The organism is Noviherbaspirillum aridicola (genome assembly GCF_019656455.1).
Lineage (GTDB): Bacteria > Pseudomonadota > Gammaproteobacteria > Burkholderiales > Burkholderiaceae_D > Noviherbaspirillum > Noviherbaspirillum aridicola.
This window is the reverse complement of record NZ_BPMK01000007.1, coordinates 110,612-165,275: the sequence shown is the minus strand read 5'-3', so window position 1 is coordinate 165,275 and position 54,664 is coordinate 110,612. Positions and strand designations below refer to the sequence as shown.

The following is a 54,664-nucleotide window of genomic DNA, read 5'->3' as shown; positions in this document are numbered from 1 at the left end:
CCTGCACCTGGCCAAGACCCTGCTCATGGGCGGCAACGTGCTGCTGCTCGATGAACCGTCCAACGACCTCGACGTGGAAACCCTGCGCGCGCTGGAAGACGCGCTGCTCGAGTTCGCCGGCAGCGTGATGGTGATCTCCCACGACCGCTGGTTCCTCGACCGCATCGCCACGCATATCCTGGCGTTCGAGGGCGACTCGAAGGTGGTCTTCTTCGACGGCAATTACCAGGAATACGAAGCGGACAAGAAGAAGCGCCTCGGCGAGGAAGGCGCGAAGCCGAAGCGGATCCGCTACAAGCCGGTCACCCGCTGAGCATCAGCGCGTATCGTGCACCGGGCCGGCGTCATGCCGGCCTTTTGTTTTTCAGCTGCGCGCGTCGATGTCGGCCAGCGTCGCACGGACCCCTTTCTTGAGCGACTCCAGCTCGCCGAGCATCGCTTCCGGCGACACCCGTCCACTCGCTCCGGCAACCGCATCCCCGTGCTGCGGCACCCGCCGCTGGCATTTGCGAATGGTTTTGCCGATGAAGACGCGGGCCGCGCCGATGGCGTCGATCTCGACCGGATCGAGACGCCGGTAGCGGCACTCGGTCGCCATCCGCTCGATGAAGGCCACTTGCGCGGCGAGCGCGTAAAGACTGGCCGGAGAAAGCAGAGGCTTGCAGGTCCACTCTTCGGCGAACACCCTGGTGCGCAGGATCGCCACGACTTCATTCGCCGTGGCCAGCCACTTCGCCGCCTCCGGCGGCAACGCGGCCGGACTTCCGCCGGGCAGCGGCCGGGGCAGCCGCGCGGTGGACAGAAACAGTTCCCGCAGGCGGCAGGCGAGATCGAGGCAGGCATGGGCGCGCGCGGTTTCACATGGCTCGAGCGGACCGCGATCGAGCGGCAGGCGCAGCACCCATGCCCGCATGCCGAGCCGGGCATAGACGCTCGCCCAGTGCAGTTCTGCCCCGCTGGCCGCACCGGGCGTGGGACCGGGATGCATGGCCGCGGCATGGGCGAGGACGCTTACCTTGCGGGCCAGGACATGCAGATCCTCTTCCGACAGACCGTGCCCGGGCGGCGTGGCCGCGGCGAAAGCGGCGCCCTGCAGTCCCGCGGCGAGCGCGTCGAGTCGGGCCAGCCACTTCCGCGCGGGGTCGGTCAGCGGGCCCGGTTTGCCCGCCTGCCCGGACAGCCGGCCGATTTCGCGCAGAAACCGCGCGCGCACTTCCCTCACCTCGCGCAGGCAGGGAGCGACCGTCCCGGCATCCGGTTTCGGTGTTGCGGCAAGCAGCCGCTCGGCCGCCTCCATCCGCTGCGCCTGCGCCGCCGACAGGCGCCGCCATTGATGCCAGCCGCTCCCGCCGGGCGGCGTCGGGCTTGCCGGTCCGGTCTTCGCGGACCGGCCGAGAAAGTGCCTGATCCTGTCTATCGTGTGACTGCCGTGGTCCTGGCGCGTCGCCCGGTCGGGCGGGCGTTCGCGCGGATTGCGAGGCGGCGGATCCTTCAGCGCTGGGCGGTCGTCATCCCCCTGCCGGCGCCAGGAACGGGAGGAAAAACCGGGGAACAGACGTCCGAGCATCTTCAGTCTCCGCAAGCGGTGTGGACGGGGTGCTCGCGAGGCGGGGCCGGAGGTATCGATGCATGGACACCCGTGCTGCCGTGAGTGGCGCGCGAGGCGCGCCCGGTTCCCGCGCGTCGGTTTGCCGTCCCGCTGAATCCGCTCGCGTTCCCGCTCCGTATATGTCTACGCAGTACCCAATCAACCACAACAAAGGAAGACATCATGCGCAAGCTCACCCGTACCCTGCTGCTGACCGCCCTCGTGGCCGCCGCTCCCGCGGCCTTCGCCCAAAACACCGTCACGGTCGGCGGCCAGAGCATGTTCCCGACCAGGGACATCGTCGACAATGCGGTCAACTCCGCCGAGCACACGACGCTGGTGGCGGCGGTGAAGTCGGCCGGCCTGGTCGAGACCCTGAAGGGCAAAGGCCCGTTCACCGTCTTCGCCCCGACCGACGCGGCCTTCGGCAAGCTCCCGCCGGGCACGGTGGACACCTTGGTCAAGCCGGAGAACAAGGCGACCCTGACCAGGGTCCTGACCTATCACGTCGTCCCCGGCAGGTACGACTTCCAGGCGCTGTCGAAGGAGATCGGCAAGGGCAACGGCCGGGCCGAACTGAAGACCGCTTCCGGCGGCAAGCTGAGCTTCGTGATGAACGGGCCGCAGAACATCCGTGTCATGGACGAGAAAGGCGGCAGCGCCAGCATCAGCACCTACGACGTCTACCAGTCGAACGGCGTGATCAACGTCGTCGACACCGTCCTCATGCCGCGTTAAGCCGCGCCCTCCCCCGATGCCGGCCCCGGGCCGGCATCTCCCTGCTGTTTTCTCCGCTTCCTGCAGGCCGCGCGGGTATATCGTAATATTGCGATATACATTTCCGTTTTTGCCGATATACGCATGCCGCCGAAGAAAGCCGCCATCGACATCGATGCCATCCACAAGGCGCTCGCCAATCCGCTACGGCGCGAGATCCTGTGCTGGCTGCGCGAGCCCGGGCGGCACTTCGCCGACCAGGAGCATCCGCTCGACTTCGGCGTCTGCGCCGGCCTGATCGACCGTCGCGCCGGGCTCTCGCAATCGACGGTGTCGGCGCATCTGGCGACGCTGCAGCGCGCCGGACTGCTGACGTCGCGCCGCGTCGGCCAATGGATTTTCTACAAGCGTAACGAGGCCACCATACAGGCCTTCCTCGATTACATGGATGGCGGGTTGTAGACCCGCCGCTTTCACTCACCTCCAAGGAAAAACAAGATGACGACGCTGTTTGATCCGATCACCATCGGCGACCTGACCCTTCCCAACCGCATCTTCATGGCTCCGCTGACCCGCTCGCGTGCCGTCGGCGGCAAGCGCGTGCCCAATGCGCTGATGCGCGAATACTATGTGCAGCGCGCCAGCGCCGGCCTGATCCTGAGCGAGGCGACGGCCGTCACGCCGCAGGGCGTCGGCTATGCGGACACGCCCGGCATCTGGTCGCGGGAACAGGTGGAAGGCTGGAAGCCGGTCACCGACGCCGTGCATGCGGCCGGCGGCCGGATCTTCCTGCAGCTGTGGCATGTGGGCCGGATCTCGGATCCCTACTTCCTCGACGGCGAACTGCCGGTGGCGCCGAGCGCGATCGCGGCGCAAGGCCATGTCAGCCTGCTGCGCCCGAAGCGCGAGTACGTGACGCCGCGCGCGCTGCGCACCGACGAGATCCCGGGCATCGTCGAGGCCTATCGCCGCGGCGCGGAAAACGCGCAGGCGGCCGGCTTCGACGGCGTGGAAGTCCACGGCGCGAACGGCTACCTGCTCGACCAGTTCCTGCAGGACAGCACGAACAGGCGCGACGACGCCTACGGCGGCTCGATCGAAAACCGCGCGCGGCTGATGCTGGAAGTGACCGACGCCTGCATCTCGGTCTGGGGCGCCGACCGCGTCGGCATGCACCTGGCGCCGCGCGGCGATTCCCACACCATGGGCGACTCCGATCCGCTGGCGACCTTCGGCTACGTGGCGCGCGAACTCGGCAAGCGCAGGATCGCCTTCATCTGCGCGCGCGAACACACGGGCGAGGGGCGCCTCGGCCCGCAGCTCAGGCAAGCCTTCGGCGGCGTCTGGGTGGCGAACGAAAAGCTCACGCGGGACAGCGCCCAGCAGCAGCTCGACGCGGGCGAGGCGGATGCGGCGGCATTCGGCAAGCTGTTCATTTCGAATCCCGACCTGGTGCAGCGCTTCCGTCTCAACGCGCCGCTCAACGAATGGGATGCGGACAGCTTCTACCAGCCCGGCGCGCAGGGCTATACCGACTACCCGGCACTGGCGGCCTGACCGCGCTTACCGCGCCGCGCCATCCTCGCCCAGCTCGAAGCTGAGGCTGGCGCGGAAACTGTCCCAGTCGGCGTCGGCGATGTCGCCGGCGGGGACCATGTGCACTGCCCCCACCATCCACACTCCCGTCCAGGGCAGCACCAGCGCGACCTTGCCGTCGGCCCCGGTGCGCGCGCGGACGATCACCGTCTGCCGCTCGTCGCGGTGCCAGGCCCTGACGAGGACGCCGGGCAGCGGCTTGCTGTCGAACAGCAGGTTGAAGACCAGGGTATCGCCGGGCCTGCGCGCCAGCGGGTCGACGGTGGGCACGATCTCCAGCCGCTGTCCGGTCAGCAGGCCATAGGTGCCGTCCGACTTGCCGCCGACGCGCAGCAGGGTCTTGGCATGATGGCGCAGACGTTCGCGCGCCGGCTCCCCGGCAGTGCCGCTCTGCTCGCGCGCCAGCGTCACCTGTTCGAGTTCATGATCGCGCAGCCAGGCGCCGAATTCGCCGGCGGCCCGCTCCGCCAGCCCCGGTTCGCTGTCGTAGACCACCATGTGCGTGCCCGGATAGGCCGGTGTCAGCCGCAGCATGCCCACGTCCATCTCCGGCGCCAGCTGCTCGCGCAGGTCGCGCACGGCCAGCTTGGAATAAAGCTGCAGGGCGGCGGTCGCCTCCGCCCTGAAGGCGCGCGGGTTGCCGCGGAAGTGCTCTCCCTGCCGCAGGCCGATCTCCACCGGCGAGCCGGCCGCCGGCGAAAACGGCCGGGGCGCGAGCCAGACCTCGTCGGCCAGGACGGCGCCCGGCGAGACGAGGATCGCAGCCGCAAGCGCGGCGGGCAGGGCGAGTCGCATTCAGGCTTTCACGGGCCGCGCCGCTTTCTCCAGCATGAGGAAGAAATGCGCCTTGACGCCCCAGATCCGCTTGTGCCCGACGTCATGCGCCGGCTTGCCGGGCAGGAGATCGGCGAAGCGGTAGAGCGCGCCGGAATCGAGCGGATTGAGCACGGCCTCGCTGGCCCACGCACCCTTGCCGGTCAGGCGCAGCAGGCGGCGCCACGCGGCCGGCGGCAACAGGTGGATCAGCGGCAGGCCGGTATGGAATTCGATCGGATGGCGGCGGTTGGGCGTGGTGACGAACACACCCTTGCGGGCGACGCGATACAGCTCCTTCACCAGCGCCAGCTGGCGCTCGAAGGGGCCGACATGCTCGATCACTTCATTGCAGAACACCCAGTCGAACTCGCCGTCGGCGAACGGCAGGCGCACTTCCTTCGCCGGCTCCGGCGGCATCGCGCCGCGGCCGAGCCGGGGCGGTTCGACGTCATAGGACGTGATCCGGGCGCGGCGCGCAGGGTCGGACCATTGCACCAGGTAGTCGGGCTTGTCGAACAGGGTGGTCGGCATGATGCCGACGCTCAGCATGCGGTCGTCCGCATCGCCGCGCCAGGACTGGAAGGCATCGAACAGTCGGCGTCGCTGCCCGGCGACCATCCGCTCCAGCCAGCCGCCCGATGCTTCCCCGATGCCCGCTTCAACCGCGTTTTTCATTCGCCTCTCCCGCTTGTTCCGATAGTGGATGCACATTATTCAATGCGCTGCGGCCGGGGCGATTGTGAAAGCACAAGCGCGCGCAAACGTGCCGGGCAGCGATCCGCGGCCGAGCCGTTGCTCCATTGCCACACGGAACTATTCAGGCCGGCCGGGCGCGCCGGCGCGGGCATAGAATCACCCCGCGCAACGCCGGCACGGGAAAGGCCGGCGGCGCATACCCGCACAGGCAATGGAACAGTTCATCAGCATCCTCTACGGCGCGTCCGGCATCGTCGCCACCGCGCTCTATCTTCCGCAAATCCTGCGTTACCACCGCGATCCCGCGTCGCGGCGGTCGATTTCGCTGCTCGCCTGGGGCGGCTGGATCATGATCGCGCTGGTCACGATCCTGTACGCGCTGGTGGTGGTGGACAGCCCGCTGTTCGCGGCGGTCGCCGCGCTGAACATCCTCGCCCAGTCGGTGGTCGTGCTCTACGGGATCAGCGCGCGGCTGAAAGCGATGCCGGCCCGGCAGCCGCAATAGGCGTCGCCAGGCGGGCGGCGCAGCACTATAATCGCCTGACTATTGCGTTGCGGCAGGCACTGTCCGCCGTCTCCGATCCATGCGCCCAGCCCTGTCCATCCGCCCGCCCTCTTGCATGCTGCGTCTGGTCGTCGTCGCCGCCGCACTCATTGCCGCCATGCTGCCGGCGCAGGCGGCGACCCCGCTGAAGATCGGCATCGGGCTGACCAAGCCGCCCTATATCATGGCGCCGGCCTCCGACCTGCCCGGCTTCGAGTACGAGATCGCGGAAAAAGCCCTCGCCGCGTCCGGCTACCGGATGCAGGCGGAGCAGCTGCCTCCGGCGCGGGCGCTGGCCCTGATGCGCGCCGACCGGCTCGACGGCATGCTGACCGTCGATGAGGGCATAGGCGGCGCCCATCATTTTTCGGAACCCTATATCCACTATCAGAACGTCGCGGTCACGCTGACCGCGCGCGGCATCCGGCTGCGCCATGTCGACGACCTGCTGCAGTATTCCGTGGCCGCGTTCCAGAACGCCCACCTGCTGCTCGGCGAGCCGTTCCGGCAGATGGCGATGCGCCACCGGAACTACCGCGAACATCCGCAGCAGGTGACGCAGAATCGCCTGCTTTTTTCGGGCCGGGTGGATGTGGTGGTGGGCGACCGGCTCATCTTCCGCTACCTGACGCGGGAGCTGGAATCGCCGCTGCCGGTGGCGCAGGCGGTGGAGTACCACGCGCTGTTTCCGGCCAGCCCGCGGCGCGCCGTCTTCCGCGACGCCGCGGTGCGCGACGCCTTCAATGCGGGACTGAAGACCATCCGCCGCAACGGCGTCTATGCCGCCATCGCGAAGAAATACCAGTCCCTGCTCGAACCCTGAAGGCGCCGGCCCGGGTCACTTGAGGCTGATGACCCCGCATGCGAGACGCTTGCCGGAATTGCCGGTCGGCTGCGTCTTGAAGTCGTCCGGGTCGGCATGCACGATCAGACCCTTGCCGACGATGCTGTTGGCCGCGCCCTTGTCGAGCGAAATCTGGCTGGCGGGCACGGTCAGCTGCAGGCTGGCACGGCCGGATGCGTCGGCTTCCAGGTTGCCGAAGTCGCCGGCGTGATGCTCGGCATGGGAGGGGCCGCCGTGCGCGCGGCCGCCCGGATTGAAATGGCCGCCCGCGCTCATCGCATCGGGCGCGCTGCAGTCGCCTTTCTCGTGCACGTGGAAACCATGGGCGCCCGGCGACAGGCCGTCGATCCGCGCATCGACCAGGATCTGGTCGCCCTTCTGTACGAAACTCACCGTGCCGTTGGTCTGGTTGCCCTGGGTCGGGCTGAGCGTGGCGACGGCGATGGGTTTCGGCCCGGACGACATGGCGGCGCAGCCGGCGAGCAGGACGCTGCCGAGCAGGATGGGGGTGAGGACGCGCATGAAATTCTCCTTTTGATGGTTGTTGTAAATCTGCTCATTGCGGCCTGCGATGATCGCACATGGCCACGCCGCCCTCAAGCCGTAGAATGCGCTCTGTCGGGAGGAGATTGAAAATGAACAAGCGGGAATTTCTTGCCGCCGCGCTGGCGGCGGGCTTGCCGGCGACGGCGACGGCGGCCAGGGCGGCGGCCGGGCCGGTGCTGCTGACGGTGAGCGGCGCCATCGGCGCCGGCAACCGGGGCGCGCTCGATCCGGCGCTCGATCAGCTGATGAAGAAGCAGGGCGTGGCCTTCGGGCGCGCCCATACCTTCGACCATGCCGCGCTGGCCCGCATGCCGGCGCGGACCATACGGCCGACGCTTGAATACGACGGCCGGCCGCATGCGCTGCGCGGCCCCCTGCTCACCGATGTGCTCGCGGCCGCCGGCGTCGCGCGGCCGGCGCGCGTGGTGCTGCGCGCGATCGACGGATATGCGCCGGCGGTCGCCGCCGCCGATCTGGAGGCGATGGGCTTCATCGTCGCCATCGAACTCGACGGCCGGCCGCTGCCGCTCGGCGGCCTCGGTCCGTTATGGGCCGTGCACGACGCCGACCGCATTCCCGGGCTGGCGTCGAAGCCGCTCAGCGAACGCTTCGCGCTCTGCCCCTGGGGGCTGTATCACATCGAGGTCATGGCGAAATAAGGCGGGAGCCGGCAAGCGCCCGGCGCGGCGGTGCGCGCGGGCCGGCGGCAGTGACTACTTGCTTTCCTGCCCGTCCTTGTCGCGGCCGGTGGAAGAGACTTGCTCGAAGCTTTCCCACGGCACTTCCGTGACTTCGGGCCTGGGGATATGGCGGTAGTGTTCGAGGCCTTCGTTGATGTACTCGTCGGAGGTCTGCTCTGCTTTCTTTTCCGCGGCCTGGCCGGCGGCTTCCTGACCGGCTTCCTTGATCGGGAAGCGCCAGTACATCTTGTCGACCTCCACGCCGCAGGTCTTGCGCACATGTTCGCGCACCGTCATCTCGATGATGTGCGAGAGGCGGAAGCGCTTCATCGGTTCGGACTCGACCATGACGATGTAGCGTCCGCCGGGTTCGATGGTGGTGCACTCGGCGGCCACCTGCACGCCGCTGCGGCGGAAGTATTCGATGATGGCGGCGCGGATGGTGGCGGCTTCGCGCACGCGGCGGCCCGCCCTGCCCCGGGCGGAGACGGCATACGCGACAATGCCGATGATGAGCGCGGCCAGCAGCGCCATCAGTGCCAGGGTGACTGCGTCAGCATTGAAGGGCATGGTTCTTTACCTCTGAGGCGTATCGGTTTCGGTAGCGGGGCCGGGCTAGTTTAACACCGGGCTCCGGCGGTTCGGGGCGCGCGGGCCTTTCCCTAGTCAGACTTGGACAGCAGCGTGAAGTGCTCGACGTGGGGCGGCGCGGCAAAGTACGGGCCGACGATCGCGCGCCATTCGGCGAAAGCCGGGGACTGGCGGAAGTCGACGGTGTGGTTCTCCAGCGTTTCCCAGAAAATCATCAGCACATAGCGCTCGGGCGATTCCATGCCTTTCTGCACCTTGTAGCCGCGAAAACCCCTGGCCTTGGCGATCACGGTCTGCACGCCGCGCACGATGGCTTCGTCGAATTCGGCCTGCTTGCCGGGCTGGATGCGGATGTCCGCGAGTTCAAGAATCATGTCTGTCCTCAGGTGATTGGCGTGTTGTCAACGCTTGCGACACGCCATGTTGCCATACAGCATTATCGCACCGGATGGCGCTTGTTGCTATGCCGCCGCGGCCTGCGACCGGGACGGGCGGCGGGACGGACGGCGACGCTTCGGCGGGGCGGCTTCATCGGCATGGGACTGCAGGCGCTCCTGCAGCAGCGCCACCACCGCGGCTTCCTCGGGACCGAGCGCGTGCAGTTCGTTCTGCAACTCTTCCCGGGTGCGCTGCTTCAGGGCCTCGAGCATGGTGCCGTCGAGATAGGACTCGATCACGGCCGGGTGCACGTAGCACTTGCGGCAGATGCTCGGCGTGTTGCCGAGCCGCTCGGCGACCGATTCGATGGCGCGCACCACGTTTTTCTTGGCCTGCGCGGCGGAGTCGAATTTCTCGTACTCCTGCAGCGCCATCGCTGCCAGCAGCGTGCCCGACCAGGTCCGGAAGTCCTTGGCAGTATAGTCCTCGCCGGTAATGCTGCGCAGGTAGTCGTTGACATCGGCGGAGTCGACGGTGCGCTGTTCGCCGTCGTCGTCGACATACTGGAACAGCTCCTGTCCCGGCAGGTCGCGCACGCGGCGGATGATCTTCGCCACCCGCGGGTCGTCCAGCCTGATCGCGTGCTGCACGCCGCTCTTGCCGCGAAAGCGGAATTCCACCTCCTTGCCGTCGATCTGCACATGGCGGTCGCGCAGCGTGGTCAGGCCGAAGGACTTGTTCTGGCGCGCGTACTCCTCGTTCCCGATGCGCATCATGGTGGCCTGCAACAGGTAGACGATGGTGGCCAGCACCTTTTCGCGCGGCAGGCCGGGCAGCCGGAGGGCTTCGTCGACGCGCTGGCGGATCAGCGGCAGCGCCTTGCCGAAGCTGATCATGCGGCCGTACTTGGCCTCGTCGCGCACGCTGCGCCAGCGCGGGTGATACCGGTATTGCTTGCGGCCGCGGGCGTCGCGGCCGGTGGCCTGCAGGTGGCCGTTCTCCCAGGGGCAGATCCAGACGTCGGTCCATGCCGGCGGGATGGCAAGCGACTTGATGCGGGCAAGCACGTCTTCATCGCGCACCGCCTTGCCGTCGGGTCCGGTATAACGAAAACCGTCACTGGCCGGCTCGCGGCGGATGCCGGGCAGCGCGCTGTCGACATAGCGCAGTCCCATCTGTCGGGCGGCGGCGGTGGCGTCTGATGAGGAGACGACGGACGGGGAGATGGCAGACATGGGGGCCGGAACGGTTTGATAGTCCCCGGCTTTGACCACGCCTTTCCGTCAGGGTGCCGGCGCGTGACGCCGCGCAAGGCCTTCAGGCGCTGAGGGAGGAGGAATCGCGCTCGGCGACGGTATCCCCGACGCCGGGCGGCAGGGGGTCCATGCGGCGGCGCATCGGGATCGACAGCCTGACCACCGTGCCCTGCCCGGGGCTGCTGTCTATGCCCAGCTCGCCGCCGAGGATGGTGACCCGCTCCTCGATGCCGACCAGGCCGAAGCGCCTGACCTTGCGCCGGTCCCCCGGGTACATGCCGATGCCGTTGTCCTTGATCGCCATCGTCAGGCGCTGGCTGTCGATGCGCATCTCCACCCTGACGAGGGTGGCGCGGGCGTGGCGCGCGATGTTGTTGAGCGATTCCTGCAGGATGCGGAAGACCGCGATCGCCTGCTCGTCGGGCACCGCGTGGCCCTCGGCTTCGTCGCTCATCATCAGTTCGCAGCGCACGCCGCTGCGGCGCTCGAACTGGCCGACCTGCCATTCGATCGCGGCCGGCAGGCCGAGATCGAGCACCGACGGACGCAGGTTGTTCATGATGGTGCGGATGGACTTGAGCGTGGTGTCGAGATATTCGAGCGCGGTGCCGGCCCGCTCGCGCAGCAGCGGATGGCGTTCGCCGGCGCGGGAATGGAGGGCGGCGATGTCGAGCCGCAGCGCCAGCAGGTTCTGTCCCAGCTCGTCGTGGATCTCGCGCGCGATGCGCTTGCGCTCGTCTTCGCGGATGCGTTCCTGGTAGGCGGCCAGCTCGCGCAGCGTCGCCTGCGAGCGGCGCAGCGCTTCCTCGATGTTGCGGCGCTCGGCGAGTTCGTGCTCGTGACGCTCGATCTCCTGCTGCAGCTGGCGGCGCCCGGGCAGCGGCGCGATCTTGCGCAGCACCGGCCACAACAGGATGGACAGCACCACCGACAGGCCGGCCATGACCAGGCGCAGCGCCGCGCCGGCGACGCTGACGGTGGCCCAACCGGTCCAGGCCGACAGCAGGCAGATCAGCGCCGCGGTGAACACCAGGGAAACGAACAGCAGGAAGGCACAGTTGCTGCTCTTGCTGACGCGCCGCCTGACGAACCAGATCAGGGACGCGCCGACCGAGCACAGGGCGGCCGCCGTGGCGAGCGAGGAGATGAAGTACATCATGTGCAGGCCGGGGGCTTCGCTGGCCTGCTGCAGCATTGGAATGTGACTGAACCCGGAGAGGAAGGGGAAGTTCGGCACGTTGTCTCCTGTCGGCTTCGGCGCCCGTGGCAAACCCGGCACCACGTGTTCCGGTCCGGAGCGAGTTACGAATGATAACTTAATGATAAGTCGGCACTGTCGCGCTGACGCCACCCGGGAGGAAGTTTCAGAATATTGAATACTATCGGTTAAGTCATTCTGACATGCGGCGGGTGGAGCGAGCACTCGCCGTGCCCGCGCGGCAGGCGTCGCGCGAGCGCATGCAAAAAAAAACGGCACGCCGCGCGTGCCGTTTTCGCTGTGCCCGAAGGCAATCAGTAGCTGGTGACCGGGACCGGCTGGCCACCCTTGAAGGTGAAGATGGTGACCGGCGAGGACTTCATGTTGCCCTTTTCATCGAACGCATAAGTGCCGGCGACGCCCTTGAACTCGCCCTTGGCGATGGCGGCGTTGACCTTGGCCGGCTCGACCGAGTCGGCCTTCTTCATGGCGTCGGCGTACAGCATCACGCCGTCATAGAAGGAAGCGGCATACACGTCCGGATCCTTGTTGAAGCGCTTCTTGTAGTTGGCCTTGAACTCGGGACCGGAAGCCGCCTTGTCGAGGATCGCGCCGCCCTGCGCGCACAGGACGTTCTCGCCGACGGCGTCGCCGCCGAGCTTGCCCATCTCCGCGGCGCAGATGGTGTCGCCGCCGAGCAGTCTGGCGTTGATGCCGAGCTGCTTCATCTGGCGCGCCATCGGGCCGCCCTGGGGCGCATAGCCGCCGAGGAAGACGGCTTCCACCTTCTTGGCCTTGAGGCTGGTCAGGATGGCGGTGAAGTCGGACGCCTTGTCGTTGGTGAACTCGTGGCCGGCGACGGTCAGGCCGGAGGCGCGCGCCTGCTTCTTGAACTCTTCGGCCACGCCCTGGCCGTAGGCGGTGCGGTCATCGATCACGGCGACGGTCTTGAGCTTGAGCTCCTTGGCCGCGTACAGCGCCATCTTCGAGCCGAGCTGGGTGTCGCTGGCATTGATGCGGTACAGGCCCTTGTAGCCCTGTTCGGTGATCTTCGGATTGGAGCCGACGGTGGCGACGATCGCGCCGGCGTCGCTGTAGACGCGGGAAGCGGGGATGGCCACGCCGGAGTTGTACGGACCGACCACGAAACGCACGCCGGAGTCGACCAGCTTCTGCGCGGCGTTGACGCCGGACTTCGGATCGCCCTGGTCGTCTTCGCTCACCAGCTCGAACTTGATCTTCTTGCCGCCGACGGTGATCGGCTTGGCGTTGAGTTCGTCGATCGCCATGCGGGCGCCGTTCTCATTGTCCTTGCCGGCGAAGGACTGGGCGCCGGACAGCGGGCCGCTGTGACCGATCTTGACGACGGTTTCCTGAGCCAGCGCTGCGCCGGCCATGCCGAGCAGGGCGAGCGCGGCCATCATTTTATTCATTTGCATCGGGTTTCCTCGTTTTACACTCGTTTTTTCGCGGCGCTTCCGCTCGTGCCGGGCGCCGCACCTGTGAACTGGATGTATCACGGGCCGGATTATGGCCAAGTTGCGGGAAAATTATCTTGCGTTGTTAAGCCGTAAAACCGGCGCCCGGGGCAAATTAAAGCTCCCGAGGGCGCCGATTTCGAATTTAATTCGGTTCGTGCCGTTTAAACGTGCAATCCCATGAATGAGACTCGCCTTCCCAACCTCTACGCCGGACTGCCGCCGCCCGCCGCCGAAGAGTTTTTCGAGACCCTTGCCGCCGGCGGCGACACCCGCATCGAAAGGATCGTCTCGCACGGCCATTGTTCGCCGCCCGGGTTCTGGTATGACCAGCCCCGGCATGAGTGGGTGACCCTGCTCAGGGGCGAGGCGGTGCTGCGCTTCGAGCGCGACGGCCGCACGCTGCGGCTGGGCGAGGGCGACCATGTGAACATCCCCGCCGGCTGCCGGCACCGGGTGGAATGGACGGCGCCGGATCGCGAAACCGTCTGGCTGGCGGTATTCTATTGACCCCTACACGACACAGCCGCCGCATGAACAAACCCGTCATCGCATCCGCCCAGGATGCCGCCCTGCTCCATTACGGCCGTCCCGACAGCGGCTGGCGGCTCAGGCTCTACACGGTCATCTTCGAGGCCGACACCGTGGCCGGGCGGCGTTTCGACCTGCTGCTGATCGGCGCCATCCTGGCCAGCATCGCGGTGGTCATGCTGGAGAGCGTGCATGCGATCGCGGCACGCCAGGAATGGCTGTTCGATGCGCTGGAATGGGGTTTCACCCTGCTGTTCACCGCCGAGTACCTGGCGCGGCTGGCCTGCGTGCGGCGGCCGCTGCGCTATGCGACCAGCTTCTTCGGCATCATCGACCTGCTGTCGGTGCTGCCCACCTATCTGGCGCTGTTCATGCCGGAGGTGCATGCGCTGCTCGACGTGCGCATCCTGCGCCTGCTGCGCATCTTCCGCATTCTCAAGCTCACGCTCTACGTGCAGGAGTACCAGATGCTGACGGCGGCGGTGGCCGCGAGCCGCCGCAAGATCATGGTCTTCCTGTCGATGGTGCTGATGGTGGTGCTGGTGATGGGCACGCTGATGTATGTGATCGAGGGGCCGCAGCACGGCTTCACCAGCATACCCAAGGCGATGTACTGGGCCATCGTCACCATGACGACGGTGGGCTACGGCGACATGACGCCGCATACCGACCTCGGCAAGGCGATCGCGTCGATGATGATGCTGCTCGGCTGGGGGGTGCTGGCGGTCCCCACCGGCATCGTGACGGCGGAGATGACGACGCAGCGCCTGACGCGCGCCGTCACGACCCGCACCTGCCACCAGTGCCTGTCGGAGGGACATGAGCCCGACGCGGCATACTGCAAGGACTGCGGCGCCCGCCTGCCGCCCTATCAACACAGCTGAGAGCCTTCATGGACCTGATCATCCGCAACGCCACCCTCCCCGACGGCAGCACCGGCGTCGACATCGGCATCGAGGGCGGGCGCATCGCCGCCGTCGGCACCCGGCTGCAGGCGAGCGCGCCGGAGGAGATCGACGCCGGCGGCGACCTGGTGACCCCGCCCTTCGTCGATGCCCACTTCCACATGGATTCCACGCTCAGCTACGGGCAGCCGCGGGTCAACCTGAGCGGCACCCTGCTGGAGGGCATCGCGCTGTGGGGCGAACTCAAGCCGACCCTGGTGCAGGAAGCCATCGTCGAGCGGGCGCTGCGCTATTGCGACTGGGCGGTGGCGCGCGGCCTGCTCGCGATCCGCAGCCATGTCGATGTCTGCGACCCGCGGCTGCTGGCCGTGGAAGCGCTGCTGGACGTGAAAAAACGGGTGGCGCCCTATCTCGACCTGCAGCTGGTCGCGTTTCCGCAGGACGGCCTGCTGCGCAGCCCCGGCGCCTTCGACAATCTCAGGCGCGCCATCGCCATGGGCGTGGACGTGGTGGGCGGCATCCCGCATTTCGAACGCACGATGGCCGACGGCGCCGAGTCGGTGCGGCTGCTGTGCGAGTTCGCCGCCGGGCAGGGCCTGCGGGTGGACATGCACTGCGACGAAAGCGACGATCCGCTGTCGCGCCATGTCGAGACGCTCGCGTATCACGCGCAGCGGCTCGGCATGCAGGGGCGCGTGACCGGGTCGCACCTGACCTCCATGCATTCGATGGACAACTACTACGTCAGCAAGCTGCTGCCGCTGATGCGCGAAGCGGGCGTGGCCGCGATCGCCAACCCGCTGATCAACATCACCCTGCAGGGCCGCCACGACAGCTATCCGAAGCGGCGCGGCATGACACGGGTGCCGGAGCTGATGGCGGCCGGCATCGACGTCGCCTTCGGCCACGACTGCGTGCTCGACCCGTGGTACGGGCTGGGCTCGGGCGACATGCTGGAAGTCGCGCACATGGGACTGCATGTGGCGCAGATGACTTCGCAGGAGGGCATGCACGCCTGCTTCATGGCGGTGACCGAGACGCCGGCGCGCATCCTTGGACTGGAGGGCTACGGTCTGCGGCCGGGCTGCCATGCCGACCTGGTGATCCTGGACGCCGGCGGCACGATCGAGGCGATCCGGCTGCGCGCGGCGCGCCGCTACGTATTGCGGCGCGGACGGGTGGTGAGCCGGACCAGCGTCCCGCATGCATCGCTGTCGCTGCCCGGCAGGCCGGACGGCGCCGATTTCCGCATGCGGCGCTGAGCCTGGTAGCCCGGCGCGCCGGGGCGTGACCGGCGGCGCCGGCGCCGGTATCATGGTCCGCACGATGCGGCATGCCGCCATCCATTCCACGATCCGCATGAAGCCCGCGATTCTCAAACGCATCCTGCTGTCCGCCGCCGGCGTGACGCTCGCCCTCGCCGTCGCCGCCATGGTGGCGCTGCATTTCGGTACCCAGGCGCTCAGGCGCCAGGTCGAACAGGCGCTCGGCCCCGAGAGCGAAGTCGGCGAGATCGTCGTCGGCTGGTCCGCGGTGGAACTGCGCGACATCGTCATCCGCGCCCCCCGGGGCTGGCCGGCGGCCCATGCGCTGCGCGCCGGGCGGGTCGTCGTGCATCCCGACCTGTTTGCGCTGGTGTCGGCGCGCGTGCACGTGCCACACATCGTCATCGAGGACGCCTACCTGTCCGTCTGGCGCAGCGCCGACGGCAAGACGCGATTGCTGCCAAGCCTGCTCGAACGCGCCGGCGCGGGCAAGGCCGCGGACGAGGGAGCGCCGGGGCCGGAGATCGGCATCGGCAGGGTGGAGCTGCGGCGCGGCGTGCTGGAATTCTTCGACAGCACCGTGCGCCGGCCGGCCCACAAGACCCGGCTGGAAAAGCTGCACGCCACCGTCGACGACCTGCGCCTGCCGCGCCTGGACAGCCGTGTCGCGATCAGGCTCGACGGCGCGGTCAAGGGCGTGCGGCGCGACGGCCGGCTGCTGGTCGACGGCTGGGCGGAACCGGACAAGCGCAATTCCGAGATAGCGACCAGGCTGGAGGGCGTGGATCTGCTGGCGCTGCAGCCCTATCTGATCAAGGCATCGGAGACCGGCGTGCGCCAGGGGACGCTCGACCTGCGGCTGAAGTCGGTGGTGCGCGGCAACCGCCTGCACGCGCCGGGCAGCATCACGCTGACCGGACTGGAGCTGGCGGCGGGCGAGGGCCCCTTCGCCACCTTCATGGGCGTGCCGCGTGCGGCGGTGGTGGCGGCGCTGAGGAACCGCAAGGGGCAGATCAACGTGGACTTCACGCTGGAAGGCAAGCTGGACGACCCGCGCTTTTCACTCAACGAGAACCTGGTGGCGCGCATCGGCGCCGGCGTGGCCGAGGGTCTCGGCATCAGCTTCGAGGGACTCGGGGGCGGCGTCGGCGGCGCGGCCGAAGGCATCGGCGGCGTGGTGCGCAAGCTGTTCGGGCGCTAGGCGCGCCCAAGCAGCCTTCCCCCTTATGCCGGGAGCTGTGGCATCATCCCGTGCCGGCTTCCCGCCGGCCCGCCTGAATTGACCGCGGTCAATTCCGCGCTTGGTGCTTTTTTCTATCCCGGATTTCAGACATGAGGTTTTTGCTTGCCCTGATGTGGCTGCTGCACTGGCTGCCCCTGCCGCTGATCGGCCGTCTCGGCGAAGCGGTCGGCAGCCTGCTCTACCTGGCCATGGGCTCGCGCCGCCGCATCACGCTCACCAATCTGCGGCTGTGCCTGCCGGCGCTGCCGGAAAGCGAACGACGCGCGATCGCGCGCCGCCACTTCCAGCTGTACGCGCGCAGCATCCTCGAACGCGGCGTGCTCTGGTGGGCGCCGGAAGAACGGCTGCGCCGCCTGGTGGTGATGGATCCCGGCCTGCCGATGGCGCTGATCGAGTCCGGGCCGGTGATTCTCCTCTGTCCGCATTTTGTCTGCCTCGACGTGGCGGGCGCAGCGATCGCGCAGCAGATTTCGGCCTGCTCCATGTATGTGCCGCAAAAGAACAAGGTGTTCGACGAAGCGCTGCGCAAGGGCCGCGCCCGCTTCAAGCCGGTGCGGCTGTTCAACCGGCGCGATGGCATCAAGCCGGTGATCCGGGCGATGCGCGAGAAGCTGCCGTTCTTCATGCTGCCGGACATGGACTTCGGGCCGCGCGACGCGGAATTCGTCCCCTTCTTCGGCATCCCGGCCGCGACCCTCAGCGCCCCGGCGCGCATCGCCGGCATGACCGGCGCGCGCGTGGTGCCGGTGATCGCGACCTATCTTCCCGGCTACCGCGGCTGGAAAGTGACGTTCTATCCCGCCTGGGAAAACTATCCGGGCGACGACATCACCGAGGCCACGCGCCGCATGAACGCCTTCATCGAAGAGCGTGTGCTGGAAGCGCCGGCCGAGTATTTCTGGGCGCACCGCCGCTTCAAGACGCGGCCGCCCGGGATGCCCGACGTGTATCGCGATGAACGCTGAACCGGACCTGCTGACGGACGAGCAGATCGCCCGCTTCCGTGACGAAGGATGGCTGCTGCTGCGCGGCGCGGTTTCATCCGCGACGCGCGAGGCGCTGCTGGCGGTCAGCCGCGATCATCTGCGGCGCGCGGTGCCGCCGGTCGAGTATGAAGCCGACCTCGGCTATCCGGGCGCGCCCGCCTCGCTCGATGCGCCGGGCGGCCGCACGGTGCGGCGGCTGCGCGGCGCCTGGCAGCGCGACCCGGTCTTCCGCGCGCAGGCGAGCGACCCGGCGCTGCTCGCCCGCCTGCGGCAATTGCTCGGGGCCGACATCCGGCTGTCGCTGGCCCATCACAACTGCGTGATGACCAAGCACCCGGGCTATGGCACGGCGACGGGCTGGCATCGCGACATCCGCTACTGGTCGTTCCAGCGCAATGAGCTGGTCTCCGTCTGGCTGGCGCTCGGCGACGAACGCGAAGACAACGGCGCGCTGAAGGTGATTCCGGGCTCGCATCGCATCGGCGTGCAGCCGCGGCAGCTGGACGAACTCGATTTCCTGCGGCCGGAAGTCGAGGAAAACCGCGCGCTCTTCGCGCAGGGCCGGGTGGTGGAGATGCAGGCGGGAGATGTGCTGTTCTTCCACAGCGGGCTGTTCCATGCCGCCGGCCGCAATGACAGCGGCGCGGTCAAGCATTCACTCGTATTCGCGTACCGGGCGGCGGACAACCTGCCGCTGCCCGGCAGCCGCTCCGGGCAGGGCGGCGACGTCGCGCTGTAGGCGCGCCGCCGCCCTGTCGCGTCAGAAGTCGAGCGAGGCCGAGATCACGAAGGTGCGCGGATTGCCGAGCACCAGGTAGCCGGCGCCGGGATAGCCGCCGGCCGAGGCCCAGTAGTCGCGGTCGGTGAGGTTCTCGACGCTGGCGCGCAGCGTGAGCATCTGCTTGCCGACGGTGGTCAGATAGCGCACGCCGGCATCGAGCCGGGTCCAGGCCGGCAGCTTCTGGGTATTCGCCGCATCCGCGTACTGGGAGCCGGTGCGCAGCACGCGTCCGGTCAGGGTCAGGCCCTGCACGCCGGGAATGTCCCACTCCGCGCCGAGATTGGCCTGATACTTCGGCGCGCCGATCACGTCATTGCCGTCGTTGCCGGCGGCGCCGGTGTCCTTCTGCTCGGCATCGAGCAGCGTGAGGCCGCCGAGCAGGCGCAGGCCGGGCATGGCGCGGCCGTAGACAGTCAGCTCCAGCCCGCGGTTGCGCTGCTCTCCGCTGACGGAAAACACATTCGCCGCATCTTCCACGCCTTGCGGCTGCCGCACGTCGAACAGCGCGACGCCGGCGCCGAAGCTGCCGTTGTCATACTTGGCGCCGATCTCCTTCTGCTTCGACCGGCTGGGGGAGAAGACGTCGTTGGGGTTGGCGGAATCGAACGCCGGCGTCGGCGCCCTGGTCAGCGCCTCGGCATAGTTCGCGTACAGGGAAAGGCCGCTCATCGGCTTGTAGACGAGGCCGGCGACGGGCGTCACGGCGCTCTTGTCGTAGCGCCCGGTCTCGGCCCCGGTGCCGGCGGCGTAGCCGGTCTCCTTCAGTTTCTGGTGACGGGCGCCGAGCGTCAGCAGCACGCTGTCCTGCGCAAACGACAGAGTGTCGGAGACGGCAATGCTGGACAGCCTGGTCTTGCGGGTGACGCGCGGGTCGGACAGGTCGCCGGTCGCCGGGACGTCGGGGGGCGGCACGTCGACGGGATCGTACAGGTTGGAGCGGATGTCGCCGCCGAACGCGAAGGCGTTGCGCTCCTTCAGGTCGAATGCGGAGGCGGAGACGGCCAGCGTATGGCCGACATCGCCGGTGCGCAGCTTCGCGCGCACGCCGGCCTCGCCGGTCCTGACCGTGTCCCGGCGTGCATTGTCGAAGCGGAAGCCGCCGGTGTCGCCCGCATCGTTGAGCACGCGCGGCGTGTGCAGCGAGTTTTCTTCCTTGCCGCGACGCATGCCGGCGGCGGCCCAGGCGGTGATGTCGGCGCTGATGTCGACCTCGCCGCGCACGGTGCCGAAGACATCGCGCTCGTCCGAGTAGATCCACGGCTGGCCGTAATTCGACGAGGCATCCGGCGCGCGCGGCACGCGGATGCCCGGGCTGAGGTCCACGCTCGGGCGGGACTGGTCGAGCTTGTGCTCCTGATAGCCGACGTCGGCCGAGAGCCGGAAATTGCGTCCGCGGTGGTCGACGCCCACCGACAGCAGGTTCAGCTTGCGCTCTTCGTCGTCGATCGCGGTGCCGCCGTCGCGCCGCGCCGCGTTGATGCGGATGCCGGTGGCCTGGTCCTCGCCGAAGCGGCGCGCGAGATCGGTCGCGAGATAGCGCTGCCCCCCGCTTTCGATGCCCGCGGTGACCTGGCTGAGCGGCTCGCGCGGGGCGCGCTTGGGCACCAGGTTGATGGAGCCGCCGATGCCGCCGTTCCCCGGCGCCGCGCCGTTGAGGAAGGTATTCGCGCCGCGCAGCACTTCCACGCGCTCGAGCAGCTCGGTGGCGACGTACTGGCGCGGCAGGATGCCGTAGAGGCCGTTGTAGGCCATGTCGTCGGACTGCACGGGAAAGCCGCGGATGACGTACAGCTCCTGGTAGTTGCCGAAGCCGCGCGCCACGCGCACGGTGGGATCGTTCAACAGCACGTCGGCCACGCTGCGCGCCTGCTGGTCCTGGATCAGCTGCTGCGTATAGGCGGTGGCGCTGAACGGCGCATCCATCGTGCTCACGTTGCCGAGCATGCCGAGCCGGCTGCCGCGCGCGACCTGGCCGCCGGCGGCGGGCGGCGGCAAGCCTCCCTGCGAGGCGTCGGCGGAAGCATTGACGGTGACGGTCTGCAGTACGGTCTCGTCGGCCGCGGGCGGCGTCGGATTCTGGGCCTGTGCCGCGGCGGCGCAGGCAAGCAGGACGGCGGCGGCGACCGCCGACAGGGGAAACTCCGGGTTGCGCATGGAAGGCTGCCTTTCTGTGTTTATTATGAAACGCAAATGAGAACGATTCGCATTATAATTGCAGCTTCTCAGACCGGCAATCCGTTTTCCGGGGAATCACGATGACCGCTACGAGCCTGCGCCGCTGGGCGTGGATACACAAATGGAGCAGCCTGGTCTGCACCGTCTTCATGCTGCTGCTGTGCCTGACCGGCCTGCCGCTGATCTTCCATCATGAGATCGGCCATCTGCTCGGCACCGAGATCGAGGCGCCGGCGATGGCGCCGGACGCGCCGCGCGCCAGCCTGGACGAGGTGCTGGCCGTGGCCAAGGCGCGCCATCCCGGCAAGGAAGGCATGTTCGTGTCGCAGGAGCCGGACGACGACGCGATCTGGTACGTGACGCTGGCCGACACGCCGCGCTCGGACAGCGGCCTCAAGCAGGTGGCGGTGGATGCGCGCAGCGGGGAAGTGCTGGGCGAGCCGAGTCTCGATTCCGGCTTCATCCACGTGATGTACCAGCTGCATGTGGATCTGTTCGCCGGCCTGCCCGGCACCCTCTTCCTCGGCGCCATGGGCGTGCTGCTGCTGGCCGCCATCGTCTCGGGCGCGGTGCTGTACGGTCCCTTCATGCGCAAGCTTGCGTTCGGCACGGTGCGGCGCGAGGCCTCGCCGCGCACCCGCTGGCTGGACCTGCACAACCTGCTCGGCATCGTGACGCTGGCCTGGGCCTTCGTGGTCGGCCTCACCGGCGTCATCAATACGCTGGCCGATCCCATCATCGATCTGTGGCGCTTCGACGAGGTGAGCGAAATGACCGCGCCCTATCAGGGACTGCCGCCGCCGGAACGCTTCGCCTCGCTGCAGCGCTCGGTCGACGCCGCGCTGGCGATCGAGCCGGACATGACGGTGCGGTTCATCGCCTTCCCCGGCACCACCTTCTCCAGTCCGCATCACTATGGCGTGTTCCTGCGCGGCGACGCGCCGCTGACCTCGCGCCTGGTCAAGCCGGTGCTGGTCGACGCGCGCGACGCCACGGTGACCGACAGCCGCGAGCTGCCTTGGTACGTCACCGGGCTGCTGCTGTCGCAGCCGCTGCATTTCGGCGACTACGGCGGCAGGCCGCTGCAGATACTGTGGGCGGTGCTGGACGTCGCCACCATCGTGGTGCTGGGCAGCGGGCTGTATCTGTGGCTGCGGCGCCGGCGCACCGCCGAGGACAGGGATCCGCTGCCGGCCGGGGCGGAGGTGCGGCAATGAGCGCGCGCGGGGTGCGGGTGTGGCGGGCGCCGCTCATCGTCGGCGCGCTGACGGTCGCCGGGCTGCTCGCGGCGCTGGTCGGCGACGGCGCATGGGACTGGGCGGGCGCGGCGGCGCTCGCGGTGCCGGCCTGGCTGTGCGCCTGGTACGGCGTGCTGCGCCGCTGAGCGGACGACGGCCGGCGGCCTCAGCGGCCGTCCGGGAAGAAGCCGCCCGTGAGCAGCCTGAACATCGTCTCCAGCTGCCGCAGATACAGGCCCTGCGCCTCGGCCAGCATGCGCTGATATGCCTGCATCGCCAGCATGCCTTCCCACTCCTCGGTCACCAGCCGGCCGTCGGCATACCGCGCCTCGCGGCGGCGGATCGCCGGGCCATCCTCGCCGATCGTGATTTCGGTGCAGGCATAGCGGAAGGAGAACAGGCCCTGCTCCGGCGGCTGGAGCGGCAGCAGGGGCAGCAGCGGCGGCCAGGCCGGCAGCACCGGGATAGCCTGCGCCTGCGGCACCAGCGCCGGTTCGCGGCGCGCGTCGTCCTGTTCGCTGCTCATGCTTCGCCTCCTATCACCAGGTTGCCGATCGCGGCGCTCATCGCATCGTCCACCGTGTCGAGCCAGACGAACTCCAGCTCGCGCAGCGCCTGCGCCGGTATCTCGTCGATGTCCTTGCGGTTGCGGGCCGGCAGCAGCAGCAGGCGGATGCCGGCCTGCAGCGCGGCCAGCACTTTTTCCTTGATGCCGCCGACGGGCAGCACCAGGCCGCGCAGGCTGATTTCGCCGGACATCGCGCAGTCGCTGCGCACCGGCCTGCCGCGCACCAGCGAAGCCAGCGCCACATAGATGGCGACGCCCGCGCTCGGGCCGTCCTTGGGCATGGCGCCCGCCGGCACGTGCACATGCACGTCGTGGCGGTCGAACAGGCTGGCGTCGATATGCAGCTCCGCGCAATGCGCCTTCACCAGGGTCAGCGCGGCCTGCGCGCTCTCCTTCATCACGTCGCCGAGCTGGCCGGTCAGGATCAGCTTGCCGCTGCCCGGCATCCGGCTGGCTTCGATGAACAGGATGTCGCCCCCAGCGGGCGTCCATGCGAGGCCGGTGGCGACGCCGGGCAGGCTGGTGCGCATGGCCAGCTCGCTCTCGAACTTGCGCGGGCCGAGTATGGCCGGCAGCTTGCCGGCGTCGACCCGCAGCGCCCCGCCCTCGCCCTCGGCGACGCGCATCGCCGCGTGGCGGAACACGTTGCCGACCTCGCGCTCGAGGTTGCGCACGCCGGCCTCGCGCGTGTAGTCGCGGATGATCGCGTGCAGCGCGTCGTCGGCGAGCGTGCACTGGCCGGGCTGCAGGCCGCTGGCCTCGCGCTGCCGCTCGACCAGGTAGCGGCGCGCGATCTGCAGCTTCTCCTCTTCCGTGTAGCCGGGCAGCTGCAGCACTTCCATCCGGTCCTGCAGCGGGCCGGGAATGGTTTCGAGCATGTTGGCGGTGCAGATGAACATGACGTCCGACAGATCGAAGCTCATGCCGAGATAGTTGTCGCGGAAGCTGTTGTTCTGCTCCGGATCGAGCACCTCCAGAAGCGCGGACGCCGGGTCGCCCTGCACGCCGGCGCCGAGCTTGTCGATCTCGTCGAGCATCAGCACGCAGTGGCGGCTGCCGGCGCGCCGCAGCGCCTGCAGGATGTTTCCGGGCAGCGCGCCGACATAGGTGCGGCGGTGGCCGCGCACTTCCGCCTCGTCGTGCACGCCGCCGAGGCTGACGCGGGCGAAGCGCCGGCCGGTGGCGCGCGCGATGCTGGCGCCGAGCGAGGTCTTGCCGACGCCCGGCGGTCCGGCGAAGCAGAGGATGGGGCTCTTGCCCTGCGGGTTGAGCTTGCGCACCGCCAGGTATTCGAGGATGCGGCGCTTGACCTTGTGCAGCCCGAAATGCTCTTCGTCGAGGATGCGGCGCGCGACGGCGATGTCGATCGTCTCGCGCGGCGCCTGCGCCCAGGGCAGTTCGCACAGCCATTCCAGCCACGCGATCAGCATCGAGTATTCGGGCGAGCTCTCGGGCATGCGCGCCAGCCGCTGCAATTCCTTGCGCGCATGGACATCGGCCTCGGCCGGCAGCGCCGCCCGGTCGAGCGCCTCGGCCAGCCGCGCGATCTCGCCGTCCTCGCTGTCGGCATCCATCTCGCCCAGCTCTTCGCGTATGGTCCTGAGCTGCTCGCGCAGCAGGAACTCGCGCTGGCGGTCGTCGATGCGTTCCTTGGTCTGGGCATTGATCTGCTGCGACAGGCGCAGCACTTCGATGCGGTCGTTGAGGTAGCCGAGCACCTTGTCCAGCCGCAATTGCAGCTCGTCCGCCTCCAGCAGTTCCTGCTTTTGCTGCAGCGGAAAATCGATCAGCCCGGCGACGAAGTCGGCGAGCGCGGCCGCCGAACTCACGCCCTCGGTGGCGCTGACCAGCTCCAGCGGCGCCTGCGGCAGCAGCTCGATGATCTCGGCGGTGCGCTGCTTGAGCTGCAGCATCCGCGCCTCGATGCCGGCGCGCTGCTCTTCCTCGTCTTCGAGGCGGTGCACTCTGGCGACATGAAACGGATAGCCGGCGAGAAATTCCAGCACCCGGAAGCGCTGCTGTCCCTGGCAGACCATGTAGTGATTGCCGTCCTCGGACTGCACATAGCGCAGGATGCTGGCGGCGGTGCCCACGCTGTGCAGCTGGTCGGGCTGGGGCAGGTCGACGGCGGCGTCGTGCTGCAGCAGCAGCCCGACCTCGGCGCCGTGCCGCACCGCCTGCCTGGCGGCCGCGATCGAGCTGTCGCGCCCGACGCTGATCGGCAGGACCATGCCCGGAAACAGCACCATCGCGCGCAGCGGAATGATGACCATCGCGTCGGCGGGCAGTGGCGGCAGCGCCGCGCCGGCCTCGTGTTGCTCTTCGGTGCCGGACGGCGCGTGCGCGCCCAGCACGCTCTCCAGCATGGCAGCCTGTTCGGCCTTGTTCATCGCCTGGTCCTTCCTGACTCGGGGATGCGTGCATGGCACGCGACGTCAGCGGGGTTGGACAGGGACACCGCCGTGCTGTTCCGGCACGGTTGGTTCAAACGCCGGAGGGAGTGAGCAGGAACAAACCTGTTGCCACCCTTCGGCGGCGGCGGGTTTCGTGCAGAACTTTTTCAATAGCGCTCACTCAACCTGACTTTGCACAGGAGGACTGCCATGGACCCGGCACTCAACGGAATGCGCGTCGCCATCCTCGTCACCGACGGTTTCGAGCAGATTGAGCTGACCGAACCCAAGCGCATGCTGGAACAGGAAGGCGCGGTGACCACGCTCGTCTCCGACCGCTTCGATGAAGTACAGGGGGTCAACCATGACAAGCCGGCCGACCGCTTTCCGGTCGAGCTGCTCTTGCGGGAAGCCGACGCCAAGGCCTTCGACGCGGTACTGCTGCCCGGCGGGAAAGACAACGGCGCCAGGCTGCGCGAGATCCCGGAAGCGCAGGGCTTCGTGCAGCAGATCCAGGAAGACGGCAAGACGATCGCGGTGATCTGCCACGGCGGCTGGCTGCTGGTGTCGGCGGGGCTGGTGGAAGGACGCACCCTGACCAGCCACGCCGACCTGGAACAGGACATCCGCAACGCCGGCGGCAACTGGGTCGACGAGGAAGTGGTGGTCGACGGCAATCTCGTCAGCAGCCGCGTACCGGAGGATCTCCCCGCCTTCAACAGCAAGATGGTGGAAGTGATCGCCGAGCGGATGCGCGCCAATCTGCGGGGCACGGCGGACGAGCACGCGGTGGGCATCGCGAGCAGCTAGGCTTGCGCGGGGCCGGCGTCGCCGGGTTGGATGGCGTGGGGCAGGAGGTCGCGCCGCCCGGCGAAGCTTGTACCACCTCCGCCGGGCCGGCCGCGCCCGAGCCAGTAGTGCCGGCGTCCCTGCCGGCCCGAACCACGTACGTCCGGAGATAGCCTGATACACGGCCCGCGCCACCCGCCAACGGCCGTGCCGCCTTCGCCGCAAAGCCCCGCGCGCAATCAGTTCCGCGCATGGGACAGGTGAAAACTCTCCAGTCCCTCGAAGTGCTCCATCTCGCGCGCCAGTTCGCTGATCGGCGAACCGCTCGTCTTGCTGAACGCGACCGCGACGAGGTGCCATTCCACCTTGCCCTCGGCCATCGAGATCGAGATCGAGCCGGGGGCGATTTCATAGCCGCGCTTGACGGCCGCCTCGCGCAGCGCCGCCTCGCCGGGCGCACAACCCGGCCTGAAGCGCATGACGATGGCGATCGCCTGGCGTGACGGCAGCCAGCTGGTCATCCTGGGCACCCAGATCATGCAGATCGCCGACATCAGCGCCAGCAGCATTGCCGAGAGATAAAAGCCCACCCCGACCAGCACGCCGATGACCGAGGTCGCCCAGATGGAGGCGGCGGTGGTCAGGCCGCTGATGTTGAAGCCTTCCTTCATGATGACGCCGGCGCCGAGGAAGCCGATGCCGGTGACGATGCCCTGCACGATGCGGGTCGGGTCGGCGCCGATGGCGATCATCGCCTGCCCGCCGTACCAGTCGGCCGGATGGCCGGCGATCACCGTGAGCGCGGCCGAGGCCATGCACACCAGGCCGTAGGTGCGCATGCCGGCGGCGCGCCCGCGATAGGACCGCTCGTAGCCGACCAGCAGGCCGAGCAGCAGCGCGCCGGTCAGGCTGAAGAAGACGATCATGTTGGCCGCCACCACGTGGCCGGACCAGAAGGCGGCAAGGGATTCGAAACTGGGCAAGTCGGCGTAAAAGCTGGTCATTGACGTCCTGTATGTGGCGTGGCTCGGAGCGCGGGTTCCGGTGGTCCCGTCAGGCGCGGAAGCGCCGCAGTCCGTCGAGATCGAGTATCTGTATGCCGCCGTAATCGACCTTCAGCAATCCCTCCCTTTCCAGCACCTGCAGCGCCTGGTTGGCGCGCTGGCGGGAAGCGCCGGACAGATAGCCGATTTCCTCCTGCGAGATCTGCAGCAGGGTGTCGGCGCCCGGATAGAGATGGCTGTTGAACATCGCCGCCAGGCAGCGCGCCACGCGGGCGTCGACATCCAGCATGCGGTCGAACTCGACCATGCCGATGAACTGCCCGAGCCGCTCGTTGAGCTGCATTAAGAGAAAACGGGTGAACGGCAGGCTGTTATCGAGCAGCCAGTTGAATGTGCGCACCGGCATGCGCGCGATGCGGCTGTCGCGCAGGGCGGTGACGTCGTACTTGCGCAGTTCGTTCTTGAGTATCGTGCCCTCGCCGAACCAGCCGCCGGCCGACAGCCCGGTGAAGGTGACGGTCTTGCCTTCGGCGGAGATGTTGGCCATCTTCACCAGGCCGTCCACCACGCCGATCCAGGCGTCGACCTTCTCGCCCTTGTGGCAGACATAGCCGCCCTTGGGCACGAACTGCTCGACGGTGTCCGCTTCCACCCGCGCCATCTGCTCGGGCGTCAGCCCCCGGGCCCAGATCGACTCGCGCAGAACCACGGCGAGCGGCTTTCTCTCGGAAGTCTTTGTGCGTTGCATCAAGTGTCTTTTCTGGTCGTTTTTGTTTTGATGAGGATTGTCAGCCGGATGACAGAGCACGAAAGCCGAAGTGTCTAGTATCCTTCACAGACAAAAAAAAGCACGGAGACATTGTAAGCCCGGTGACGCGCGGACACCACCAGCGCGCCGCGCTTACGCGTCCTCCGCTCCTGATGACGGTACGGCTGTTGGAAGAGAGTGGGACGATGGCACAAGCAAACCATATCGGCGGGGATACCTTCCCCCGCCTGCTGCTTCAGCATGCGCAGATCCGGCCGCACGCGCCGGCCTATCGCGAAAAGGACCTGGGCATCTGGCAGACCTTCACCTGGTCGCAGGTCGCCGACGAAGTGCAGGCATTCGCCTGCGGTCTGGCGGCGCTGGGCTTCCGGCGCGGCATGAACCTCGCCGTCATCGGCGACAACCGTCCCCGGCTGTACTGGGCGATGCTCGCGGCGCAATGCCTCGGCGGCGTTGCGGTGCCGCTCTACCAGGACGCGCCGGCGGCCGACATGGCCTATGTGCTGGCGGACGCGGAAATCGAGTTCGTCGTGGCGGAAGACCAGGAACAGGTCGACAAGCTGTTCGAGATCCGCGAAGGCCTCGATGCGCGCCTGCTGCGGCACGTGATCTATGACGACCCGCGCGGCATGCGCAACTACCGGCAGGACGGCCTGGCGTCATTCGACCAGGTGCAGCAGGCGGGCCGCAAGCAGGCCGCCGAACATCCCGACTTCTTCAGGCGGGAGATGGACGCCGGGCGCGGCGACGACATCGCCGTCATGCTCTATACCTCCGGCACCACCGGCAAGCCCAAGGGCGTATGCCAGACCCACCGCTCCTTCCTCGCGGCGGCGCAGGGCGGCGTCTCCTTCGACAAGCTGACCGACGCCGAGGACATCCTGTCCTACCTGCCGATGGCCTGGGTCGGCGACCACCTGTTCTCGTTCGCACAGCAGCTGGTGGCGGGCTTCACCGTCAACTGCCCCGAATCCGGCGAGACGGTGATGACCGACATGCGCGAGATCGGGCCCACTTATTATTTCGCGCCGCCGCGCATCTTCGAAAACATGCTGACCACGGTGATGATCCGCATGGAGGATGCCGGCGCGATCAAGCGCAAGCTGTTCCATCACTTCATGGAAGTGGCGCGCCGCGTCGGCGCCGACATCCTCGACGGCAAGAAGGTCGGCCTGCTCGACCGCCTGAACTACCGGCTCGGCGGCCTGCTGATCTACGGCCCCCTCAAGAACGTGCTCGGCCTGTCGCGGGTGCGGGTGGCCTACACCGCCGGCGCCGCGATCGGCCCCGACCTGTTCCGCTTCTATCGCTCCATCGGCGTCAATCTCAAGCAGCTCTACGGCGCCACCGAGACCTGCGCCTACGTCTGCCTGCAGCCGGACGGCCAGATCAAGTTCGACAGCGTCGGCCTGCCCGCCCCGGGCGTCGAGGTCAAGCTCGCGCCCAACGGCGAAGTGCTGGTGCGCTCGACGGCCATGCTGCAGGGCTATTACAAGCGGCCCGACGCCACCGCCGAAGTGCTCGACGACGAAGGCTACTTCCATACCGGAGACGCCGGCATGCTCGACGAACACGGCCACCTGAAGATCATCGACCGCGCCGCCGACGTCGGCCGCATGAACACCGGCCAGATGTTCGCGCCCAACTACATCGAGAACAAGCTGAAGTTCTTCCCCTTCATCAAGGAAGCGGTGGCCTTCGGCGACCGGCGCGACATGGTCTGCGCCTTCATCAACATCGACATGGACGCGGTCGGCAACTGGGCCGAGCGGCGCGGCATTCCCTATGCCGGCTACACCGACCTCGCGGGCAAGAACGAAACCTACGACCTGATCGCGGAATGCGTGGAGAAAGTCAACGCCGACCTTGCCGCCGAACCGATGATGGCGGGCACGCAGATCCACCGCTTCCTGGTGCTGCACAAGGAACTCGACCCGGACGACGACGAGCTGACCCGCACCCGCAAGGTGAGGCGCCGCTTCATCGCCGAGAAGTACAAGGTCCTGATCGACGCCCTGTACGCCGGCCGCACCATCCAGCACATCGAGACGCAGGTCAAGTTCGAGGACGGCCGCCAGGGCGTGGTCGCCGCCGACCTGCGCATCGTCGACGTCAAGACCTGGGATTCACTGAAAGAGGCCGCCTGACATGCAAGCACAACGCAAGATCGGCGAGGTCATCCTCGACCTGCGCAACATCTCGCTCGCCTTCGGCGGCGTCAAGGCCCTGACCGACATCTCCTTCGACGTGCGCGAACACGAGATCCGCGCCATCATCGGCCCCAACGGCGCCGGCAAGAGCTCCATGCTCAACGTCATCAACGGCGTCTACCGGCCGCAGCAGGGCGAGATCGTCTACCGCGGCCAGCACCGCAAGGACATGAACACCTACGCGGCGGCCAAGAGCGGCATCGCCCGGACCTTCCAGAACATCGCGCTGTTCAAGGGCATGAGCGTGCTGGACAACATCATGACCGGCCGCAATCTCAAGATCCAGACCAACTTCCTGCTGCAGGCTTTGTACTGGGGTCCGGCGCAGCGTGAAGAGCTTGCCCACCGCAGGAAAGTGGAAGAGATCATCGACTTCCTCGAGATCCAGCACATCCGCAAGACCCCGGTCAGCCGCCTGCCCTACGGCCTGCAAAAACGCGTCGAACTTGGCCGCGCCCTCGCCGCCGAGCCCGAAATCCTCCTGCTCGACGAACCGATGGCCGGCATGAACGTGGAAGAAAAGCAGGACATGTGCCGCTTCATCCTCGACGTCAACGACCAGTTCGGCACCACCATCGTCCTCATCGAACACGACATGGGCGTCGTCATGGACATCTCCGACCGCGTCGTCGTGCTCGACTACGGCAGGAAGATCGGCGACGGGACGCCGGAGGAGGTGAGGAGCAATCAGGATGTGATCAATGCATATCTTGGGGTGGCGCACTGAACGCAAGCTGAAGTAGTGCAGGCCTCCGTGCCTGCACAGCGGCGGCGGCAAGGGTTCATCGCCCCTGCAGACTCCGCAGGCACGGGCACGGAGGCCCATGCCACCTGGGACAGAACAGATGAAAAGTAGTGCAGGCCTCCGTGCCTGCGCAGCGGCGCCGGCAAGGGTTCATCGCCCCTGCAGACTCCGCAGGCACGGGCACGGAGGCCCATGCCACCTGGGACATGACGGATGAAGAGTAGTGCAGGCCTCCGTGCCTGCACAGCGGCGGCGGCAAGGGTTCGCAGCTCTTGCAGACTCCGCAGGCACGGGCACGGAGGCCCATGCCACCTGGGACGTGACGGATGAAAAGTAGTGCAGGCCTCCGTGCCTGCACAGCGGCGCCGGCAAGGGTTCATCGCTCTTGCAGACTCCGCAGGCACGGGCACGGAGGCCCATGCCACCTGGGACATGACGGATGAAAAGTAGTGCAGGCCTCCGTGCCTGCACAGCGGCGCCGGCAAGGGCTTCATCGCCCCATGCAGACTCCGCAGGCACGGGCACGGAGGCCCATGCCACCTGGGACGTGACGGATGAAAAGTAGTGCAGGCCTCCGTGCCTGCACAGCGGCGGCGGCAAGGGTCCGCAGCTCTTGCAGACTCCGCAGGCACGGGCACGGAGGCCCATGCCACCTGGTCGGCGGCGGCAAAAAAACGAGGAGACGCAACAACCATGGAATTGAACTTTTTCTTCGAAGTCCTGATAGGCGGCCTGCTGGCCGGCGTCATGTACGCCCTGGTAGCCCTGGGTTTCGTCCTCATCTACAAAGCCTCCGGCGTCTTCAACTTCGCCCAGGGCGCGATGGTCTTCTTCGCCGCCCTCACCTGCGTAGGCCTGGTGCAGACCTTCGACCTGTCCCTGTGGATCGCCATCCCGCTGACCATGGCCGCCATGGTGCTGCTCGGCCTCGCCACCGAGAGAATCGTATTGCGCCCGCTGGTCAACCAGCACGAAATCACGCTCTTCATGGCCACCATCGGCCTGACCTTCTTCGTCGAGGGCCTGGCCCAGCTGATCTGGGGCTCGCAGGTGCGCCGCCTCGACATCGGCATCGAAGACGTGCCGATCGAGTTCCTGATGGAGCGCTTCAACATCATGGTGTCCCGCTTCGACGTCACCGCCGCCGTGATCTGCGCGGTGCTGGTCACCGCGCTGGCGCTGTTCTTCTCCAAAACCAAGATCGGCCGTGCGCTGCGCGCCGTCGCCGACGACCACCAGGCCGCGCTCGCGGTCGGCATTCCGCTGCAGCAGATCTGGGGCATCGTCTGGGCGGTGGCCGGGTTCGTCGCGCTGGTCGCCGGCCTGCTCTGGGGCGCGCGCAACGGCGTGCAGTTCGCGCTCACCTTCGTCGCGCTCAAGGCGCTGCCGGTGCTCATCCTCGGCGGCTTCACCTCGATCCCGGGCGCCATCATCGGCGGCCTGATCATCGGTGCGTCGGAAAAACTGGCCGAGGTCTACATCGGTCCCATGGTCGGCGGCGGCATAGAGGGCTGGTTCCCGTACGTGCTGGCGCTGCTGTTCCTGCTGGTGCGGCCGGAAGGCCTGTTCGGCGAAAAAATCATTCGGAGGATCTGATCCATGCTCTACCGTGAAGCAGGCCAGTTCAAGATCAGCTACCAGGCCGACAGCCAGATCTTCCCGATCCGGCAGGACCGGCTGTTCATCATCGCGATGCTGGTGTTCGCATTCTTCGTGGTGCCGATGGTCGCGTCGCCCTATGTGTTCTCGGCCATCCTGATTCCCTTCCTGATCTTCGCGCTGGCGGCGCTCGGCCTCAACATCCTGACCGGCTACGCGGGCCAGCTGTCGCTCGGCAGCGCGGCCTTCATGGCGGTCGGCGCCTTCGCCGCCTACAACTTCATCCTGCGCGTGCCCGGCATCCCGGTGCTGGCCGCCTTCATCCTCGGCGGGCTGTGCGCGGCCGCGGTCGGCGTGGCCTTCGGCCTGCCCTCGCTGCGCATCCGCGGCTTCTATCTCGCCGCCGCCACGCTGGCCACGCAGTTCTTCGTGGTGTGGTGCCTGACCAAGATCGGCTGGTTCACCAACTACAGCTCCTCGGGCGTGATCACCGCGCAGCGCATCACCATACTCGGCTACAACTTCGACACCCCGGCGAGCAAGTATGTGCTGACCCTGGCCATCGTCAGCGTGATGGCGCTGCTGATGAAGAACATGGTGCGCACCAATGTGGGCCGCTCCTGGATGGCGGTGCGCGACATGGACGTGGCCGCGGAGGTGATCGGTTTCCGCCTGATGCGCACCAAGCTGCTGGCGTTCGCGGTCAGCTCCTTCTACTGCGGGGTGGCGGGCGCGCTGTATGCGTATGCCTATCTCGGCACCGTGGAGCCGGAGGCATACAGCCTGGACCTGTCCTTCCGCATCCTGTTCATGATCATCATCGGCGGCGTCGGCTCCATCATCGGCTCCTTCTTCGGCGCGGCCTTCATCGTGCTGCTGCCGATCCTGCTCAACATCATCGCCCACACGCTCGACCTGCCGACCTCGGTGGCCTCCAACCTGGAGCTGATGGTGTTCGGCGCGCTGATCATCTTTTTCCTGATCGTGGAGCCCCACGGGCTGGCACGGTTGTGGCAAATCGCGAAGGAAAAGCTGCGCCTGTGGCCTTTCCCGCATTGAATGGCAGTCAGACTATAACGAGGAGGTAGACATGAAGCTCATCAAGACCCTGCTGCTCGGCGCAGCCCTCGCCGGGACCGTGACGGTCGCGGCCGCCCAGGAACAGTTCATCCCCATCCTGTCGTACCGCGTCGGACCCTATGCGGCCGGCGGCTCCGGCTTCTTCGGCGGCGCCATCGACTACATGAACCTGGTCAACGCCAACGGCGGCATCAACGGCGTCAAGCTCAAGTGGGAAGAGTGCGAGACCGAATACAACGCCTCGCGCGGCGTCGAATGCTATGAGCGCCTGAAGTCGAGCAATGGCGGCGCCTCGCTGGTGGAGCCGCTCGCCACCGGCATCGCCTACGGCATCCTCGACCGCGTCGCCGTCGACAAGGTGCCGATGACCACGCTCGGCTACGGCCGCTCCGACGCCGCCAACGGCAAGGTGTTCCCGTATGTCTTCCCGCTGATTACCAGCTACTGGAACCAGGCGGCGGCGATGACCGCCTACCTCGGCAGCCAGCTCGGCGGCATGGACAAGCTCAAGGGCAAGAAGATCGTCCACCTGTATCACGACTCGGCCTTCGGCAAGGAGCCGTTGCCGGTGCTGGAGGCGCAGGCCCAGCAGTACGGCTTCGAGCTGATCAAGATCCCGGTCGCGCATCCCGGCAACGAGCAGCAGTCGCAATGGCTGCAGATCCGCCAGGCGCGGCCGGACTACGTGATCCTGTGGGGCTGGGGCGTGATGAATGCGGTGGCGATCAAGACCGCGCAGCGCAACGGCTTCCCGCGCGAGAAGATCCTCGGCGTGTGGTGGGCGGGCTCGGAAGAGGACACCATCCCGGCGGGCGACGCGGCCAAGGGCTACACCACGATGACCTTCAACACGCCGGGCAACTATCCGGTCCTCGACGAGATCCGCAAGAAGGTCTATGACGCCGGCCGCGGCAACCTGGCCGACAAGAACCGGGTCGGGTCCGTCTATCACATGCGCGGCGTGACCGCCGGCATCCTGTGGACCGAGGCGATCCGCAAGGCGCAGGAAAAATACGGCAAGGGCAAGGTGCTGACCGGCGAGCAGATCCGCTGGGGCTTCGAGAACCTGAACATCGACGAGGCGCGCCAGAAGCAGCTCGGCGCCTTCGGCATGTTCCCGGTGGTGAAGACCTCGTGCGAGGACCATGAGGGTTCGGGCGCGGTCAAGGTGCAGCAGTGGGACGGCAGCAAGTGGGTGGCGATCACCAAGGACTGGGTGGTCGGCGACAAGGCGCTGACCCGCAAGCTGCTGGAAGAGTCGTCCAACAAGTACGCGGCCGAGAAGAACATCAAGGCCGCCTGCATGGACTGATGTCCGAGCCGGCCTCCGGCGACGGAGGCCGGCCCGCCAACGATACAGGAGTGCCATGAGCGCCGTGCCGATTGCTTCATCCCCGACCTGCCTGTCGGTCAACAATATCGAGGTCATCTACGATCATGTGATCCTGGTGCTCAAGGGCGTGTCCCTGCAGGTGCCCAAGGGCCGCATCGTCGCGCTGCTCGGCGCCAACGGCGCCGGCAAGTCGACCACCATGAAATCCATCTCCACCCTGCTGCGCGGCGAGCGCGGCGAGGTGACCAAGGGCAGCATCGAATTCATGGGCGAGCGGGTCGACCAGCTCACCCCGAACGAACTCGTCAAGCGCGGCCTCTCGCAGGTGATGGAGGGGCGGCACTGCTTCGCGCACCTGACGATAGAGGAAAACCTGCTGACCGGCGCCTATACCCGGCGCATCTCCCGCAAGGAGCTCAATGACCAGCTGGAGATGGTCTACACTTATTTCCCGCGCCTGAAGCAGCGGCGCGGTTCGCAGGCCGGCTACACCTCCGGCGGCGAACAGCAGATGTGCGCGATCGGCCGCTCGCTGATGGCGCGGCCGTCGATGATCCTGCTCGACGAGCCGTCCATGGGACTGGCGCCGCAGATCGTGGAAGAGATCTTCGAGATCGTCAGGGATCTCAACGGCAAGGAGGGCGTGTCCTTCCTCGTGGCCGAGCAGAACACCAACGTCGCGCTGCGCTACGCCGACTTCGGCTACATCCTGGAGAACGGCCGGGTGGTGATGGAAGGGCGCGCGCAGGACCTGGCGGCGAACGAGGATGTGAAGGAGTTTTACCTCGGCGTCTCCGGCGCGGGACGCAAGAGTTTCCGCGACATGAAGTTCTATCGCCGGCGCAAGCGCTGGCTGGCATAGAGGGCAGCGCCATGAACGATCACCTCGATGGACTGGAGCTGCGCGACCCCGCGCAGCGCGAGCGGGAACTGATGGCGGGGCTGCCGCAGCTGATCGCCGCCGCGCAGGGCGCGCCGGGCTGGGCGCGCATCCTGCGGGGCGTCGACGCGCGCGCGATCGACAGCCGCGCGGCGCTGGCGCAACTGCCGGTGACCCGCAAGTCGGATCTGAAATCGCTGCAGGAGGCGCAGCCGCCGTTCGGCGGGCTGACGGTGACGCCGCCGCGGCAGCTGCGCCGCCTGTTCATGTCGCCCGGGCCGATCTTCGATCCGGAGGGGCACGGCGCCGACTGGTGGCGATTCGCGCGGCCGATGGCGGCGCTCGGCCTGCGCGCCGGCCACCTGATCCAGAACTGCTTTTCCTATCATTTCACGCCGGCGGCCTTCATGGCCGAGGGCGGCGCCGCGCGCATCGGCTGCGCGGTGATCCCGGCCGGCATCGGCCAGACCGAGATGCAGGTGCAGGCGATCGCCGCGCTGATGCCGGACGCCTATGTCGGTACGCCGTCGTTCCTGAAGATCATCATCGAAAAGGCGCGCGAGATGGGCGCCGACATCCGCAGCATGCAGCGCGCGCTGGTCGGCGCCGAGGCGCTGCCGCCCTCGCTGCGCAAATGGCTGCAGGACAACGGCGTGCCGCAGGTGCTGCAGATGTACGGCTCGGCCGACGTCGGCAACATCGCCTATGAAAGCCAGACCGACGGCGAAGTCCATCCCGGCATGGTGCTGGACGAGGAGCTCATCCTCGAGATCGTGCGCCCGGGCACCGGCGATCCGGTGGCCGAGGGCGAGGTCGGCGAGGTGGTGGTCACCTCGTTCAATCCGGACTATCCGCTGGTGCGTTTCGGCACCGGCGATATGTCGGCGGTCCTGCCGGGCATCTCGCCCTGCGGCCGGACCAACACGCGCATCCGGGGCTGGATGGGTCGCGCGGATCAGACCACCAAGGTGCGCGCGATGTTCGTCCATCCTTCGCAGGTGGCGGAGATCGCGCGGCGCTTCCCGCAGATCGCCAGGGCACGGCTGGTGGTGAGCGGCACCATCGGCAACGACGTGATGACGCTGCACTGCGAAGTCGACGACGCGGCGGCGGTGCAGCCGGAGGCGCTGGTCGATGCGATACGGGATGTCACCAAGCTGCGCGGTGAAGTGAAGCTGGTCGGGCGCGGCAGCCTGCCGAACGACGGCAAGGTGATCGAAGACGCGCGCAGGTATGAGTGAGGCGGCCGGGCGTCTGCCCGGCCTTGCCGGCTGAACCGGTTCAGAAGTCTTTCTTCACCACCTTGTCGGGCGAGGTGCCCGGCCTGTCGTTGACCACCTCGTCGACGCCGCTGGTCTCGCGCAGGTCGGTGTCGACCTGTCCGTTCTGCAAGTCCAGGTAGGCCTGCTTGATGTCGTCGCGGACGTTGGCGCTGTATTCATCGTTGGATTCGTCGCGCTCGTGCGGCATGCGCGGCGTCGAACCTTCCTTGTAGGGCCGCTGGGTGCGGATCTGGTGCTGCTTCAGGGTACGTTCCTGCATGACTCCCTCGCTTGTAGTCAGGGTAACAAGTGTTCGAGGCCGGGGATACGGAAAGATTCCCCGGGTTTTTGCATGCGGCAGGCGGGCCGGTCGCCGGGCCGGCTAGGCTTCCACGCCCTCGACGATGAACAGCCGGCCGCTGGAGTTGGCCACCCGGATGTCCTTCGCCTGGCGGTACTCGGGCGATTCATACCAGGCCTGGGCCTGCGCCAGCGACGGGAATTCCACGATCACGGTGCGCAGGCTGGCGTCATGCTGCGCATCCTCGCCCTCGCGCTGGTCGCGCGTGCCGCCGCGCACCAGGAAGCGGCCGCCGAACCGCGCCACGCTTTCGGTGGCAAGCGAACGGTAGCCCTCGTAGGGGCCGGGATTATGGACTCTTACTTCCGCGACAACGTATGCTTTTTTCATCTCGTCTCCTTTCTTCGTGCGGCCGCCGGCTTGCGGCAGGCGATGCGGCGGCATATCATTGCCGCCTCGTCAAAAACCCACCCGGGCAGGATAGCATCCGCCCGCCATCCTGGAGCTAGTCCCATGCCCCTCAACGACTCCGACTTCCATCGCGACCGCGCGCGCGCCCTGATGAAGGATGCCGAACCAATCTTCGACGCCGCCGCCGTGCAGCAGGCGGTCGACCGGGTCGCGCGGCAGCTCAACGAGCGTTTCGACAAGGACGACGCGCCGGCCTTTCCGCTGGTGCTGGGCGTGATGGGCGGCGCGGTAGTTTTCTGCGGCCAGCTGCTGACCCGGCTCACGTTCGCGCTCGAATTCGACTACATGCATGTGACCCGCTACGGCAGCAAGGACCAGGGCGGCAAGATCGAATGGAAGGTGATCCCGCGCTCCAATGTCGAAGGCCGCACCGTGATCGTGCTCGACGACATCCTGGATGAGGGCGAGACCCTGGCCCACGTGAAGGAGCGCCTGTTCGACATGGGTGCGAAGGACGTGGTGCTGGCGGTGTTCGCCGACAAGGACATCGGCAAGGCCAAGCCGGTCACCGCCGACTACATCGGCCTGACGCTGCCCAACAAGTTCGTCGTCGGCTACGGCATGGACGCCTACGGCTACTGGCGCAATCTGCCGGGGATCTGGGCGATCAAGACCGGCGGCTGAGCGCCAAACTTCCGCCCCGACCCGCCTGACGGAACCCGGGCGGGGCATGCCTCCACTCATGCGTCCGATCGAATCGCATGGAGTTCCACTTGGCCGTCTCTTCTGTTTCCCGCTCTGTCACGCCCCGGCTTGCGCCGGCAGCCTCGCATGCGGACAGCCCTCCCGCCTCCTCTCCTTCGCGCACGTTGCACGCGCCTGAAGCCCCCTCCGGGCACAGTCCGGCCGCCGGCAACAGCGCGCGGCGCCAGCTTGCCCGGGCCTGGCAAGCCTTGCATCTGCACGACGTCGCGAAGCGTCTTCTCGCGCGCACGCCGGCGCAGGCTCAGCATGCGGACGCGGCGCCTGCCCGGCCGGACGCGCTGGCCAGGGATTTGCGCGAACTGAAGGCGGCCCTGGCCGCGCTGCTGCCACGCGACGACGAGGCGCAGCGGATACCGTCCGAGGTCCATGCGCTCGTGCGCAGCGTGCACGATGCGATGGACACGCTGATCACGGCATGCGAGGCGGATGCGCAGGGCGCGGCGGCTGCCGCGTTCCGCAAGGCCGACAGCAGCGAGGAGGACGGGCATCACCACCACCACGGCGGCACCACCGCGAAGCTGCTGCGCAAGTTCATCGGCACCAGCGACTTCGATGAGTCCATGCACGTGCTGGTCCAGCTCAAGGCCGGGCTATCGGCGCTCACCGAAGACAAGAGCGACGCGGGCGCCAGCCGGCTCCAGGCGTTCCAGCTCGAGGCCGTGCCGCATGGCGCCGGCGACCTCGCGGGCGACATCGCCCTTTCCGGCCTGCTCGGCGGCGCCGGCACGCTGGCCCTGCTCGCGGGACGCAGCGAGCGGCGCGAAGCCACGCACGAGAAAAAATCGCAGAAGGCGGAAAAGCGGGAACTCGAGGCCCGGCGCGAGGGGCTGCAAGCCCGGCTGGCTGCCGTCGCGAACGGCAGCGACACCCAGGACGCGAGGCTGTTGCAACGGCAGCTGCGCATCGTCGAGTGGAAGATCGCGCGCGCCGAATTCCGGTTGCGGCATGTCGGCAAGCAGCGCGAACTCGGGCGCGGATCCGAGATCGCCGGCTATGCGATGGTGTCGAAGGCGGTGATCGACCTGTGCAGCAAGCTGACCGGCTATCTCGATTCCGGCGCGGCGGCGGCGGCCGGCGGCGCGAGCGGCTTCGCCACGATTCCGCTGTCGCCGATCGCGGCGGCGGCCGGTCTCTACATGGGGGTGAACGCGCGCAGTTTCACGTCCGCGCAGCTAAAGGATTTTCGGGCGCAGCTCGACGTCGCGCGGCAGAAGCTCGCGCCGCTGATCGCGCAACTGCCCGAGGACGCGCGCGATGCATTCAACCGCTTCTTCGAGCAGGGCAAGTGGACATCGCATGGCGACATGCTGCAGTCGTTCAAGCGGCTGCTCGGCATCTTCACCGGCGGCATGGCCGGTTACACGGCCACCATCGGTGGCCTGAGCATCGTCGATATCGTCAGCCTGGCAGCGGGCAGCGCGGTCGTGGCCGATCTCACGCTGAGCGGGGGCGTGGTGGCGGTGAGCACCGCGGTGCTGATCGGGACCTACGGCTTCCTCAAGCACCATGCGCGCTTCCACGAGTATGACGAATGGATGAATGCCGCCGACGGCGAGGTGGACCTGGAACTGATGGCGGAACTCGCGGCCGGCGGGGGCAACCTGCTCGGGTTGAACCTGGACACGCTCTCATTCATCGAGAACAAGGAGACGCGGCGGCAGGATTTTCTGCATGACCTCGCCTGGAACCGGCACGGGCTGCGCTTCGACGGACTGCGCGCGCATTCCACCGACAGCGACGCGGTCCGCGATGCGGTTTCGGGCAAACAGACAGAAAGCAAATCCTCCGGCTACCGCCGCACGGGACTGACCTGGCGCAATATGCAGGCCCTCGGCAAAGCCACCGGCAGCATGCTCAGGGGTGGGATGCAGCGGGCCAAACGCAGCTATGGCGAAGCCACCGATTACCTCACCCGCACCCGCCTCGCCTCCCTGCTGTCGGAGCCGGCCACCGCGCAGCCGCTGCGCGCGCACATGAAGCGGGACGTAGAGGAGCAGGTCGCCCTGCTTGAGCGGATGCTGTCGGAGAGGATTGCCGCTTGCGGCGATGCCGCGCCCGAGGTGGCCGCGATCGGCGATGGCGTGGATTCATCCCATCTGAACGCGCTGCGCACCGGACTCCTGCGTACCGGCACGCTGCACGCCCGCGCGAATGAATTGCTGCAGGCACTGGACGGCGAAGGGCAGCCGGACAACGCCGCGATGGCGCGCTACCTGAATCTGTTGCAGTGGGACCCGGCACTGCCCGATGAAGCGGCACGCAACCGTGCGCCGCGCGCGCTGGCCGAGTATCTGATGGAAGGCGCGCCCGAACAATACCGGCAGTCGCGCCTGCGGCTGCATCGTGGTCAGCTGGAAACCGCCAGTCTGATTCCCGCGCCGGACGCGGGTCCGGTACGGCAGTTGCCGCCCATCCCCGAGCATCTCGGCGCATTCGATTTTTCATTCGATATCGCCGCGCCCGGCGAGAATGATCGGTCAGAGCCGGCGCCCTGACCGGCCCCGCCCCCGGTCGCGCGCCGCCGTTACAGCGCCAGCCGCTTGCGCGCGGCCGCATACTCGGCCTTGAGCTTTTCCATCACTTCTTCCACCGACAGCACCGAATCCATCAGGCCCACGCCCTGGCCGGCGCCCCAGATGTCGCGCCAGGCCTTGGCCTTGCTGCCACCGCCGGAGCCGAAGTTCATCGTCGACTTGTCGGCGGTCGGCAGGTTTTCCGGGTCGAGCCCGGCGGCGACGATGGATTTGCGCAGATAGTTGCCGTGCACGCCGGTGAACAGGTTGGTATAGATCACGTCGGCCGCGGTCGATTCCAGGATCGCCTGGCGGTAGGCGTCGTCGACATTCGATTCCTTCGTCGCCAGCCAGCGCGAGCCGATGTAGGCGAAGTCGGCGCCCATCGCCTGCGCGGCGAGAATCGCGTCGCCGGTGGCGATCGACCCCGACAGCGCGACCGGACCGTCGAAGAACTTGCGCACCTCGCCCACCAGCGCGAACGGCGACAGCGCGCCCGCATGGCCGCCGGCGCCGGCCGCCACCAGGATCAGGCCGTCCACGCCCGCCTCCAGCGCCTTTTGCGCGTGGCGGATCGAAATCACGTCGTGCAGCACGATGCCGCCGTAGCTGTGCACCGCATCCAGCATCTCCTTCGGCGGCGCGCGCAGGCTGGAGATGATGATCGGCACCTGGTGCTTCACGCACACTTCCACGTCATGCGCGAGGCGGTCGTTGGACTGGTGCACGATCTGGTTGACCGCGATCGGGCCGACCGGCTTGCCGGGATGGGCGGCCCTGAAGGCGGCGAGGTCTTCCTGGATATCCGTCAGCCAGGTATCGAGCAGCTCGGCCGGGCGCGCATTGAGCGCGGGGAAGGAGCCGACGATGCCGGCCTTGCACTGCGCCTTGACCAGGGCCGGTCCGCTGGCGATGAACATCGGGGAAGCAATGACCGGCAGGCTGAGGTTTTGCAGGACCGGCGGCAGACGATGGGTGCTCATGTGATCTCCTCGGGAAATGGCAGGGAGCCCCTGCCCGGTTCTTGAATGCGCGAACATTGCGCTTTTCTGTTTTCCGGATATGATGTTATCAGAAAAAACAATGTTTTTTGCCCGCCTCATCCTTCTATGAAAAACAAGAAAACACCGGTCGTCGATTTCCGCCAGGCGCAGGAAAACCTGCGCGGCACGCTGCGCCAGGGCATGCTGGAGGCGGCTACCCGCCTGCTGCGGGAGGAAGGCCCGCAGGCGCTGACCGTGCGGCGCGTCGCCGAGGCCGTCAACTGCTCGACCACCCTGCTCTATTCGCTGTTCGGCGGCAAGGACGGACTGGCCAATGAACTCTACCTCGAGGGCTTCGCGCGTTTGAAGGCAGCGTTCGCCGAAGCCGGGCCGCCGTCCGGACGCAGGAAATCCGATCCGCTGGCGGCGCTGCGCCAGCATGCGCGCGTCTACCATGAATACGCGAAACAGAACCCGGCCTACTACATGGTCATGTTCGGCGACGCCATCGCCGGCTTCGTGCCGCCGGTCGAGTCGCGCAACCAGGCCTGGGAATCGCTGGCGGCGCTGATCGAGACCTTCGCACGCCTGATGGATGAGGGCGCGCTGCCGCGCTCCAACCCGACCGCCGCCGCGCGACTGCTGTGGGCCGCGATGCACGGCGCGGTCAGCCTCGAACTCAAGGGCTACTACCTAAAGTCCGAACGCGCGGACGAATTGTTCAACGCGGCCGTGGACGCGGTGCTGACCGCGCTGCAGGCCGGCATGGGATCCAGATAAACCTCAGACGAAGGAGACAACATGGCTTACCAGTCGCTGCAACTGACGATGGAAAACAAGATCGCGCATCTCGTGCTCAACCGGCCGGAGTCGCTCAACACCATGCACCCGGTGCTGTGGCGCGAACTGACCGAGGTGCTGACCATGCTTCAGCGGGAAGCTCCGGCGCGGGCACTCGTGATCTCCTCCACCGGCAAGCATTTCACCGCCGGCATGGCGCTCGACGTCTTCGGCAGCGGCATCGCGCTCAAGGAAGACAGCGCGACCGGCCGCGCCAACATCGTGCCTCAGCTGGAAGACATGCAGCACGCATTCAGCCTGATCGAGCGCCTGCGCATGCCGGTGATCGCCGCCATCCACGGCGGCTGCATCGGCGGCGGAGTCGACATGATCAGCGCCTGCGACATCCGCCTCGCCACCGCAGACGCCTTCTTCTGCATCCAGGAAATCAACATCGGCATGACCGCCGATCTCGGCACATTGCAGCGCCTGCCCAAGCTCATCCCCGAAGGCATCGTGCATGAACTCGCCTACACCGGCCGCCGGCTGCCGGCCCAGCGCGCGCTCGCCGTCGGCCTCGTCAACGACGTATTCGACAGCCAGCAGGCGATGCTGGAAGCCGCGCTGCAGATGGCGCGCGAAATCGCCGACAAGCCGCCGGTCGCGATCTGGGGCAGCAAGCAGGCGATCCACTATGCGCGCGACCATGCCACGGACGACGCGCTGCGGCAGATGGGCTGGCTGCAGTCGGGCATCTGGCAGGGCAGCAACCTGGCCGAAGCCTTCCAGGCGAAACAGCAGGGCCGCGCGCCCCGCTTCGACGACCTGCAGCCGCTGCAGTCCTTCGCCGACGCCGACTACACGCTGAAGTAATCACGCAAGGAGACCATCATGTTTCAGACGAATCTGATGCAGGGCAAGCGCATCCTCGTCACTGGCGGCGGCACCGGACTCGGCCGCGCGATGACGGAAAAATTCCTCTCCCTCGGCGCCGAGGTCTACATCTGCGGCCGCCGCAAGCAGGTCTGCGACGAGACCGCGGCCGAGCTGATGAAACAGCACGGCGGCAGCGTCAAGACCTTCGGCCTCGACATCCGCGACGCCGCGGCGGTCGACGACATGGTCGGGCAGATCTTCGCCGAAGGACCGCTGCACGGTCTGGTGAACAACGCCGCCGGCAACTTCATCTCCCCGACCGCGGCGCTGTCCCCGCGCGGCTTCGACGCGGTCGCCAACATCGTCATGCACGGCACCTTCTACGTCACCCACGCCGTGGGCCGGCGCTGGGTGGAGATGGCGGAGCAGGGACTGTGGAAGCCGGAAGACGGCTACCGCAGCGTGATCTCCATCATCGTCACCTGGGTGCTCAACGGCGGGCCCTATGTCGTGCCGTCGGCGATGAGCAAGGCGGCGATCCACGCGATGACCATGTCGCTCGCCACCGAGTGGGCGCGTTACGGCGTGCGCCTCAACGCCATCGGGCCGGGCGAAATCCCGACCGAAGGCATGAGCAAGCGGCTCAACCCGGGCGAGGAGCCGGGGGCGCGCTCGGCCAGGGTCAATCCCATGGGACGCGCCGGCAAGATGGAAGAGCTGCAGAACCTTGCGGCTTTCCTGATGAGCAATGGCTGCGACTGGCTCAATGGCGAGGCCATCATGATGGATGGGGGTGGTCATCTTGCCACCGGGGGGAATTTTTACGAGTTGCGGAACTGGTCGGCGGAGCAGTGGAAGGAGGCTCGGGATCGGATTGAGGCGCAGAATCGGAAGGATAGGGAGCAGAGGGGGTAAGCGCGGGGTGCGCGAGAGCGCGGCGCTGGCGCTTGCGCTCTTGTTTTTCTCCGGTGCTGCAGTTCGGTCGCCACTCCGTGGATACAAGCCGGGACTGGCCCCGGCGGGCCACCTACTTTTTTGCTTCGCCAAAAAAGTAGGCAAGAAAGGGGGGGGCGCCGAGCCCGACCCGAAGCGCTTGCCCTCCTTCGGAGGGTTCCCGTCGAAGCGAAGCACTCGGCGGGAAGCGGTGCAAACTCGCCTTCGGCTCAGACAGGCCCCGCTTCTTTATCCGCCGAGTACTCCGCTTCGACGGCGGCGCGCAACGGGAACGGCAACACCGCAAACCATCCCCACCCTGCCCCTCCACCTCGCCGGCCGCCCTTGAAGGGGAGGGAATCGTTCTTTCCCTTGCTAGCACACGAGATTGTTTCATCATCGGATCGCTCATTTGGTGTAGATGGTTTCATTGCTCTTGCGGTTTCCTCGAGCACGGGCATGGGCACACAGGCCATCGCACGCTCGCTCACCTATCACTTCAAAGCTGCGCCACACCGACTCCGTGTGCCAAGCCACTAACAGTTCCCTCCCCTTCAGAGGGGAGGGTCAGGGTGGGGATGGTGTGTGGGGTTGAAGTCCCCTTATGCGCAGCCGAAAAATCGGTGGGTCTCGCGGATAAAGAAGCGGGGCTTGTCTGAGCCGAAGGCGAGTTTGCCCCGCTTCCCGCGAGACCTGCCGATTTTTCGGGTACCCCGAAGGGGCAAGCATTAGGGTCGCCTTTCTTGCCTACTTCTTTGGCGAGACAAAGAAGTAGGTGGCCCGCCGGGGCCAGTCCCGGCAAGCATCAACGGAGTGACGACCGCTTTGAAGCACCGAAGAAAGAAGCGAAACGAGAGACGCAGAAATCCCCAATGCGCAACCGAAGGCGAGTTTGCCCCGCTCCCCGCGAAGCCCGTCGATTTTTCGGGTACCGCAGCAGGGGGCAAGCATTAGGGCCGGGTTCGGCGCCCCCCTTTCTTGCCTACTTCTTTGGCGAAGCAAAAAAGTAGGTGGCCCGCCGGGGCGAGTCCCGGCAAGCATCCACGCAGTGACTACCAAACCGTAGCACCGGAGAGAAACAGGAAACGAGAGGCGACGAGGCGACGAGGCGCGACCCGGTTGATCCCACCACGGGACCAAACCGGCCAGCGCCCCGAGCGGCATCAGAACACAAACCGGTTCCTCACCGTGTACTGAAACCGCACCTCATTACCCAAAGTAGCAATCGGCACCAGAACACCAGTCGCCGGATTGACCTGCGACGCGCTGTAGGTCAGCGCGCAGGTAAAGGTCCCCAGCGGATGGTTGCCCGGCACCGCCACCTGCAGCCCGAACGGAATATCGGTCGTGTTCCGGTTCGCCTGCACCCCCGTGTTCTCCCCAAAGGAAAAGATCGGACAGGCGCTGGCCTGCGGCCCGTTCGGACGCAGGCTGACGCGCCCGCCGAATTCGATGTCGCCGTCATAAACGGCGCCGAGCACGAACACGTTCCTGAACTGCCCGCGGCCGATCAGAATCGGCTGCTGATTCGAAAAAATCTCCAGCCGCGGCTCGGGTTCGTTGGCGACGGAATGGCCGGCCGAGACCGGCGGGGTGATGGTGGCGAGCGTGCCGAGGGCGGCAGCCAGGCCGAGGATGTGACGGTATGACATGACAGGCTCCTTGTGCAAATGCGGCGGGAATGCCGCATCTGCTTATACGAAGCGAGCCTTTCCGTAGATGCGAGCACTCACATCGCACGTCCCTTACCGGCTGCTGGTGGCGAGCTTGAGCGCCAGCAAGGCGAACACCGTGCCCGCCACCCGGTTCATCACGAGCTGCGCCCGGGCGGAGCGGCCGAGCCGCCTGCCAAGCGCGCCGGCGGTCAGCGCGACCCCGCCGAAGACCAGCAGCGTGGCGAGGATGAACAGCCCGCCGAGCAGCAGCATCTGCATGCTGATCGGCCCGCGCGCCGGGTCGGCGAATTGCGGCAGGAAGGCCAGGAAGAAGACCGATACCTTGGGATTGGTGATGTTCATCACGATGCCGCGCCGGTAGAGCTGCGTGGCCGAGGGCCCTTCCCCCTCGCCGAGCCGGATCGCCGATGCCGGCGCGCGGAAGGCTTGCCAGGCGAGCCAGAGCAGATAGGCGGCGCCGGCGATCTTGAGCGCGTTGAAGGCGATGTCCGAGGCCTGGAAGATGGCCGCGACGCCGAACGCGACGAGCGTGGTATGCACGATCAGGCCGGTGCACAGGCCGAGCGTCACCAGCAGGCCGGCGCGCGGGCCGCGCAGGGCGGACTGGGTGAGCACGAAGATGTTGTCCGGGCCGGGGCTGAGACCGAGCACGACGGAGACGGAGAAAAAGGCGATCGATGTTTCCAGCGTCAGCATGTGTGGAAGGGGCGATGAACGGGACTGCCATTATCGCAAGATCGATGGAACCGGGGGGCATGGGGCGCCACTCACGGTTGTCATGACTTTCCGGACATTCGGTCCGCCGCCTGCTGCCAATGACCTCGCCATCGAGACCCGTCCTGCCGTTTCCGGAACTCGTATCCCGACTGCTGCGCACGCTTGGACTGGAAATGCCGCAGTGCGCCGCCCAGGAAATCTACACGCTGCACTTCGCGGGCGAACCCGACGTGCACCTGGTGCGCAGGACGAGTTCGCGCTCCATCGACCTGGTGACGACCGCGGCCGAACTGGAGAATCTGCGGAATGCCGAACTGCTGTCGGCCCTGCTCGAACTGAACGGGCGGGATGAATCGAACTTCACGCCCACCGTCATGCTCGACCGCACGACGCGGGTGGTGCTGGTGAAGGTGCGTCTGCCGGAGTCGGTGGTAGACGTGGCGCTGCTGACGAAGATGCTCGACGGCGTGCGGCAGCAGAGCGCGGCCGTGCGCCGTGCCCTCTCGCCGCCCGTGGTCGCGCCGGTCGCGGTCGCGCCGCGCCGCCGGGCGGCCGCACTGCGCTGACTGATTTTTACACTCGCTAGCCGTAATCGATATGCGTATAACACCACCATCAGGCTTCAAGCCCGCGCAAGGTCCTCAGGCCCAGAGCGCGAAGCATCCGGCCCGCGCGGGAGCGTCGGGAACGTCGGGATCATCGGGCGTGTCGCTGACCTCGCCGTCGGCGCTTCCCGCCTATTCGAAGCCTGTCGTTTCCCGCGTCGCGCTGGCGCCGGCGGTCGGCGTCACGCCCGGCCTGCCGCCGGGCGCGTTCCTGCCCTGAGTCAGTCGCGGTTCAGCAGCACGCCGTCCCGCACCTCCACCGCTCCCGCCTTCAGCAGCTGCGCCACGGCCCAGTCGGCAAGCTCGGCTTCCGGCTTGCGGAAGTAGCGCCGGTTCGCCTCATGAAACAGGAACATCTCTTCCAGCAGCGGCTGCACCCGGTCCACGGGTATCGCCTGCTTGTCGAGCAGCAGAAACTTCAGCAGCACCTTGATCGCATTCTGCGCATTGCGCGCCGGGTCGGCGGTGAAGTAGTCGATGCGTGAGAACGCGGTGTCGAGCGCCTTTCGCACATCGGTGAAGGGCGCGCCGTGGCCGGGGATCACGAGCCGCGCGTCGAGCGTGGCGATCAGTTCCAGCGTGGCGCGCACCTCGGCAAAGCCGGACTCGCCCTCCAGCTCCGGAAAGACCACGCCGAAGCCGTGCTCCCACAGCGCGTCGGCGGAAATCAGGATGCGCTCGTCGGCGCACCAGAACACCAGTGAATGCGGATCATGGCCGGGCGCGCCGAGCGCCTGCCACTGCATGTCGCCGAGCGTGAGCACGTCGCCGGGCGAAACCGTCTCGTCGAAGCGGAAGCGCTCGCAGTACTGGCCGGTGGCCTTGTAGGTGAGCGCATCCTCGTCCCAGTCGCGCACCTTCGCTGCTTCCGAGGCGGGAATCGCGGTGCGGCAGTCATAGGCTGCCTGCAGCGCGGCATTGCCGCCGCAGTGGTCGGAGTGCAGATGGGTGTTGACGATGCGCTCGAGCGGCCGTTCGCCGAGCGCATGCCGGACCAGCGCCAGGGTCTGGGCGGCATGGGTGGCGTAGCCGGTGTCGACCAGCGCGGTGCCGCCGGCGCCGTCGAACAGGATGTTGTTCGAGGAAAGCCAGCCGCGCTCGAACACGCGCATGGTCGAAGGCAGGTTCATTTTTTCATCTGGTAGGCGAGGGAGATCTTGGCGAACTCGACCAGCAGCGATTGCGAGCCGCCGTTGAAGGTGGTGAAGCTGTTGCCGGTGCGGACCACGAGCCGCGGCGGGAAGATCCCGCTCAGGTAGGGAACGCCGATCAGCTTGGCGCTGCGGATGTCGTGCCATTCGACCTTGCGGTCATACAGCCAGCGCTGGGTGATGCCGCGCTCGTCCACGGTGACGGTGGAACGCAGGAACCAGTAATAGCTGACGGCCAGCATCAGCGCCGCGCCGAGCAGCAGCATCTTGACGCCGAAGCCGTACTCCAGCAGCGGAAAGCGCAGCGTGACGCTCGACGCGTAGACCGCGAGGACGATGGTGACCACGGTGGCCAGCAGCTTGAACCAGAGGTTGTAGGCGGGGCCGGTGATGGTTTTCTCCGGCTTGTAGAACTCGAATTTCATGACGGTTTGACACGTTGTATGCCCGGCGGCAGGGACCGGGCGCTGTGGAACAGGGGACTCTCGAAGAAGCTGTCGCCGCGCAGCCATGCCTGCAGCATGTCGGTGGCGTCGAGTCCCCAGAAGCAGCGATTATCCACCACCGCCGTCGGCACGCCAAACACGCCGGCGGCGATCGCGTCCTCGCCGTTGCGCTTGATGGCCTGTTTGACATCGGGGCTGTCGAGCATCTCCGGCGTGACGTTCAATTCCTGCATCAGTTGGCGGAAGGGTTCGGCATCGGTCGGCAGATGCCCTTCGCGCCAGACGAAATGAAAGATGCGGCGCAGCGCCTGCTCGCCGCCCCCGGCCGCCACGAACAGGCGCAGCAGCGGCAGCGGATTGAAAGGATGATGGCCGGGCATGGTCATCGGTATCCCGTGCCTGTGCGCGAGCCAGGCGCAATGCTCGAAGGTCCAGGTGCGCTTGGGCGGTATCTCGGCCGGGCCCTTGTTGTCCCAGTGGTTGAGCAGGCCGGCCAGCAGCACCGGACGGTAGCGCAGCGCGACGCCGGGCGGCAGCGTGTGCAGCAGTTCGGCCTGCAGGTAGGAAAACGGGGAGATGAAATCGAAATACCAGTCGATGGTTTTCTGCTCGGTCATGTGCATGTCTCCTTGTTGTCGTTTGGCGGATGGACCGGAGAGCTGCTCTCCGGTCGGGCTCCGTTGGGCCGGCAGGGACGCCGGCCCTACCTTTTTCGCGGGAGCTTCACTCGAACGCTGCCTGTTCCCGCTTCCTGATCTCCACCCATACCGCGCGCTTGTAATCGTCGTCGGCGCTGCCCCAGGCCACGATCTCGTCTATCGTGCGGAAGCAGCCCTCGCACAGGCCGTTCTGCGGATTCATCCTGCAGATGCTGATGCAGGGAGACGGCACGCGTCCCTTGTCCTTGTGCGGGTCGTAATCCATCTCAGGCCCTCAGCGCGACATCGGCAACCGGCGCGCCCGTCATCGCCACCAGCTGCGCCGGCGTGAGCCGGAACACGGCGTGCGGATGGCCGGCCGCGGCCCAGACGCTATCCAGCTTCAGCAGGTCTTCGTCGATCAGCATCACGGTCTTTTCGAGGTGGCCGATCGGGCAGACGCCGCCGATCGCATAGCCGATGCGCGTCTTGACGAACTTCGCATCCGCGCGGCCGAGCGGGCCGAGGCGCGCGGCGACCTTGGCTTCGTCGACGCGGTTGACGCCGCTGGCCACGACCATCACCGGCGCATCGTCGGACAGGCGGCGGAAGACGATGGACTTGGCGATCTCAGCCACGCTGCAACCGAGGCCGGCGGCCGCCTCGGCCGAGGTCTTGCCGGTCTCGGGCAGCATCACGACGGGCTGGTCGTGTCCCAGCTCCCGGAGCAGGTCGGCGACGCGGCGGGCGGAATCGGGTATCGGGGTGCGGGTATCAGGCATCGGATGTCAGGGTTCGGGGAGCAGGCGCTCTATCTGTTCGCGCAGTACCGGGAGCAATTCGCGCCCGAACCAGGGGTTGGACTTCCACCAGGACTGGTTGCGCGGGCTGGGATGCGGCAGCGGCAGGTAGCGCGGCAGATATTCTTCGTACGCGGCGACTGTTTCAGTCAGCGTCGCTTTCGCATTTTGTCGCAAGTAGTATTTCTGTGCATGGCTGCCGATGAGCAGGGTCAGGCCGATGCGCGGCATCATCGGCAGCAGACGCGGATGCCAGAGCGGCGCGCATTCCGGCCGCGGCGGCAGGTCCCCGCTGCGGCCCTTGCCGGGGTAACAAAAGCCGGTCGGGACGATGGCCACCAGTCGCTCGTCGTAGAAGCGTTCGCGCGGCAGCTGCAGCCAGTCGCGCAGGCGCTCGCCGGAGGGATCGTTCCACGGAATGCCGGTCTCGTGCACGCGGCTGCCGGGGGCCTGGCCGACGATCAGCAGGCGCGCCTCGGGGCCGGCCTGCACCACCGGACGCGGCGCATGCGGAAGCCGGGCCGCGCAGTGCGTGCAGGCCGAGACTTCTTCCAGCAGCGCGCGGAACTGCTTCACGCCAGTTATCCCGCCCGCTTGGCCGCGATCGCGTTGCCGGCGCGGCTGGCCGCCTTGCGGCCGAGATGCCGGGAGATGAACTCGCCGGCATCGACCACCTTGTCGAGGTCGATGCCGGTGTGGATGCCCAGTCCGTTGAGCATGTACACCACGTCCTCGGTGGCCACGTTGCCGGTCGCGCCCTTCGCATACGGACAGCCGCCGAGGCCGGCCACCGACGAATGGAAGATCGACACGCCGGCCTGCAGCGCCGCGTAGATGTTGACCAGCGCCTGCCCGTAGGTGTCGTGGAAATGGCCGGACAGCTGCGCCAGCGGATAGTCCTTGGCCACGGTCTCGTACACCGCGTGTATCTTCGCCGGCGTGGCCACGCCGATGGTGTCGGCGATGTCGATCTCGTCGCAGCCGAGGTCGCGCAGCCGTCGCACCACGTCGGCCACCGCGTCGGGCGCCACCTCGCCCTGGTAGGGACAGCCGAAGGAGCAGCTGATGCTGCCGCGCAGGCGCACGCCGTTCTGCTTCGCAGCTTGCGCGACGTCGCGGAAGCGCTCGATCGACTCCGCGATCGAGCAGTTGATGTTGCGCTGGGAGAAGGCCTCGGAGGCGGCGCCGAAGATCACCACTTCATCCGCCTGCGCCGCCAGCGCCGCCTCGAAGCCCTTCATGTTGGGCGTGAGCGCCGAGTAGTCCACGCCCGGCTTTCGGCGGATCCTGTCCATCACCTCGGCCGAGGTCGCCATCTGCGGCACCCATTTCGGCGAGACGAAGGAAGCGGCTTCGATGTTCACGAAGCCGGCGTCGGTCAGGCGGTCGACGAGCTCGATCTTGACCTCGACCGGGATGGTTTCCTTTTCATTCTGCAGGCCGTCGCGGGGACCGACTTCGACCAGCTTCACATGGGTGGGCAGTGTCATGGCGTTTCCTTTCAGGCGGCCTGGGTGACTTTGAAGGCCAGCAGTTGCGCGCCCTCGGCGACCTGGTCGCCGACCGCGTACAGCAGGTCTTCGACGGTGCCGGCGGCAGGCGCGGCGATCGTGTGTTCCATCTTCATCGCTTCCATGATGAGCAGCGGTGCGCCCTTCTCGACGGTCGCGCCCTTCTCCGTCAGCAGGGCGACGATCTTGCCCGGCATCGGCGCGGTCAGGCGGCCGCCCTCGGCTTCGGCCTCGCCGGCGTGCGCGAGCGGGTCGTTGTAGTGCAGCGTGCTGTGCTCGCCGCCGGTGAACACATGGAACATCTCGCCGTCGCGCACCACGGAGCCGCGCACCGCCGCACCGTCGAGCTTGATTGTCAGCCGCGGTCCGAGCTGCTCGACCAGCGTCATCCGCGCGGTGCGGCCGTCGAGCCCGAGCTGCCAGCCCTCGCCCTCATACGTCACCGTGAGCGGCTGGCGCTTCGCTTCATCGCCGAAGTCGAGGCTGCGCACCAGCGCGGCATTCATGCGCCAGCCGCTGGTATCGGCCCAGGGATCGCTGGCGGCGCCGTTCTTTTCAGAGGCGAGCAGCGAGGCCGCCGCCAGCGCCAGCACCGGCAGCGACGCCGGCTGCGCGGCCGGGAACAGCGCGTCGCGGTGGCGTTCGATCAGCCCGGTATCCAGATCGGCCTGCGAGAACGGCGCGCTTTCCACCAGCCGCTTGAGGAAGGCGACATTGGTCGCCAGACCGACCACCTGGTACTCGGCCAGCGCCTGCGACATATGGGCCAGCGCCTCGGCGCGGTCCTCGCCCCAGACGATGAGCTTGGCGATCATCGGGTCGTAGAACGGCGAGATGGCGTCGCCGCTGCGCACGCCGGAGTCGATGCGGATCGCGGCCGGATGGCCGGCGGCGGCGCCCTGCCCGGTTTCGAAATGCACCGCGCGCGGAGTATGCATGTGACGCAGCGTGCCGATCGCGGGAAGGAAGCCCTTCTCCGGATTCTCCGCATAGATGCGCGCTTCCAGTGCATGGCCGTGGATGCGCAGTTCATCCTGCTTCTTCGGCAGGGGTTCGCCGGCGGCGACACGCAATTGCCACTCCACTAGGTCGAGGCCAGTGATCATTTCGGTGACCGGATGCTCGACCTGCAGGCGGGTATTCATTTCCATGAAGTAGAAGGAACCGTCCTGGTTGGCGATGAACTCCACCGTGCCGGCGCCGACATAACCGACCGCCTTCGCGGCCGCCACCGCCGCCTCGCCCATCGCCCGCCGGCGCTCGGCCGTCATGCCCGGCGCGGGCGCTTCTTCCAGCACCTTCTGGTGGCGGCGCTGCACCGAGCAGTCGCGCTCGAACAGGTAGACGCAATCGCCCCGGGTATCGGCGAACACCTGGATCTCGATGTGGCGCGGCCGGATCAAGTATTTCTCCACCAACACCTTGTCGTCGCCGAAGCTGTTGATCGCCTCGCGCTTGCAGGATTCCAGCGCGGCCTTGAAGTCCTCGCTCCTGTCGACGATGCGCATGCCCTTGCCGCCGCCGCCGGCCGAGGCCTTGAGCAGCACCGGGTAGCCGATGCGGTCGGCCTGCTGCCGCAGGAAGTCGGCGTCCTGGTTGTCGCCGTGGTAGCCGGGCACCAGCGGCACGTCGGCCGTCTCCATCAGCGCCTTGGCGGCCGACTTCGATCCCATCGCGCGGATCGCCGACGCCGGCGGGCCGATGAAGACCAGCCCCGCCTTCGCGCAGGCTTCGGCGAAGTCCTCGTTCTCGGACAGGAAGCCATAGCCGGGGTGGATGGCCTGCGCGCCGGTGGCCAGCGCGACCTCGATGATCCTGTCGGCGCGCAGGTAGCTTTCCTTGGCCGGCGGCGGGCCGATCAGGACGGATTCGTCGCATACCGCTACATGTTTGGCGTTGGCATCCGCTTCGGAGTACACCGCGACGGTCTTGATGCCGAGGCGGTGGGCGGTGGCTGCGACGCGGCAGGCGATTTCGCCGCGGTTGGCGATCAGGATTTTGGTGAACACGGGGTCTCCTTTTTTTGCAATCGGGTTTTTATTGCGTTTGGGGGGCGTGGGCCTTGTGGGCTGGTTGCGCTCGTTGTTTCTCTCCGGTGCTTCGTAGCTGCAGCCACTTCGTCGAGACTAGCCTCTCGTTTCGCTTTTCTCTTCGGTGCTGCAAAGCGGTAGCCGCTTCGTGGAGACTAGCGCTCTCGTTTCGCTTTTCTCTTCGGTGCTGCAAAGCGGTAGCCACTTCGTGGACACTAGCCGGGACTGGCCCCGGCGGGCCACCTACTTCTTTGTCTCGCCAAAGAAGTAGGCAAGAAAGGCGACCCGAAGCGCTTGCCCTCCTTCGGAGGGTTCCCGTCGAAGCGAAGCACTCCGCGGGAAGCGGGCAAACTCGCCTTCGGCTCAGACAAGCCCGCTTCTTTTTCCGCGGAGTACTCCGCTTCGACGGCGGCGCGCAACGGGCACGGCAACCCCGCAAACCATCCCATCCCTGACCCTTCCCTATGAAGGGAAGGGAATCCTTCTTTCTCTTGCTGCCGCAAGAGATTGTTCCATCAGTTTGTCTCTCATTGCCACCGCAGATAGTTGCATAACTCTTGCCTATCACCCCCGACCTGCACAGTACCGACTCGGTGTGCCAAGCCACAGACAGTCCCCTCCCCTTCAAGGGGAGGGTCAGGGTGGGGATGGTGTGCGGGGTTGCCGTTCCCCTATGCGCAGCCGAAAAATCGGTGGGTCTCGCGGATAAAGAAGCGGGGCTTGTCTGAGCCGAAGGCGAGTTTGCCCCGCTTCCCGCGGGACCTGCCGATTTTTCGGGCACCCCCGCAGGGGGCAAGCATTGGGGCCGCCTTTCTTGCCTACTTCTTTGGCGGAGCAAAGAAGT

Annotated in this window: 56 protein-coding genes (1 of these 56 only partly in view); 29 read left to right on the top strand and 27 right to left on the bottom strand. The window is 67.2% G+C overall.

Annotation, left to right across the window (positions count from 1 at the left end; translation table 11 throughout):
* On the top strand, positions 1-313 hold the 3' end of the coding sequence (gene ettA, locus NCCP691_RS09510) for an energy-dependent translational throttle protein EttA (protein WP_220808026.1). It extends 1,355 nt beyond the left edge of the window; only the last 313 of its 1,668 coding nucleotides appear in the window; its start codon lies beyond the left edge, outside the window; its stop codon occupies positions 311-313.
* Positions 314-364: 51 nt separating this feature from the next.
* Here the strand turns inward: ettA and NCCP691_RS09505 are convergent, their stop codons facing one another.
* Positions 365-1,567, bottom strand: a complete 1,203-nt coding sequence (locus NCCP691_RS09505; protein WP_220808025.1) for a hypothetical protein — start codon at positions 1,565-1,567, stop codon at positions 365-367.
* A 204-nt stretch (positions 1,568-1,771) separates the two neighbouring features.
* On the opposite strand from NCCP691_RS09505, the gene NCCP691_RS09500 reads away from it, so the two are divergent.
* The 3 genes from NCCP691_RS09500 (at position 1,772) to NCCP691_RS09490 (ending at position 3,862) form a co-directional block, all read left to right on the top strand.
* Positions 1,772-2,326 carry a fasciclin domain-containing protein gene (locus NCCP691_RS09500; RefSeq protein WP_220808024.1) on the top strand — a complete coding sequence of 185 codons (555 nt, stop codon included), beginning with the start codon at positions 1,772-1,774 and terminating at the stop codon, positions 2,324-2,326.
* A gap of 123 nt (positions 2,327-2,449) precedes the next feature.
* Positions 2,450-2,767 (top strand): ArsR/SmtB family transcription factor, encoded by a 318-nt coding sequence (locus NCCP691_RS09495; RefSeq protein ID WP_220808023.1) that lies wholly within the window; start codon positions 2,450-2,452, stop codon positions 2,765-2,767.
* Positions 2,768-2,803: 36 nt separating this feature from the next.
* Complete coding sequence (locus NCCP691_RS09490; protein ID WP_220808022.1) at positions 2,804-3,862, top strand: alkene reductase; 1,059 nt, start codon at positions 2,804-2,806, stop codon at positions 3,860-3,862.
* Between the two features lie 6 nt (positions 3,863-3,868).
* Here NCCP691_RS09490 and NCCP691_RS09485 read toward each other — a convergent pair whose 3' ends face one another.
* Positions 3,869-4,696: a DUF4198 domain-containing protein gene (locus NCCP691_RS09485; RefSeq protein ID WP_220808021.1), complete on the bottom strand. Its 828-nt coding sequence runs from the start codon at positions 4,694-4,696 to the stop codon at positions 3,869-3,871.
* Complete coding sequence (locus NCCP691_RS09480; protein WP_220808020.1) at positions 4,697-5,392, bottom strand: methyltransferase domain-containing protein; 696 nt, start codon at positions 5,390-5,392, stop codon at positions 4,697-4,699.
* A 232-nt stretch (positions 5,393-5,624) separates the two neighbouring features.
* Here NCCP691_RS09480 and NCCP691_RS09475 point away from each other — a divergent pair, with 232 nt between their 5' ends.
* Positions 5,625-5,918: a hypothetical protein gene (locus NCCP691_RS09475; RefSeq protein WP_220808019.1), complete on the top strand. Its 294-nt coding sequence runs from the start codon at positions 5,625-5,627 to the stop codon at positions 5,916-5,918.
* 115 nt (positions 5,919-6,033) lie between these two features.
* Positions 6,034-6,780: a substrate-binding periplasmic protein gene (locus tag NCCP691_RS09470; protein ID WP_220808018.1), complete on the top strand. Its 747-nt coding sequence runs from the start codon at positions 6,034-6,036 to the stop codon at positions 6,778-6,780.
* A gap of 15 nt (positions 6,781-6,795) precedes the next feature.
* Here the strand turns inward: NCCP691_RS09470 and NCCP691_RS09465 are convergent, their stop codons facing one another.
* On the bottom strand, positions 6,796-7,323 hold the full coding sequence (locus tag NCCP691_RS09465) for a superoxide dismutase family protein (RefSeq protein ID WP_220808017.1): 528 nt from the start codon (positions 7,321-7,323) through the stop codon (positions 6,796-6,798).
* A gap of 113 nt (positions 7,324-7,436) precedes the next feature.
* Between NCCP691_RS09465 and NCCP691_RS09460 the strand changes: the two genes are divergently transcribed.
* A complete protein-coding gene (locus NCCP691_RS09460) occupies positions 7,437-8,006 on the top strand; it encodes a molybdopterin-dependent oxidoreductase (RefSeq protein WP_220808016.1) in 570 nt (189 codons plus the stop codon).
* Positions 8,007-8,060: 54 nt separating this feature from the next.
* Here NCCP691_RS09460 and NCCP691_RS09455 read toward each other — a convergent pair whose 3' ends face one another.
* The 5 genes from NCCP691_RS09455 to NCCP691_RS09435 form a co-directional block, all read right to left on the bottom strand.
* A complete protein-coding gene (locus tag NCCP691_RS09455) occupies positions 8,061-8,597 on the bottom strand; it encodes a hypothetical protein (RefSeq protein WP_220808015.1) in 537 nt (178 codons plus the stop codon).
* A 92-nt stretch (positions 8,598-8,689) separates the two neighbouring features.
* Positions 8,690-8,992, bottom strand: a complete 303-nt coding sequence (locus NCCP691_RS09450; protein ID WP_220808014.1) for an antibiotic biosynthesis monooxygenase family protein — start codon at positions 8,990-8,992, stop codon at positions 8,690-8,692.
* Positions 8,993-9,079: 87 nt separating this feature from the next.
* On the bottom strand, positions 9,080-10,231 hold the full coding sequence (locus NCCP691_RS09445) for a DNA topoisomerase IB (RefSeq protein WP_220808013.1): 1,152 nt from the start codon (positions 10,229-10,231) through the stop codon (positions 9,080-9,082).
* Positions 10,232-10,313: 82 nt separating this feature from the next.
* Positions 10,314-11,489, bottom strand: a complete 1,176-nt coding sequence (locus NCCP691_RS09440) for a sensor histidine kinase (RefSeq protein ID WP_238482382.1) — start codon at positions 11,487-11,489, stop codon at positions 10,314-10,316.
* Positions 11,490-11,764: 275 nt separating this feature from the next.
* Complete coding sequence (locus tag NCCP691_RS09435) at positions 11,765-12,889, bottom strand: branched-chain amino acid ABC transporter substrate-binding protein (protein WP_220808012.1); 1,125 nt, start codon at positions 12,887-12,889, stop codon at positions 11,765-11,767.
* A gap of 219 nt (positions 12,890-13,108) precedes the next feature.
* On the opposite strand from NCCP691_RS09435, the gene NCCP691_RS09430 reads away from it, so the two are divergent.
* The 6 genes from NCCP691_RS09430 to NCCP691_RS09405 all read left to right on the top strand — a co-directional run bounded on the left by NCCP691_RS09430 (position 13,109) and on the right by NCCP691_RS09405 (position 18,597).
* Positions 13,109-13,438 carry a cupin domain-containing protein gene (locus NCCP691_RS09430; RefSeq protein WP_220808011.1) on the top strand — a complete coding sequence of 110 codons (330 nt, stop codon included), beginning with the start codon at positions 13,109-13,111 and terminating at the stop codon, positions 13,436-13,438.
* 23 nt (positions 13,439-13,461) lie between these two features.
* Positions 13,462-14,343: an ion transporter gene (locus tag NCCP691_RS09425; RefSeq protein ID WP_220808010.1), complete on the top strand. Its 882-nt coding sequence runs from the start codon at positions 13,462-13,464 to the stop codon at positions 14,341-14,343.
* Between the two features lie 8 nt (positions 14,344-14,351).
* The gene (locus NCCP691_RS09420) at positions 14,352-15,626 is read left to right on the top strand and encodes an amidohydrolase family protein (RefSeq protein WP_220808009.1); all 1,275 of its coding nucleotides are present in this window, start codon (positions 14,352-14,354) and stop codon (positions 15,624-15,626) included.
* Between the two features lie 52 nt (positions 15,627-15,678).
* Positions 15,679-16,830, top strand: a complete 1,152-nt coding sequence (locus tag NCCP691_RS09415) for a DUF748 domain-containing protein (protein WP_238482381.1) — start codon at positions 15,679-15,681, stop codon at positions 16,828-16,830.
* 131 nt (positions 16,831-16,961) lie between these two features.
* Entirely contained in the window at positions 16,962-17,837 is an 876-nt protein-coding gene (locus tag NCCP691_RS09410) for an LpxL/LpxP family acyltransferase (protein WP_220808008.1), read from the top strand.
* Complete coding sequence (locus NCCP691_RS09405; RefSeq protein WP_220808007.1) at positions 17,827-18,597, top strand: phytanoyl-CoA dioxygenase family protein; 771 nt, start codon at positions 17,827-17,829, stop codon at positions 18,595-18,597. Before NCCP691_RS09410 ends, NCCP691_RS09405 begins: the two co-directional genes overlap by 11 nt.
* 21 nt (positions 18,598-18,618) lie before the next feature.
* Here the strand turns inward: NCCP691_RS09405 and NCCP691_RS09400 are convergent, their stop codons facing one another.
* Positions 18,619-20,793, bottom strand: a complete 2,175-nt coding sequence (locus NCCP691_RS09400) for a TonB-dependent receptor (RefSeq protein ID WP_220808006.1) — start codon at positions 20,791-20,793, stop codon at positions 18,619-18,621.
* Between the two features lie 101 nt (positions 20,794-20,894).
* On the opposite strand from NCCP691_RS09400, the gene NCCP691_RS09395 reads away from it, so the two are divergent.
* On the top strand, positions 20,895-22,031 hold the full coding sequence (locus NCCP691_RS09395; protein WP_220808005.1) for a PepSY-associated TM helix domain-containing protein: 1,137 nt from the start codon (positions 20,895-20,897) through the stop codon (positions 22,029-22,031).
* Positions 22,028-22,198, top strand: coding sequence for a hypothetical protein (locus tag NCCP691_RS09390; RefSeq protein ID WP_220808004.1), 171 nt, complete (start codon positions 22,028-22,030; stop codon positions 22,196-22,198). Before NCCP691_RS09395 ends, NCCP691_RS09390 begins: the two co-directional genes overlap by 4 nt.
* A gap of 20 nt (positions 22,199-22,218) precedes the next feature.
* On the opposite strand, the gene NCCP691_RS09385 is transcribed toward NCCP691_RS09390, so the two are convergent.
* Both NCCP691_RS09385 and lon read right to left on the bottom strand, forming a co-directional pair.
* Positions 22,219-22,578, bottom strand: a complete 360-nt coding sequence (locus tag NCCP691_RS09385) for a hypothetical protein (protein ID WP_220808003.1) — start codon at positions 22,576-22,578, stop codon at positions 22,219-22,221.
* Entirely contained in the window at positions 22,575-25,010 is a 2,436-nt protein-coding gene (gene lon / locus NCCP691_RS09380) for an endopeptidase La (RefSeq protein WP_373870339.1), read from the bottom strand. Before lon ends, NCCP691_RS09385 begins: the two co-directional genes overlap by 4 nt.
* 213 nt (positions 25,011-25,223) lie before the next feature.
* Between lon and NCCP691_RS09375 the strand changes: the two genes are divergently transcribed.
* Positions 25,224-25,823: a type 1 glutamine amidotransferase domain-containing protein gene (locus NCCP691_RS09375; RefSeq protein WP_220808002.1), complete on the top strand. Its 600-nt coding sequence runs from the start codon at positions 25,224-25,226 to the stop codon at positions 25,821-25,823.
* A gap of 218 nt (positions 25,824-26,041) precedes the next feature.
* On the opposite strand, the gene NCCP691_RS09370 is transcribed toward NCCP691_RS09375, so the two are convergent.
* Positions 26,042-26,785 (bottom strand): MgtC/SapB family protein, encoded by a 744-nt coding sequence (locus tag NCCP691_RS09370; RefSeq protein ID WP_220808100.1) that lies wholly within the window; start codon positions 26,783-26,785, stop codon positions 26,042-26,044.
* Positions 26,786-26,855: 70 nt separating this feature from the next.
* Positions 26,856-27,554 carry a Crp/Fnr family transcriptional regulator gene (locus NCCP691_RS09365; RefSeq protein WP_220808001.1) on the bottom strand — a complete coding sequence of 233 codons (699 nt, stop codon included), beginning with the start codon at positions 27,552-27,554 and terminating at the stop codon, positions 26,856-26,858.
* 206 nt (positions 27,555-27,760) lie between these two features.
* Between NCCP691_RS09365 and NCCP691_RS09360 the strand changes: the two genes are divergently transcribed.
* The 7 genes from NCCP691_RS09360 (at position 27,761) to NCCP691_RS09330 (ending at position 36,663) form a co-directional block, all read left to right on the top strand.
* Entirely contained in the window at positions 27,761-29,722 is a 1,962-nt protein-coding gene (locus NCCP691_RS09360; protein WP_220808000.1) for an AMP-dependent synthetase/ligase, read from the top strand.
* A gap of 1 nt (position 29,723) precedes the next feature.
* Positions 29,724-30,512, top strand: coding sequence for an ABC transporter ATP-binding protein (locus NCCP691_RS09355; protein ID WP_220807999.1), 789 nt, complete (start codon positions 29,724-29,726; stop codon positions 30,510-30,512).
* 717 nt (positions 30,513-31,229) lie between these two features.
* Positions 31,230-32,126: a branched-chain amino acid ABC transporter permease gene (locus NCCP691_RS09350; protein WP_220808099.1), complete on the top strand. Its 897-nt coding sequence runs from the start codon at positions 31,230-31,232 to the stop codon at positions 32,124-32,126.
* A gap of 3 nt (positions 32,127-32,129) precedes the next feature.
* On the top strand, positions 32,130-33,188 hold the full coding sequence (locus NCCP691_RS09345; RefSeq protein ID WP_220807998.1) for a branched-chain amino acid ABC transporter permease: 1,059 nt from the start codon (positions 32,130-32,132) through the stop codon (positions 33,186-33,188).
* A 31-nt stretch (positions 33,189-33,219) separates the two neighbouring features.
* On the top strand, positions 33,220-34,521 hold the full coding sequence (locus NCCP691_RS09340; protein ID WP_220807997.1) for an ABC transporter substrate-binding protein: 1,302 nt from the start codon (positions 33,220-33,222) through the stop codon (positions 34,519-34,521).
* 55 nt (positions 34,522-34,576) lie between these two features.
* On the top strand, positions 34,577-35,404 hold the full coding sequence (locus NCCP691_RS09335) for an ABC transporter ATP-binding protein (RefSeq protein WP_220807996.1): 828 nt from the start codon (positions 34,577-34,579) through the stop codon (positions 35,402-35,404).
* 11 nt (positions 35,405-35,415) lie between these two features.
* Complete coding sequence (locus NCCP691_RS09330; RefSeq protein WP_220807995.1) at positions 35,416-36,663, top strand: phenylacetate--CoA ligase family protein; 1,248 nt, start codon at positions 35,416-35,418, stop codon at positions 36,661-36,663.
* Positions 36,664-36,703: 40 nt separating this feature from the next.
* Here NCCP691_RS09330 and NCCP691_RS09325 read toward each other — a convergent pair whose 3' ends face one another.
* Together NCCP691_RS09325 and NCCP691_RS09320 are read right to left on the bottom strand one after the other, a co-directional pair.
* A complete protein-coding gene (locus NCCP691_RS09325; RefSeq protein WP_220807994.1) occupies positions 36,704-36,964 on the bottom strand; it encodes a hypothetical protein in 261 nt (86 codons plus the stop codon).
* 102 nt (positions 36,965-37,066) lie between these two features.
* Entirely contained in the window at positions 37,067-37,375 is a 309-nt protein-coding gene (locus NCCP691_RS09320; RefSeq protein WP_220807993.1) for a DUF1330 domain-containing protein, read from the bottom strand.
* A 123-nt stretch (positions 37,376-37,498) separates the two neighbouring features.
* Here NCCP691_RS09320 and NCCP691_RS09315 point away from each other — a divergent pair, with 123 nt between their 5' ends.
* Together NCCP691_RS09315 and NCCP691_RS09310 are read left to right on the top strand one after the other, a co-directional pair.
* Positions 37,499-38,080, top strand: a complete 582-nt coding sequence (locus NCCP691_RS09315; protein ID WP_220807992.1) for a hypoxanthine-guanine phosphoribosyltransferase — start codon at positions 37,499-37,501, stop codon at positions 38,078-38,080.
* A gap of 269 nt (positions 38,081-38,349) precedes the next feature.
* Positions 38,350-40,656: a hypothetical protein gene (locus NCCP691_RS09310; RefSeq protein ID WP_220807991.1), complete on the top strand. Its 2,307-nt coding sequence runs from the start codon at positions 38,350-38,352 to the stop codon at positions 40,654-40,656.
* A gap of 29 nt (positions 40,657-40,685) precedes the next feature.
* Here the strand turns inward: NCCP691_RS09310 and NCCP691_RS09305 are convergent, their stop codons facing one another.
* Entirely contained in the window at positions 40,686-41,657 is a 972-nt protein-coding gene (locus NCCP691_RS09305) for an NAD(P)H-dependent flavin oxidoreductase (RefSeq protein ID WP_220807990.1), read from the bottom strand.
* Between the two features lie 126 nt (positions 41,658-41,783).
* Here NCCP691_RS09305 and NCCP691_RS09300 point away from each other — a divergent pair, with 126 nt between their 5' ends.
* The 3 genes from NCCP691_RS09300 to NCCP691_RS09290 are packed head-to-tail and all read left to right on the top strand — an operon-like array spanning position 41,784 to position 44,228.
* A complete protein-coding gene (locus tag NCCP691_RS09300) occupies positions 41,784-42,437 on the top strand; it encodes a TetR/AcrR family transcriptional regulator (RefSeq protein WP_220807989.1) in 654 nt (217 codons plus the stop codon).
* Positions 42,438-42,458: 21 nt separating this feature from the next.
* The gene (locus NCCP691_RS09295; RefSeq protein WP_220807988.1) at positions 42,459-43,310 is read left to right on the top strand and encodes an enoyl-CoA hydratase-related protein; all 852 of its coding nucleotides are present in this window, start codon (positions 42,459-42,461) and stop codon (positions 43,308-43,310) included.
* 18 nt (positions 43,311-43,328) lie between these two features.
* Positions 43,329-44,228 carry an SDR family oxidoreductase gene (locus tag NCCP691_RS09290; protein WP_220807987.1) on the top strand — a complete coding sequence of 300 codons (900 nt, stop codon included), beginning with the start codon at positions 43,329-43,331 and terminating at the stop codon, positions 44,226-44,228.
* A gap of 1,181 nt (positions 44,229-45,409) precedes the next feature.
* On the opposite strand, the gene NCCP691_RS09285 is transcribed toward NCCP691_RS09290, so the two are convergent.
* Together NCCP691_RS09285 and NCCP691_RS09280 are read right to left on the bottom strand one after the other, a co-directional pair.
* On the bottom strand, positions 45,410-45,898 hold the full coding sequence (locus tag NCCP691_RS09285) for a hypothetical protein (protein WP_220807986.1): 489 nt from the start codon (positions 45,896-45,898) through the stop codon (positions 45,410-45,412).
* Between the two features lie 93 nt (positions 45,899-45,991).
* Entirely contained in the window at positions 45,992-46,618 is a 627-nt protein-coding gene (locus NCCP691_RS09280; RefSeq protein WP_220807985.1) for a LysE family translocator, read from the bottom strand.
* A 119-nt stretch (positions 46,619-46,737) separates the two neighbouring features.
* Here NCCP691_RS09280 and NCCP691_RS09275 point away from each other — a divergent pair, with 119 nt between their 5' ends.
* On the top strand, positions 46,738-47,205 hold the full coding sequence (locus tag NCCP691_RS09275; protein ID WP_274387231.1) for a CesT family type III secretion system chaperone: 468 nt from the start codon (positions 46,738-46,740) through the stop codon (positions 47,203-47,205).
* Between the two features lie 260 nt (positions 47,206-47,465).
* Here NCCP691_RS09275 and NCCP691_RS09270 read toward each other — a convergent pair whose 3' ends face one another.
* The 8 genes from NCCP691_RS09270 to NCCP691_RS09235 form a co-directional block, all read right to left on the bottom strand.
* A complete protein-coding gene (locus NCCP691_RS09270; RefSeq protein ID WP_220807983.1) occupies positions 47,466-48,374 on the bottom strand; it encodes an MBL fold metallo-hydrolase in 909 nt (302 codons plus the stop codon).
* Positions 48,371-48,820 (bottom strand): hypothetical protein, encoded by a 450-nt coding sequence (locus tag NCCP691_RS09265; RefSeq protein WP_220807982.1) that lies wholly within the window; start codon positions 48,818-48,820, stop codon positions 48,371-48,373. The genes NCCP691_RS09270 and NCCP691_RS09265 overlap by 4 nt, the downstream gene beginning before the upstream one ends.
* Positions 48,817-49,458: a 2-hydroxychromene-2-carboxylate isomerase gene (locus tag NCCP691_RS09260; RefSeq protein WP_220807981.1), complete on the bottom strand. Its 642-nt coding sequence runs from the start codon at positions 49,456-49,458 to the stop codon at positions 48,817-48,819. The genes NCCP691_RS09265 and NCCP691_RS09260 overlap by 4 nt, the downstream gene beginning before the upstream one ends.
* Before the next feature lie 106 nt (positions 49,459-49,564).
* Complete coding sequence (locus NCCP691_RS09255) at positions 49,565-49,765, bottom strand: DUF1289 domain-containing protein (protein ID WP_220807980.1); 201 nt, start codon at positions 49,763-49,765, stop codon at positions 49,565-49,567.
* A gap of 1 nt (position 49,766) precedes the next feature.
* The gene (locus tag NCCP691_RS09250) at positions 49,767-50,261 is read right to left on the bottom strand and encodes a YbaK/EbsC family protein (RefSeq protein ID WP_220807979.1); all 495 of its coding nucleotides are present in this window, start codon (positions 50,259-50,261) and stop codon (positions 49,767-49,769) included.
* A gap of 6 nt (positions 50,262-50,267) precedes the next feature.
* Positions 50,268-50,855, bottom strand: coding sequence for a uracil-DNA glycosylase family protein (locus NCCP691_RS09245; RefSeq protein ID WP_238482380.1), 588 nt, complete (start codon positions 50,853-50,855; stop codon positions 50,268-50,270).
* Between the two features lie 5 nt (positions 50,856-50,860).
* Entirely contained in the window at positions 50,861-51,769 is a 909-nt protein-coding gene (locus NCCP691_RS09240; RefSeq protein WP_220807978.1) for a hydroxymethylglutaryl-CoA lyase, read from the bottom strand.
* Between the two features lie 11 nt (positions 51,770-51,780).
* Positions 51,781-53,799, bottom strand: a complete 2,019-nt coding sequence (locus NCCP691_RS09235; RefSeq protein WP_220807977.1) for an acetyl/propionyl/methylcrotonyl-CoA carboxylase subunit alpha — start codon at positions 53,797-53,799, stop codon at positions 51,781-51,783.
* Positions 53,800-54,664 lie beyond the last annotated feature (865 nt).

What these genes read in the sequence shown, in the direction of transcription:
- NCCP691_RS09500 (WP_220808024.1), top strand. Translation starts at nt 1,772, where the DNA reads ATGCGCAAGCTCACCCGTACCCTGCTGCTGACCGCCCTCGTGGCCGCC.
- NCCP691_RS09290 (WP_220807987.1), top strand. Translation starts at nt 43,329, where the DNA reads ATGTTTCAGACGAATCTGATGCAGGGCAAGCGCATCCTCGTCACTGGC.
- NCCP691_RS09420 (WP_220808009.1), top strand. Translation starts at nt 14,352, where the DNA reads ATGGACCTGATCATCCGCAACGCCACCCTCCCCGACGGCAGCACCGGC.
- NCCP691_RS09270 (WP_220807983.1), bottom strand. Translation starts at nt 48,374, where the DNA reads ATGAACCTGCCTTCGACCATGCGCGTGTTCGAGCGCGGCTGGCTTTCC.
- NCCP691_RS09320 (WP_220807993.1), bottom strand. Translation starts at nt 37,375, where the DNA reads ATGAAAAAAGCATACGTTGTCGCGGAAGTAAGAGTCCATAATCCCGGC.
- NCCP691_RS09365 (WP_220808001.1), bottom strand. Translation starts at nt 27,554, where the DNA reads ATGCAACGCACAAAGACTTCCGAGAGAAAGCCGCTCGCCGTGGTTCTG.
- NCCP691_RS09240 (WP_220807978.1), bottom strand. Translation starts at nt 51,769, where the DNA reads ATGACACTGCCCACCCATGTGAAGCTGGTCGAAGTCGGTCCCCGCGAC.
- NCCP691_RS09315 (WP_220807992.1), top strand. Translation starts at nt 37,499, where the DNA reads ATGCCCCTCAACGACTCCGACTTCCATCGCGACCGCGCGCGCGCCCTG.
- NCCP691_RS09445 (WP_220808013.1), bottom strand. Translation starts at nt 10,231, where the DNA reads ATGTCTGCCATCTCCCCGTCCGTCGTCTCCTCATCAGACGCCACCGCC.
- NCCP691_RS09375 (WP_220808002.1), top strand. Translation starts at nt 25,224, where the DNA reads ATGGACCCGGCACTCAACGGAATGCGCGTCGCCATCCTCGTCACCGAC.
- NCCP691_RS09295 (WP_220807988.1), top strand. Translation starts at nt 42,459, where the DNA reads ATGGCTTACCAGTCGCTGCAACTGACGATGGAAAACAAGATCGCGCAT.
- NCCP691_RS09425 (WP_220808010.1), top strand. Translation starts at nt 13,462, where the DNA reads ATGAACAAACCCGTCATCGCATCCGCCCAGGATGCCGCCCTGCTCCAT.
- NCCP691_RS09470 (WP_220808018.1), top strand. Translation starts at nt 6,034, where the DNA reads ATGCTGCGTCTGGTCGTCGTCGCCGCCGCACTCATTGCCGCCATGCTG.
- NCCP691_RS09330 (WP_220807995.1), top strand. Translation starts at nt 35,416, where the DNA reads ATGAACGATCACCTCGATGGACTGGAGCTGCGCGACCCCGCGCAGCGC.
- NCCP691_RS09465 (WP_220808017.1), bottom strand. Translation starts at nt 7,323, where the DNA reads ATGCGCGTCCTCACCCCCATCCTGCTCGGCAGCGTCCTGCTCGCCGGC.
- NCCP691_RS09250 (WP_220807979.1), bottom strand. Translation starts at nt 50,261, where the DNA reads ATGCCTGATACCCGCACCCCGATACCCGATTCCGCCCGCCGCGTCGCC.
- NCCP691_RS09435 (WP_220808012.1), bottom strand. Translation starts at nt 12,889, where the DNA reads ATGCAAATGAATAAAATGATGGCCGCGCTCGCCCTGCTCGGCATGGCC.
- NCCP691_RS09300 (WP_220807989.1), top strand. Translation starts at nt 41,784, where the DNA reads ATGAAAAACAAGAAAACACCGGTCGTCGATTTCCGCCAGGCGCAGGAA.
- NCCP691_RS09325 (WP_220807994.1), bottom strand. Translation starts at nt 36,964, where the DNA reads ATGCAGGAACGTACCCTGAAGCAGCACCAGATCCGCACCCAGCGGCCC.
- NCCP691_RS09260 (WP_220807981.1), bottom strand. Translation starts at nt 49,458, where the DNA reads ATGACCGAGCAGAAAACCATCGACTGGTATTTCGATTTCATCTCCCCG.
- NCCP691_RS09280 (WP_220807985.1), bottom strand. Translation starts at nt 46,618, where the DNA reads ATGCTGACGCTGGAAACATCGATCGCCTTTTTCTCCGTCTCCGTCGTG.
- NCCP691_RS09345 (WP_220807998.1), top strand. Translation starts at nt 32,130, where the DNA reads ATGCTCTACCGTGAAGCAGGCCAGTTCAAGATCAGCTACCAGGCCGAC.
- NCCP691_RS09480 (WP_220808020.1), bottom strand. Translation starts at nt 5,392, where the DNA reads ATGAAAAACGCGGTTGAAGCGGGCATCGGGGAAGCATCGGGCGGCTGG.
- NCCP691_RS09410 (WP_220808008.1), top strand. Translation starts at nt 16,962, where the DNA reads ATGAGGTTTTTGCTTGCCCTGATGTGGCTGCTGCACTGGCTGCCCCTG.
- NCCP691_RS09385 (WP_220808003.1), bottom strand. Translation starts at nt 22,578, where the DNA reads ATGAGCAGCGAACAGGACGACGCGCGCCGCGAACCGGCGCTGGTGCCG.
- NCCP691_RS09405 (WP_220808007.1), top strand. Translation starts at nt 17,827, where the DNA reads ATGAACGCTGAACCGGACCTGCTGACGGACGAGCAGATCGCCCGCTTC.
- NCCP691_RS09305 (WP_220807990.1), bottom strand. Translation starts at nt 41,657, where the DNA reads ATGAGCACCCATCGTCTGCCGCCGGTCCTGCAAAACCTCAGCCTGCCG.
- NCCP691_RS09430 (WP_220808011.1), top strand. Translation starts at nt 13,109, where the DNA reads ATGAATGAGACTCGCCTTCCCAACCTCTACGCCGGACTGCCGCCGCCC.
- NCCP691_RS09485 (WP_220808021.1), bottom strand. Translation starts at nt 4,696, where the DNA reads ATGCGACTCGCCCTGCCCGCCGCGCTTGCGGCTGCGATCCTCGTCTCG.
- NCCP691_RS09490 (WP_220808022.1), top strand. Translation starts at nt 2,804, where the DNA reads ATGACGACGCTGTTTGATCCGATCACCATCGGCGACCTGACCCTTCCC.
- NCCP691_RS09450 (WP_220808014.1), bottom strand. Translation starts at nt 8,992, where the DNA reads ATGATTCTTGAACTCGCGGACATCCGCATCCAGCCCGGCAAGCAGGCC.
- NCCP691_RS09360 (WP_220808000.1), top strand. Translation starts at nt 27,761, where the DNA reads ATGGCACAAGCAAACCATATCGGCGGGGATACCTTCCCCCGCCTGCTG.
- NCCP691_RS09265 (WP_220807982.1), bottom strand. Translation starts at nt 48,820, where the DNA reads ATGAAATTCGAGTTCTACAAGCCGGAGAAAACCATCACCGGCCCCGCC.
- NCCP691_RS09495 (WP_220808023.1), top strand. Translation starts at nt 2,450, where the DNA reads ATGCCGCCGAAGAAAGCCGCCATCGACATCGATGCCATCCACAAGGCG.
- NCCP691_RS09255 (WP_220807980.1), bottom strand. Translation starts at nt 49,765, where the DNA reads ATGGATTACGACCCGCACAAGGACAAGGGACGCGTGCCGTCTCCCTGC.
- NCCP691_RS09400 (WP_220808006.1), bottom strand. Translation starts at nt 20,793, where the DNA reads ATGCGCAACCCGGAGTTTCCCCTGTCGGCGGTCGCCGCCGCCGTCCTG.
- NCCP691_RS09275 (WP_274387231.1), top strand. Translation starts at nt 46,738, where the DNA reads ATGACCTCGCCATCGAGACCCGTCCTGCCGTTTCCGGAACTCGTATCC.
- NCCP691_RS09395 (WP_220808005.1), top strand. Translation starts at nt 20,895, where the DNA reads ATGACCGCTACGAGCCTGCGCCGCTGGGCGTGGATACACAAATGGAGC.
- NCCP691_RS09285 (WP_220807986.1), bottom strand. Translation starts at nt 45,898, where the DNA reads ATGTCATACCGTCACATCCTCGGCCTGGCTGCCGCCCTCGGCACGCTC.
- NCCP691_RS09455 (WP_220808015.1), bottom strand. Translation starts at nt 8,597, where the DNA reads ATGCCCTTCAATGCTGACGCAGTCACCCTGGCACTGATGGCGCTGCTG.
- NCCP691_RS09335 (WP_220807996.1), top strand. Translation starts at nt 34,577, where the DNA reads ATGAGCGCCGTGCCGATTGCTTCATCCCCGACCTGCCTGTCGGTCAAC.
- NCCP691_RS09475 (WP_220808019.1), top strand. Translation starts at nt 5,625, where the DNA reads ATGGAACAGTTCATCAGCATCCTCTACGGCGCGTCCGGCATCGTCGCC.
- NCCP691_RS09340 (WP_220807997.1), top strand. Translation starts at nt 33,220, where the DNA reads ATGAAGCTCATCAAGACCCTGCTGCTCGGCGCAGCCCTCGCCGGGACC.
- NCCP691_RS09505 (WP_220808025.1), bottom strand. Translation starts at nt 1,567, where the DNA reads ATGCTCGGACGTCTGTTCCCCGGTTTTTCCTCCCGTTCCTGGCGCCGG.
- NCCP691_RS09390 (WP_220808004.1), top strand. Translation starts at nt 22,028, where the DNA reads ATGAGCGCGCGCGGGGTGCGGGTGTGGCGGGCGCCGCTCATCGTCGGC.
- NCCP691_RS09355 (WP_220807999.1), top strand. Translation starts at nt 29,724, where the DNA reads ATGCAAGCACAACGCAAGATCGGCGAGGTCATCCTCGACCTGCGCAAC.
- NCCP691_RS09460 (WP_220808016.1), top strand. Translation starts at nt 7,437, where the DNA reads ATGAACAAGCGGGAATTTCTTGCCGCCGCGCTGGCGGCGGGCTTGCCG.
- NCCP691_RS09415 (WP_238482381.1), top strand. Translation starts at nt 15,679, where the DNA reads ATGGTCCGCACGATGCGGCATGCCGCCATCCATTCCACGATCCGCATG.
- lon (WP_373870339.1), bottom strand. Translation starts at nt 25,010, where the DNA reads ATGAACAAGGCCGAACAGGCTGCCATGCTGGAGAGCGTGCTGGGCGCG.